This is a genomic window from Paenibacillus sp. FSL R5-0923, assembly GCF_038009145.1.
Taxonomy (GTDB): domain Bacteria; phylum Bacillota; class Bacilli; order Paenibacillales; family Paenibacillaceae; genus Paenibacillus_AQ.
The window spans coordinates 5361866-5419536 of the sequence record NZ_JBBPAT010000001.1; the positions used below are offsets into that span (position 1 = coordinate 5361866).

The 57671-nt window shown below is 44.2% G+C and carries 60 protein-coding genes, 1 tRNA gene and 1 other RNA gene; 23 read left to right on the forward strand and 39 right to left on the reverse strand.

All coding sequences use genetic code 11. The annotated features are described in order from the left end of the window. Window positions 1-4 precede the first annotated feature (4 nt). Window positions 5-1399, reverse strand: coding sequence for an ammonium transporter (locus tag MKX35_RS24130; protein WP_042186849.1), 1395 nt, complete (start codon window positions 1397-1399; stop codon window positions 5-7). A 545-nt stretch (window positions 1400-1944) separates the two neighbouring features. On the opposite strand from MKX35_RS24130, the gene MKX35_RS24135 reads away from it, so the two are divergent. After that, window positions 1945-2379, forward strand: a complete 435-nt coding sequence (locus MKX35_RS24135) for a MerR family transcriptional regulator (protein ID WP_042186848.1) — start codon at window positions 1945-1947, stop codon at window positions 2377-2379. A 35-nt stretch (window positions 2380-2414) separates the two neighbouring features. After that, a complete protein-coding gene (locus MKX35_RS24140; RefSeq protein WP_042186846.1) occupies window positions 2415-3086 on the forward strand; it encodes a zinc metallopeptidase in 672 nt (223 codons plus the stop codon). Between the two features lie 35 nt (window positions 3087-3121). On the opposite strand, the gene MKX35_RS24145 is transcribed toward MKX35_RS24140, so the two are convergent. Continuing rightward, window positions 3122-4036: a LysR family transcriptional regulator gene (locus MKX35_RS24145; protein WP_042186843.1), complete on the reverse strand. Its 915-nt coding sequence runs from the start codon at window positions 4034-4036 to the stop codon at window positions 3122-3124. Between the two features lie 4 nt (window positions 4037-4040). Further along, window positions 4041-4676, reverse strand: a complete 636-nt coding sequence (locus MKX35_RS24150; protein WP_076283402.1) for a rhomboid family intramembrane serine protease — start codon at window positions 4674-4676, stop codon at window positions 4041-4043. A gap of 116 nt (window positions 4677-4792) precedes the next feature. Between MKX35_RS24150 and tpx the strand changes: the two genes are divergently transcribed. Further along, window positions 4793-5311 carry a thiol peroxidase gene (tpx, locus tag MKX35_RS24155; RefSeq protein ID WP_042186841.1) on the forward strand — a complete coding sequence of 173 codons (519 nt, stop codon included), beginning with the start codon at window positions 4793-4795 and terminating at the stop codon, window positions 5309-5311. A gap of 299 nt (window positions 5312-5610) precedes the next feature. Here the strand turns inward: tpx and MKX35_RS24160 are convergent, their stop codons facing one another. The 3 genes from MKX35_RS24160 to MKX35_RS24170 form a co-directional block, all read right to left on the reverse strand. Beyond that, on the reverse strand, window positions 5611-6000 hold the full coding sequence (locus MKX35_RS24160) for a DUF1499 domain-containing protein (RefSeq protein WP_042186839.1): 390 nt from the start codon (window positions 5998-6000) through the stop codon (window positions 5611-5613). A gap of 159 nt (window positions 6001-6159) precedes the next feature. Continuing rightward, window positions 6160-6351: non-coding RNA, 6S RNA (gene ssrS, locus MKX35_RS24165), on the reverse strand. A gap of 103 nt (window positions 6352-6454) precedes the next feature. Further along, window positions 6455-7279 carry a YesL family protein gene (locus tag MKX35_RS24170; protein WP_076283170.1) on the reverse strand — a complete coding sequence of 275 codons (825 nt, stop codon included), beginning with the start codon at window positions 7277-7279 and terminating at the stop codon, window positions 6455-6457. A gap of 186 nt (window positions 7280-7465) precedes the next feature. Between MKX35_RS24170 and MKX35_RS24175 the strand changes: the two genes are divergently transcribed. Further along, a complete protein-coding gene (locus MKX35_RS24175; RefSeq protein WP_042186834.1) occupies window positions 7466-7561 on the forward strand; it encodes a hypothetical protein in 96 nt (31 codons plus the stop codon). A gap of 120 nt (window positions 7562-7681) precedes the next feature. On the opposite strand, the gene MKX35_RS24180 is transcribed toward MKX35_RS24175, so the two are convergent. After that, window positions 7682-9328, reverse strand: a complete 1647-nt coding sequence (locus MKX35_RS24180; protein ID WP_076283171.1) for a DEAD/DEAH box helicase — start codon at window positions 9326-9328, stop codon at window positions 7682-7684. Window positions 9329-9660: 332 nt separating this feature from the next. Between MKX35_RS24180 and MKX35_RS24185 the strand changes: the two genes are divergently transcribed. The 4 genes from MKX35_RS24185 to MKX35_RS24200 all read left to right on the forward strand — a co-directional run bounded on the left by MKX35_RS24185 (window position 9661) and on the right by MKX35_RS24200 (window position 13819). Next, complete coding sequence (locus MKX35_RS24185; RefSeq protein ID WP_076283172.1) at window positions 9661-10482, forward strand: YitT family protein; 822 nt, start codon at window positions 9661-9663, stop codon at window positions 10480-10482. A gap of 192 nt (window positions 10483-10674) precedes the next feature. Further along, window positions 10675-10863 carry a hypothetical protein gene (locus MKX35_RS24190; protein WP_036689649.1) on the forward strand — a complete coding sequence of 63 codons (189 nt, stop codon included), beginning with the start codon at window positions 10675-10677 and terminating at the stop codon, window positions 10861-10863. A gap of 230 nt (window positions 10864-11093) precedes the next feature. Beyond that, window positions 11094-12302 carry a putative glycoside hydrolase gene (locus MKX35_RS24195; protein ID WP_076283173.1) on the forward strand — a complete coding sequence of 403 codons (1209 nt, stop codon included), beginning with the start codon at window positions 11094-11096 and terminating at the stop codon, window positions 12300-12302. 143 nt (window positions 12303-12445) lie between these two features. Next, window positions 12446-13819 (forward strand): MATE family efflux transporter, encoded by a 1374-nt coding sequence (locus MKX35_RS24200; RefSeq protein WP_076298541.1) that lies wholly within the window; start codon window positions 12446-12448, stop codon window positions 13817-13819. Between the two features lie 64 nt (window positions 13820-13883). On the opposite strand, the gene pfkA is transcribed toward MKX35_RS24200, so the two are convergent. Together pfkA and MKX35_RS24210 are read right to left on the reverse strand one after the other, a co-directional pair. Further along, window positions 13884-14855 carry a 6-phosphofructokinase gene (pfkA, locus tag MKX35_RS24205; protein ID WP_042126307.1) on the reverse strand — a complete coding sequence of 324 codons (972 nt, stop codon included), beginning with the start codon at window positions 14853-14855 and terminating at the stop codon, window positions 13884-13886. A 66-nt stretch (window positions 14856-14921) separates the two neighbouring features. Further along, window positions 14922-16004, reverse strand: coding sequence for a tetraprenyl-beta-curcumene synthase family protein (locus MKX35_RS24210; protein ID WP_076298620.1), 1083 nt, complete (start codon window positions 16002-16004; stop codon window positions 14922-14924). A 201-nt stretch (window positions 16005-16205) separates the two neighbouring features. Here MKX35_RS24210 and MKX35_RS24215 point away from each other — a divergent pair, with 201 nt between their 5' ends. Further along, window positions 16206-17453 carry an MFS transporter gene (locus tag MKX35_RS24215; RefSeq protein ID WP_076283175.1) on the forward strand — a complete coding sequence of 416 codons (1248 nt, stop codon included), beginning with the start codon at window positions 16206-16208 and terminating at the stop codon, window positions 17451-17453. Between the two features lie 212 nt (window positions 17454-17665). Here MKX35_RS24215 and MKX35_RS24220 read toward each other — a convergent pair whose 3' ends face one another. Next, window positions 17666-17863 carry a cold shock domain-containing protein gene (locus MKX35_RS24220; RefSeq protein WP_042126303.1) on the reverse strand — a complete coding sequence of 66 codons (198 nt, stop codon included), beginning with the start codon at window positions 17861-17863 and terminating at the stop codon, window positions 17666-17668. A gap of 174 nt (window positions 17864-18037) precedes the next feature. Here MKX35_RS24220 and MKX35_RS24225 point away from each other — a divergent pair, with 174 nt between their 5' ends. From MKX35_RS24225 to MKX35_RS24250, 6 genes are all read left to right on the forward strand, one after another. After that, the gene (locus MKX35_RS24225) at window positions 18038-18271 is read left to right on the forward strand and encodes a hypothetical protein (RefSeq protein WP_036689271.1); all 234 of its coding nucleotides are present in this window, start codon (window positions 18038-18040) and stop codon (window positions 18269-18271) included. A gap of 6 nt (window positions 18272-18277) precedes the next feature. After that, window positions 18278-18448, forward strand: coding sequence for a hypothetical protein (locus tag MKX35_RS24230; protein WP_167348490.1), 171 nt, complete (start codon window positions 18278-18280; stop codon window positions 18446-18448). Between the two features lie 220 nt (window positions 18449-18668). Then, a complete protein-coding gene (pepF, locus tag MKX35_RS24235) occupies window positions 18669-20459 on the forward strand; it encodes an oligoendopeptidase F (RefSeq protein ID WP_042186822.1) in 1791 nt (596 codons plus the stop codon). A gap of 87 nt (window positions 20460-20546) precedes the next feature. After that, on the forward strand, window positions 20547-20858 hold the full coding sequence (locus MKX35_RS24240) for a LapA family protein (RefSeq protein ID WP_076298542.1): 312 nt from the start codon (window positions 20547-20549) through the stop codon (window positions 20856-20858). A gap of 2 nt (window positions 20859-20860) precedes the next feature. Then, window positions 20861-21901: a M42 family metallopeptidase gene (locus tag MKX35_RS24245; protein WP_042193612.1), complete on the forward strand. Its 1041-nt coding sequence runs from the start codon at window positions 20861-20863 to the stop codon at window positions 21899-21901. Next, entirely contained in the window at window positions 21885-22715 is an 831-nt protein-coding gene (locus tag MKX35_RS24250) for a hypothetical protein (RefSeq protein WP_076298543.1), read from the forward strand. The genes MKX35_RS24245 and MKX35_RS24250 overlap by 17 nt, the downstream gene beginning before the upstream one ends. Before the next feature lie 54 nt (window positions 22716-22769). Here the strand turns inward: MKX35_RS24250 and MKX35_RS24255 are convergent, their stop codons facing one another. The 10 genes from MKX35_RS24255 to hemE form a co-directional block, all read right to left on the reverse strand. After that, the gene (locus tag MKX35_RS24255) at window positions 22770-23282 is read right to left on the reverse strand and encodes a tetratricopeptide repeat protein (RefSeq protein ID WP_076283177.1); all 513 of its coding nucleotides are present in this window, start codon (window positions 23280-23282) and stop codon (window positions 22770-22772) included. Between the two features lie 12 nt (window positions 23283-23294). Further along, the gene (locus MKX35_RS24260; RefSeq protein ID WP_076298544.1) at window positions 23295-25232 is read right to left on the reverse strand and encodes an ABC-F family ATP-binding cassette domain-containing protein; all 1938 of its coding nucleotides are present in this window, start codon (window positions 25230-25232) and stop codon (window positions 23295-23297) included. Window positions 25233-25286: 54 nt separating this feature from the next. Further along, entirely contained in the window at window positions 25287-25889 is a 603-nt protein-coding gene (locus MKX35_RS24265) for a TetR/AcrR family transcriptional regulator (protein ID WP_076283179.1), read from the reverse strand. A gap of 11 nt (window positions 25890-25900) precedes the next feature. Further along, window positions 25901-26704: a DUF92 domain-containing protein gene (locus tag MKX35_RS24270; RefSeq protein ID WP_076298545.1), complete on the reverse strand. Its 804-nt coding sequence runs from the start codon at window positions 26702-26704 to the stop codon at window positions 25901-25903. A gap of 23 nt (window positions 26705-26727) precedes the next feature. Then, entirely contained in the window at window positions 26728-27351 is a 624-nt protein-coding gene (locus tag MKX35_RS24275) for a fumarylacetoacetate hydrolase family protein (RefSeq protein ID WP_042186808.1), read from the reverse strand. 36 nt (window positions 27352-27387) lie between these two features. Then, the gene (locus MKX35_RS24280) at window positions 27388-28119 is read right to left on the reverse strand and encodes a glycerophosphodiester phosphodiesterase (protein WP_076298546.1); all 732 of its coding nucleotides are present in this window, start codon (window positions 28117-28119) and stop codon (window positions 27388-27390) included. A gap of 21 nt (window positions 28120-28140) precedes the next feature. Next, on the reverse strand, window positions 28141-29529 hold the full coding sequence (locus MKX35_RS24285; RefSeq protein WP_076283182.1) for a CapA family protein: 1389 nt from the start codon (window positions 29527-29529) through the stop codon (window positions 28141-28143). Between the two features lie 180 nt (window positions 29530-29709). Then, complete coding sequence (gene hemG, locus MKX35_RS24290; RefSeq protein ID WP_076298547.1) at window positions 29710-31131, reverse strand: protoporphyrinogen oxidase; 1422 nt, start codon at window positions 31129-31131, stop codon at window positions 29710-29712. Continuing rightward, a complete protein-coding gene (hemH, locus tag MKX35_RS24295; RefSeq protein ID WP_139328657.1) occupies window positions 31128-32084 on the reverse strand; it encodes a ferrochelatase in 957 nt (318 codons plus the stop codon). The genes hemG and hemH overlap by 4 nt, the downstream gene beginning before the upstream one ends. A 35-nt stretch (window positions 32085-32119) precedes the next feature. Then, window positions 32120-33181, reverse strand: a complete 1062-nt coding sequence (gene hemE / locus MKX35_RS24300) for a uroporphyrinogen decarboxylase (RefSeq protein ID WP_076298548.1) — start codon at window positions 33179-33181, stop codon at window positions 32120-32122. A 278-nt stretch (window positions 33182-33459) separates the two neighbouring features. On the opposite strand from hemE, the gene MKX35_RS24305 reads away from it, so the two are divergent. Beyond that, window positions 33460-34680 (forward strand): MFS transporter, encoded by a 1221-nt coding sequence (locus tag MKX35_RS24305; protein WP_076298549.1) that lies wholly within the window; start codon window positions 33460-33462, stop codon window positions 34678-34680. A gap of 7 nt (window positions 34681-34687) precedes the next feature. Here MKX35_RS24305 and MKX35_RS24310 read toward each other — a convergent pair whose 3' ends face one another. Continuing rightward, window positions 34688-35317: an O-methyltransferase gene (locus MKX35_RS24310; RefSeq protein ID WP_076283186.1), complete on the reverse strand. Its 630-nt coding sequence runs from the start codon at window positions 35315-35317 to the stop codon at window positions 34688-34690. A 198-nt stretch (window positions 35318-35515) separates the two neighbouring features. On the opposite strand from MKX35_RS24310, the gene MKX35_RS24315 reads away from it, so the two are divergent. After that, entirely contained in the window at window positions 35516-36655 is a 1140-nt protein-coding gene (locus MKX35_RS24315) for a THUMP domain-containing class I SAM-dependent RNA methyltransferase (protein ID WP_076283187.1), read from the forward strand. A 203-nt stretch (window positions 36656-36858) separates the two neighbouring features. Next, window positions 36859-38829: an LTA synthase family protein gene (locus MKX35_RS24320; protein WP_076298621.1), complete on the forward strand. Its 1971-nt coding sequence runs from the start codon at window positions 36859-36861 to the stop codon at window positions 38827-38829. A gap of 86 nt (window positions 38830-38915) precedes the next feature. Here the strand turns inward: MKX35_RS24320 and MKX35_RS24325 are convergent, their stop codons facing one another. From MKX35_RS24325 to MKX35_RS24365, 9 genes are all read right to left on the reverse strand, one after another. Then, entirely contained in the window at window positions 38916-39155 is a 240-nt protein-coding gene (locus MKX35_RS24325) for a DUF1450 domain-containing protein (RefSeq protein ID WP_042126265.1), read from the reverse strand. 41 nt (window positions 39156-39196) lie between these two features. After that, window positions 39197-39499 carry a HesB/IscA family protein gene (locus tag MKX35_RS24330; RefSeq protein ID WP_076298550.1) on the reverse strand — a complete coding sequence of 101 codons (303 nt, stop codon included), beginning with the start codon at window positions 39497-39499 and terminating at the stop codon, window positions 39197-39199. A 125-nt stretch (window positions 39500-39624) separates the two neighbouring features. Next, window positions 39625-39876, reverse strand: a complete 252-nt coding sequence (locus MKX35_RS24335) for a hypothetical protein (protein WP_076283188.1) — start codon at window positions 39874-39876, stop codon at window positions 39625-39627. Window positions 39877-39986: 110 nt separating this feature from the next. After that, window positions 39987-41195, reverse strand: coding sequence for a M14 family metallopeptidase (locus MKX35_RS24340; protein ID WP_076298551.1), 1209 nt, complete (start codon window positions 41193-41195; stop codon window positions 39987-39989). A 207-nt stretch (window positions 41196-41402) separates the two neighbouring features. Beyond that, on the reverse strand, window positions 41403-42209 hold the full coding sequence (gene racE, locus MKX35_RS24345; RefSeq protein WP_076283405.1) for a glutamate racemase: 807 nt from the start codon (window positions 42207-42209) through the stop codon (window positions 41403-41405). Window positions 42210-42463: 254 nt separating this feature from the next. Further along, on the reverse strand, window positions 42464-42916 hold the full coding sequence (locus MKX35_RS24350) for a YtxH domain-containing protein (protein WP_076298552.1): 453 nt from the start codon (window positions 42914-42916) through the stop codon (window positions 42464-42466). 100 nt (window positions 42917-43016) lie between these two features. Next, complete coding sequence (locus MKX35_RS24355; RefSeq protein WP_042186789.1) at window positions 43017-43682, reverse strand: helix-turn-helix transcriptional regulator; 666 nt, start codon at window positions 43680-43682, stop codon at window positions 43017-43019. A gap of 59 nt (window positions 43683-43741) precedes the next feature. Next, window positions 43742-44182, reverse strand: a complete 441-nt coding sequence (locus MKX35_RS24360) for a DUF86 domain-containing protein (protein ID WP_042186787.1) — start codon at window positions 44180-44182, stop codon at window positions 43742-43744. Between the two features lie 210 nt (window positions 44183-44392). Beyond that, entirely contained in the window at window positions 44393-44680 is a 288-nt protein-coding gene (locus MKX35_RS24365; protein WP_042126253.1) for a Dabb family protein, read from the reverse strand. Window positions 44681-44844: 164 nt separating this feature from the next. Here MKX35_RS24365 and MKX35_RS24370 point away from each other — a divergent pair, with 164 nt between their 5' ends. Then, window positions 44845-45429: a helix-turn-helix domain-containing protein gene (locus MKX35_RS24370; RefSeq protein ID WP_076283191.1), complete on the forward strand. Its 585-nt coding sequence runs from the start codon at window positions 44845-44847 to the stop codon at window positions 45427-45429. Between the two features lie 147 nt (window positions 45430-45576). Further along, entirely contained in the window at window positions 45577-46380 is an 804-nt protein-coding gene (locus MKX35_RS24375; RefSeq protein WP_042186783.1) for an MBL fold metallo-hydrolase, read from the forward strand. 58 nt (window positions 46381-46438) lie between these two features. On the opposite strand, the gene MKX35_RS24380 is transcribed toward MKX35_RS24375, so the two are convergent. The 4 genes from MKX35_RS24380 to rpmG all read right to left on the reverse strand — a co-directional run bounded on the left by MKX35_RS24380 (window position 46439) and on the right by rpmG (window position 49164). Further along, entirely contained in the window at window positions 46439-47179 is a 741-nt protein-coding gene (locus MKX35_RS24380) for a GNAT family N-acetyltransferase (protein WP_076298553.1), read from the reverse strand. Window positions 47180-47194: 15 nt separating this feature from the next. Then, window positions 47195-47620: a DUF6157 family protein gene (locus MKX35_RS24385; protein WP_081382746.1), complete on the reverse strand. Its 426-nt coding sequence runs from the start codon at window positions 47618-47620 to the stop codon at window positions 47195-47197. A 132-nt stretch (window positions 47621-47752) separates the two neighbouring features. Further along, window positions 47753-48964 carry a GTP-binding protein gene (locus tag MKX35_RS24390; RefSeq protein ID WP_076298554.1) on the reverse strand — a complete coding sequence of 404 codons (1212 nt, stop codon included), beginning with the start codon at window positions 48962-48964 and terminating at the stop codon, window positions 47753-47755. Between the two features lie 50 nt (window positions 48965-49014). Beyond that, window positions 49015-49164: a 50S ribosomal protein L33 gene (rpmG, locus tag MKX35_RS24395; protein ID WP_076283195.1), complete on the reverse strand. Its 150-nt coding sequence runs from the start codon at window positions 49162-49164 to the stop codon at window positions 49015-49017. A 199-nt stretch (window positions 49165-49363) separates the two neighbouring features. Between rpmG and MKX35_RS24400 the strand changes: the two genes are divergently transcribed. Genes MKX35_RS24400 through MKX35_RS24410 form a run of 3 tightly spaced genes read left to right on the forward strand, consistent with a single transcriptional unit; the run spans window position 49364 to window position 52302 of the window. After that, window positions 49364-50392, forward strand: coding sequence for a CobW family GTP-binding protein (locus MKX35_RS24400; protein WP_076298555.1), 1029 nt, complete (start codon window positions 49364-49366; stop codon window positions 50390-50392). After that, on the forward strand, window positions 50389-51378 hold the full coding sequence (locus tag MKX35_RS24405) for a permease (protein WP_076283197.1): 990 nt from the start codon (window positions 50389-50391) through the stop codon (window positions 51376-51378). Before MKX35_RS24400 ends, MKX35_RS24405 begins: the two co-directional genes overlap by 4 nt. Window positions 51379-51426: 48 nt before the next feature. Next, on the forward strand, window positions 51427-52302 hold the full coding sequence (locus MKX35_RS24410; protein WP_076283198.1) for a TIGR03943 family putative permease subunit: 876 nt from the start codon (window positions 51427-51429) through the stop codon (window positions 52300-52302). On the opposite strand, the gene MKX35_RS24415 is transcribed toward MKX35_RS24410, so the two are convergent. The 5 genes from MKX35_RS24415 to MKX35_RS24435 all read right to left on the reverse strand — a co-directional run bounded on the left by MKX35_RS24415 (window position 52295) and on the right by MKX35_RS24435 (window position 57408). Then, window positions 52295-52690: a NusG domain II-containing protein gene (locus MKX35_RS24415; protein ID WP_076283407.1), complete on the reverse strand. Its 396-nt coding sequence runs from the start codon at window positions 52688-52690 to the stop codon at window positions 52295-52297. The two genes, MKX35_RS24410 and MKX35_RS24415, sit on opposite strands and share 8 nt — an antisense overlap. Before the next feature lie 101 nt (window positions 52691-52791). After that, the gene (locus MKX35_RS24420) at window positions 52792-55881 is read right to left on the reverse strand and encodes a PAS domain S-box protein (protein WP_256716225.1); all 3090 of its coding nucleotides are present in this window, start codon (window positions 55879-55881) and stop codon (window positions 52792-52794) included. Window positions 55882-56102: 221 nt separating this feature from the next. Further along, window positions 56103-56660 carry a DUF2812 domain-containing protein gene (locus MKX35_RS24425; protein ID WP_076283200.1) on the reverse strand — a complete coding sequence of 186 codons (558 nt, stop codon included), beginning with the start codon at window positions 56658-56660 and terminating at the stop codon, window positions 56103-56105. Next, window positions 56657-56986, reverse strand: coding sequence for a PadR family transcriptional regulator (locus MKX35_RS24430; RefSeq protein WP_042186765.1), 330 nt, complete (start codon window positions 56984-56986; stop codon window positions 56657-56659). Before MKX35_RS24430 ends, MKX35_RS24425 begins: the two co-directional genes overlap by 4 nt. A gap of 338 nt (window positions 56987-57324) precedes the next feature. Beyond that, a tRNA-Leu gene (locus MKX35_RS24435) sits at window positions 57325-57408 on the reverse strand. Between the last annotated feature and the right edge of the window lie 263 nt (window positions 57409-57671).

The following is a 57671-nucleotide window of genomic DNA, read 5'->3' on the forward strand; positions in this document are numbered from 1 at the left end:
CATATTATTGTTTAAGGGTTTTGGATTCCGATTCTGCAATTAATTTCATTTGTTCAGGGTATCCGTAAGTACCATGCTCACTGATATCCAGACCCATCAATTCTTCTTCTTCCGTAACACGAAGTCCTGTTGTTACCTTCATTACATATAAGATAATGAATGAAAGCACGGCTACGAAAGCAAATGTTCCTACTACCCCAAGCACTTGAACACCCAGCTGGTGGAAACCTCCACCGTAGAACAATCCGGCTTCCCCTACCAAAGCACCTTTAGTAATAAGATCCGGCGCAGCGAATAGACCCGTGGAAACCGCGCCCCACATTCCCGCAATACCATGTACCGAGAAAGCATAGATTGGATCATCAAGTCCTGCACGTTCCAGCCATTGGGAAGTCATGAATGTGAACGCACCCGCTACTAAACCAATAATGATTGCTGCCCATGGTTCAACGTAAGCACATGCACCAGTGATCGCAACCAATGCAGCTAGAACACCATTCAGCATTGCTGGAATATCAGATTTACCAAAATACAACCAAGAAGCAATTAATGCCGCCAAACCGCCTGCTGCTGCTGCGATATTCGTTGTTAATGCTACGTGACCAAAGAAACCTCCCATTGGGGACAAAGCACTACCTGGATTAAATCCGAACCAACCAAACCAGAGGATAATCACACCGAGTACAGTAAATACTTGGTTATGACCTGGAATAATAACAGGTTTACCTTCTTTATTAAACTTACCAAGTCGTGGCTTAAGCAATATGGTTGCTACTACCGCTGCAGTGGCACCTGTAAGATGGACAACCGTGGAACCTGCATAATCTTGCATTCCCAGCTCAGCCAACCAGCCGCCGCCCCATACCCAGTGTGCTACGACAGGATAAATTACGATTGAGAATAAAATTCCGAATATAATGTACACACTGATCTTTGCACGTTCTGCCATGCCTCCAGATACGATAGCTAAGGAAACTGCTGCAAACGCCATTTGGAACAAGAATTTAACATTTAAAGTAACATCAGAAAATGCAAGTGATTCAAATGAAGATGCTGTTGAATCTCCGCCATACAAGAAGCCTGTAGTACCGAAGAAGCCGTTACCGTTACCGAAGCCAAGTCCAAAGCCAACGGCCCAGAAACATACACTCGCAATGGCTAGTGTCAGTACCGTCTTACCGGCTACGTGACCTGCATTCTTCATTCGAACTGAACCTGCTTCAAGCATCGCGAACCCTGCTTGCATAAAGAAAACTAAGATGAATGCCAGGAAGGTAAACGCGGTATCCAATCCGACCTGCAAATCTGCATTTGTTGGACCGTCCGCCGCAAAAGCACTTACCGGATAAACCATCAGCGTGATCATGGCCAGTAACATCATCAACCATTTCTTTTTCATTTTTACCCCACTCCCCAATGTTATATTTTCTAACAAAGCGTGAAACTCTTAATGTCATTATAATCAGAAGTCAGGTAAATTGACAAGACTATTTTTGGGAATGTTTTTATTTTATTTTCACTAAACTCACAAATTCTCCATAGTACACTTGGACTATCTCAGTATTTTAGGCCCATACAGCTATGAATTCATTGAAAAAACTACGTGAAGATCCGCTCTAATATTACTTTTTATCGAATTATCCTTATTGATTCTCCAATAAACATAACATTAAATGTCATGTTTATAGTTGGGATTTATTAATGAGCATAATCGGTTCAAATTTGATATCACATGGAGTTTGAGTGTATTGTATATAAACAACGCATTTCATTTCATGAATTAACCTCTCTTTAATGCATATACTTTATGAAAGTATGACGTTTGACTGTATGGTTTCCAGTTTGTTATCATTACAGATAGCATAATAGAAACCACCAATATAGGAGACGACTATCCTTTATGGACAGTCGAATTCGATTAGTGAGGCGAGGTAGCATGGGGATATGATTCTATATCGAATTGGAGAATTAGCTAAGGCTGCTCACATCAGTGAGCGCACCATTGATTATTACACGAAATTGGGATTAATCTCCCCAGAGTCAAGAAGCACCAAAAATTACCGACTTTACAGTCATGAAACCTTGGTCGACTTAGAACGTATTAATCAATTAAAGCATGACAAGTATTCATTGGAAGAAATCAAATCCATGATGAGCAAATGGAGCGAGGCTACTCCTGAAACTGACGTATCCGATAAATTAGTCGAGCTTGAGCAGCATATGCAACGACTAGAACGTGAAGTAAAGGCACTTGAACCCATTATAAGCGGTCTGAAGCCGGGACAGGCCAGACGCGCGCTCTCTAACTTACTCCCACAAGGAGTGGCCTGCATGGAGGCGATTCGGCTTCTATTGCTTACGCAAGGACCGCCAATGTAAATACCATATTTACAATACAGTGGAGGAATGCAGCTATGGGAATGTATCTATTAGTAATTATCGCTTTTATTTTTTCATTATGGGCCCAGTTCAGAGTTAAAGGGACATTCAGCAAATGGTCCAAGGTCGCCAACTTAAACGGTCTGACAGGATATGAAGCAGCTAGACGCATGCTCGACGCAAATGGACTTCACGATGTTCCGATTGAGCCTGTAAGAGGTACGCTTTCTGACCACTATGATCCGATTCACAGAGTTGTACGCTTATCAGAGCCTGTTTATTATGAGAGTTCTATCGCAGCAGTCTCAGTCGCTTGTCACGAAGTGGGTCACGCCATTCAGCATAAAGTAAGTTATCCTATGTTAACACTACGTCACCGGATGTTCCCAGTAGTTAATTTTGCATCAGGTATAGCACCATTCATGCTTATGGCAGGATTTATATTCGGTTACTTTAATCTTGTAGGCCTTGGTATCATTTTCTTCTCGGCCGCTGTTGCCTTCCAGCTTGTGACACTCCCAGTTGAGTTCAATGCCAGCAATCGGGCACGTCAAGTCATGGTAGAGCAAGGCTACATTCGTAACGAAGAGGAACGCGGAGTAGCCAAAGTCCTAAACGCAGCTGCATTAACGTACGTTGCCGCCGCGCTAGTCTCCTTACTCGAACTGCTTCGTTTGATTACTGTCTTTTTAGGTAACCGCGACTAATACAAAAATACAGCACAAAAAGAAACCCCGGAAGGCTAAGAGCCAACCGGGGTATTATTTTGCCTCGCTTTAAAATAGGATATCAAAAAAGTCCGAAACGAACGTGCAACCAGCGGCAACTTACTATCTGTTCGGTAGATCAAACCAACCGTCCTCGTCACAGCAGGCTCCACAACCCTTACCTGAGCTGGCTGGAGAGGATTCGTCTGATAGAACGCCATCTCCGGCAGAAGGCTTACACCCATCCCTGCCGCCACTAAACCACGTATGGTATCAGTCTCCCCACCTTCGAATGCAATCTGTGGTTGAAATCCCGCCTGCAAGCACGCTTGCCAAACGATCGGTCTCAAAGAATAACCTTGACTGAATAGAACAAACTTTTCATTTTGAAGCTGTTCCAGTCGGATCTCAGATTCTCCTGCCAGCTGATGATTCTGAGGAAGTATTGCAAATAACTCTTCAGTCATAACAATATCTCCAGAGACATGCTCATCATTTTCCGGAAAAGGCGAAATAAACGTTAAATCCACCTCTCCAGATAATACGTCCTTTATCAGCGAAGGGTAAGAGCCCTGCTTAAAGCGAAACTTAACATGGGGATAGTGCTGGCGGAATTCTGCAACGATAGTCGGGATAAGATGTGTTCCAAGACTGTGAGGAAACCCTATACGAATCTCTCCACGTTCCGGATCTAGAAATTCATGCACTTCATTTACCGAATGTTCCAATTCCTTAAGAATACTATCCACCCGCTTGCAAAAGAGCTGTCCAACCGGCGTAAGCTGCAAATTACGCCCTTTTTGCATGAACAAGTCAACCCCAAGCTCTTGCTCCAATTGATGAATCTGACGGCTTACCGCAGACTGCGCTACATGAAGTTCCTCCGCCGCTCTTGTTACATGTTCTTTTTGGGCTACCTTTAGAAAATATTGCAGCTGTCTTAGCTCCACTCCATCATCGCCCCTGTCTTAGGCTTTTTTTAAATATACGAATAATAAGTCCATATAGGAAAAAGCCAGAAACCAAGCCTCCGATATGCGCAACCCAATTCACATTTGGTGTTGCAAACGACATAATGATCCCGATTACGAGCAAACCGTATAACGTCTTTCGCGAGCCTTCGTCCATCATCGCCCGTTGAATAACAGCAATGTATAAAAATGCGCCATAGACGGCGTAGATTGCTCCAGAAGCACCTACCGAGACCGTACCTACCTCTAATACTGAGCGACTGCTGATTGCAATCGTTAGAAAATTCGCAAGAACTCCACCTACCACATAAAGAAGTGCATATCGCCACCAACCAAGCAGGCGCTCCAGAGGCGGTGCAAATACCAGTAGAGCGAAGCTATTAAAGAATAGATGGGAAAACCCATTATGTAAAAAAATAGCCGCCACATAACGCCACAGTTCCTCTTTATACGGGCTAACATCAACTATAGCACCAAAATCAACAAGTGTTTGTATATTGGTGGATCCACCATTGAACGCCATGAGCATAAACATAATCACATTAGCTACAATGAGAAGACATGTTACCGGGTAATACCGGAGATAACTTTTCCAATTTTCATACCGAATAAATATCATTACACCCATCCCTTTACATTTATATCTTGCTCTGTTGGACATCTCCCTGTAAATAAGATTATAATTTATTGTGGCAGTAAGAGCCAATATTACAATTCGAGGAGGAAAACAAGGATATGACGCAAGAAAGAACAGGCGTAGCTACTTTCAAAAGCAGCCCCATCACTCTCGTAGGACCCAAGCTTACAGCTGGTGATCCCGCTCCTGATTTTGTTCTAAGTAAGAATCTACTGGAAGAAGTGTCTCTTAGTGATTATGCCGGTAAAATCAAGCTGATCAGTGTTGTACCTTCTCTAGATACTGGTGTATGTGATGCACAGACCCGCCGGTTCAATAGCGAAGCTGCAGAGCTAGGTGACGATGTAGTTATCCTCACGGTAAGTATGGACCTACCATTTGCTCAAGCCCGCTGGTGTGGCGCTGCAGGGATCGATCGCGTGATCACTCTATCCGATCACAAAGCAGCCTCATTCGGACAAGCTTATGGCGTACTAATCAAAGAATTCCGGTTAGATATGCGTTCTATTTTTGTACTAGACAAGAACAACACACTCACCTATGTTGAATATTTGAGTGAAATGACTGAGCACCCTAATTACGAAGATGCTATAGCTGCTGTGAAGAGCTTGCTCTAATTCTCTAGAACAGCAAGTTAGCGGCCATTTTCGACAATACTTACTTATCACTGCAAGCATAAATGCCTTTGTCGTCCTTACAAGGGCGACAAAGTGTTTATGCGAGAAATATAAGACATAAAGTATAGGTGTAGAACTTATACTTTCTTATATTTTGAAAAAAGCGGAAGAAGGTCCATCCTTCTCCCGCTTTTTTTTGTAATAGAAAGATTTATCGATAATATCCAGAGCAGTCAACATTTGCGTAAACGCATTCATACAATCCCTAAGTAAGAAGGTTTAGTAAGAATCTCTGAAAATTAGTCTGCTTTGTATTTTCCTAATTTTTTGTCCAAGGACGCATATAACCGCTGAATGACACGGTAATTAGCACCCAAATCACCTAGCGAACCTCTTGATGCAGAGTACATATCTACGCCACAACGTACAGGTGTGGTATTGAGCACAGAGACAGTAATGTCCAGTGTACGGCCGAATGCCGTTCTCTTCTCCAGAGTGATCTCACCTACTGACTCCACTTCATGAAGCACCTTGAATCCAGGAATCTTCTTAAGCGTTGATGAAACTTCCTCCCAAGCTTTGTCTTTCGTAAGATTGTAATAACGCGTTTTTAATGTCGGATCTTTTGCGCGGTCGCTTGTTCCATCATGACTACGGAATAAACCGACCAAGGTTCTTTTTAACGACAAAATTCTTCCCCCTCTACAAATCCCAAGTTCATTATTCTAAGTGTAACACTCTTGTCTCAGGAACAAAAGGGTATTACTCACTTTCTCCTTGTTCCAGACACACAAAAAAGCGCCCGTTCCCAACTTTCACGGGATACAGGGCGCTTTGGCCTAAACAATAGAAAACCCGCTTATGCCGTCCGGCTACAGTGTCTTCTGAACCTGCTAGAGCAGGTGGGTGATCGCAGAAAACGTTTTTGAATTCCCCAAGTCATATAGACAGGGCTGTTCAGCTGCGCTTCGTGTAGATCTCCCAAGACATTATCATTGGTTCAAAACAACGAGCAACCGTAACGAACATCGCAGGATTTGTTATTATTATATTGCGTTTTAACGAAAAAGTAAACCTGTATGCGCTTTATTTTACACTGGAATTAAATTACTGACGATTTCCAATGCTTAATACTCGTCTTTGTTAAATACGTTTTACATCTTTATCCTCAACATCGTCTTCAAAATCATCATCGTCATCGTCGTCATCCTCTTGATTGTTCAAAGCAGCTTCTCGCTCTTCTTCCTCTTTCAGTTTCTTCTGCTCCACCTGCAGTTGCAGTTTATTATAGGTAGCATAGAAGTTAAAGAAAGCAGCCATCGCAATCAACGTTGGAATACAGATGAAATACAGTGCTGGATATCTAAGACCAATATAAGCTAGCACTGCAGCTGCAATCAAAGTTGAGAACACGCGAATTGGACGTGCTATAGTCAGCAATATTGAGTTAGTCATCACTTGTTTAAAGCTCATTTGATAATGAACGACAATAGAAAAGAAGTTAAACATGGACACCGATAAAATAATCATGAGCACTAACATCAAAATACCAACAATTCTGAAGTTAGGCATTTGTGTCATGTAAACCGTTACATCGACGTACATAATAACGAACATCAATGTGTAGATAATTCCACCGAGCATACTTTTTAAATAATTCTCTTTATACCCCTGAAAAAACGTACGAAAAGTTCCTACATCCGTGTTCCCCATAACCCATTTGCGCACAACGGTAAATAAAGCCGCCGAAGCAGGAAATACTGTAAATGGCGCCAGAATCCCCATAGCCCAGTTCAATGTGAGCTGCTCATTTACTCCACCTGAGCTTGTCCCAAGCATCATCAATTTCATCAATCCAAAAAATAAAAACGGGGCGGAACATAGTGCCCATAAGATATTACTAGCTGCGATACGTGTAATCCATTCTGTGATGCGGTATAAACCACCCATTGCTCCTTTAAACTCCAATTCCCTTCCTCCTCTGTCTCTTGCATACTGCTTATCTTAACTATACCTCATTTGACCTACTCTTTTCCATAGCCCAACTTTCTGAATTCTAGGTCATCGTCTATACATTAAGTCTATAAAGTCCATATATTGGGATTGTGACCATAAGAATTTCCAAAATCACCACATTCTAAAGGAGGTTATTATATGTCCTCACCTGTTGGCTACGGCGGCTGGACTTCCACTGGTACGATCCTCGTATTGTTTATCCTGCTAGTTATCATCACTCGTACTTTCATTTAAATAAGCTGCTAATTCAATAAACACCCTTATATTTCAGCAAAAAGAAGACGAGAACCGCTATTCGGCATCTCGTCTTCTTTGTATTTTGATAAATCATCACCCGCGGGTTCTGATCAAGTATTAATTATCGAAATCTTCGCGTTTTGCTGGACGCGTGCTTGTGCTGCTTGGGCGAGTAGATGGTTTGCGGTCCGCACTGCGGTTCGCTCCACCATCACGGCTAGCTGCGCCATCACGGTTGCCTTTATAGCCACCGCCATAACCGCCACTGCCACTACCATAGTTACTACCACCGCTGCTGTAGCCACCACGACTTCCGCCACCGTTGTTGTCACGGTTTCCACGGTATCCACCAGTGCTGCCACCGGAAGTACCACGGTTACCACCGTAACCACCATTAGGTTTGCGGCCACTGCGAATGTCGTTCTTACCACCACGACGTTTAGCACGGATTGGATCTTCAGGAGTCAATTCAATTGCAGAATCCTTCTTATCACCAGTCAGAAGCTTCATTGCAGCTGACAGCAATTGAACGGAATCATATTGCTCAAGCAATTGAATAGAAATACCTTTGTACTCATTCAATTCACCGTTCTCAACCATTTCAAGCAAACGTTCTGCTGTTACGCGTTGTTTACCTTCAATAGCCTCAGCCATAGTTGGCAATGGTTTACGAGTAATACGGTGACGAGTAACGCGTTCGATCAAATGCAGGTGATCCATTTCGCGTGGAGTAACGAAAGACCAAGCTGTACCTTCTTTACCAGCGCGACCAGTACGACCGATACGGTGTACATAGCTTTCTGGATCTTGCGGCAAGTCAAAGTTAATTACATGAGTAACGCCGGATACGTCCAAACCACGAGCCGCTACGTCAGTAGCTACCAGAACATCAATGCTGCCATCACGGAATTTACGCATTACAGCATCACGTTGGTTCTGAGACAGGTCACCATGTAATCCATCAGCAGAGTATCCACGTTTTTGCAAAGCTTCTGCAAGCTCATCAACCCGGCGCTTCGTGCGTCCGAACACGATTGCAAGCTCAGGTGATTCCATATCAATCAAACGACTAAGCGCTTCGAACTTTTGACGTTCAGGTACTTCAACATATGCTTGATCAATCAGCGGAGCACTGATTTGTTTCGGAATAACGGAGACGTGTTGCGGGTTGTTCAGGAATTGCTGTGCAAGACGTTGAATGTTTGGAGGCATTGTAGCCGAGAACAACATAGTTTGACGTTCTTCAGGAACGAGCTTGAGGATTGTCTGAATATCTTCCATAAAGCCCATATCCAGCATTTCATCTGCTTCATCCAATACAACAGTTTGAACATCATCCAAACGAATGGTTTTACGGTTGATATGGTCAAGCAAACGTCCAGGTGTACCAATAATAATTTGTGGTTTCTTCTTAAGACCACGGATTTGGCGACCAATATCTTGTCCGCCATAAATTGCCAACGAACGAAGACCTTTAAAACGGCTTAGCTTACCGATTTCTTCTGATACTTGAATGGCCAACTCACGTGTTGGTGCCATAATAAGTGCCAGAATTTTTTCGTCTTCGCGATTAATCTTCGAAATGAGGGGGATACCAAAAGCAGCAGTCTTACCTGTACCAGTCTGTGCTTGACCGATCAGATCCGACCCAGTCAATGCCAATGGAATTGACTGCTCCTGTATCGGTGTTGCCTCCTCAAATCCTAACTCTGTGATTGCTTGTAGCACTTTTGGCTCCAAGCCAAATTCTGCGAATGTTTTCAAATTATTCATGCTCCTTCTATACAGTGGACATTCCACATGCTTGTCTGTATTCTTAAGTAGCGGTAAACACATTTATATGCTGTCCAATCATGCTCTTTTTTCTGCATGATATAGCGCTTTTGGGACGAAAAGCCTCCCTTTCATCAGGTACTTCATTGTACCTGAGCAACTGTAGCTTTACATCCGATGCAATGCAAAAATACCATTGTAACGTCCTACTCAAGAATATCCTGTACATTATATCACAACTCTAAGTAGGAATACCAGTGGGTTCCTTTCTTTTCATTGCATACATGGTTTATTTTTAAATTTATTTATAGAGGTGGATTTGCTTGTTAAGACAGATTTGGAATTGTATTGCAGTTATTTTTGGGGCAGCGTTGATCGCCAGTGGATTTAATCTTTTTCTAATCCCTCATCGCTTACTCAGCGGAGGAGTATCCGGGCTTTCGATGTTAGTGGGTTACTTTACACCACTAAACATAAGCCTCTTGTACTTTCTCTTTAATATTCCATTGCTTGTAGCTGGTTGGTTCCAGCTAGGCCGGAGATTTATTATGCTAAGCATGTTATCCGTTGTGGCAACAACCTGGTTCTTGACGATCATTCCCGAATATTTGGTAGCTACTGATATGCTGCTTTCTTCTGTATTTGGTGGAGTGCTGGTCGGTATTGGCTGTGGCTTCAGCTTCCGTGCAGGTGGTTCATCCGGAGGTTTTGATATCCTGGGATCCATCATCACTAAATTCCGCGATTTCCCAGTTGGAAACGTGGTGGTTAGCTTAAACGGACTCGTTATTCTTGCCGCGGCATATTTTGATAACAACTGGAACTTGGCTCTTGCATCGATGGTATCTATATACGTAACTGGTAAGGTACTGGACATGATTCACATCAGCCATTTAAAGGTAACCGTATATATAGTAACAAATCGTACAGATGAGCTCCTTCAGCACTTAATGGGGCTTCAACGCGGTGTCACAAAGATTAAAACAGAAGGCGCTTATTCTCATGTTGAAAAGGACATGCTAATGACAGTAACAACCCGCTACGAACTTGCTGAACTGCAACGTATTATCCGCACGACAGATCCTCAAGCATTTGTAAATATTGTCGAGACAGTTGGTGTTATGGGCTCCTTCCGAAAAAGATAAAAACTGGCAATGAAAAGTATTAATTTGGAAAATGCACCAATCACAGAATTGTGATATATTATAATCACGCAGAACCCTAACAATTTCATAAAGATTGAGATTTACCCCTCTTTTTTCCAAGCACTTCGTTTTCCGATGATTACTGAATTCCATTCAGACCTATCGAAAAAGGAAAGGGTGATTTTTGTGGAAATGGAAACGGTAAAGCTGTCAGCAATCGTCATGAGGTGGTATCCTGATATGATGCCGTTTCTCAAACAGGACGAATTAAATTCCGTAATCGTTCTGCGTGACGGGCTTAGTATTCTGGAACCTGCAGATGCCATGGATATCATCCATTACAGTATCTGTGAACATCAGAATTCTGCGTATCTTCAATGAGTAAGCCGCAAGAGAAGTCTTGATAGTTGCCGCCTTAAGTTCGGCCATGTTGCCGTTTTGAGGCGGCATTTACTTTTTAACAATACGTTTAGAATCTGTGCGTCCCGGTTATATACATCAAGGATGGATTTTCAGACCCGATCTGAGCCAACATTATTACAACACTGTTCTTTTTAGAAGCAACCGTTCCTATATAATTTAGGAAATGTACATAAAGGGAGAGAATACGAATGAACATCACCTGGGCTCTACTGATGATGGCCTTGGGAAGTGTAGGCGTGCAACAGAATCAACATGACGCTGAAGTGGCAATTGCATTGAAGTCCGCCATGAATCCCCCCATCATCGCTACGCAAAATAATAATTCAAATGGTTCAACTCCAGCTCCAAATGCTACAGCAGAAGCAAATGACTCACAAAGCATGCTACACGCAGATCCTCAGCCGGATGCGCCAAAAGTAAAAGGCATCTATGTTACCGCATACAGTGCCGGTGGAGAACGAATGGAAAAGCTTCTTTCTTTACTTGATCAGACGGAACTAAATTCTATGGTCATCGACATTAAGGATGATGCAGGTTACATCACGTATAAAACCGATAATCCTGAACTTCAGAAACTCGGTAATCCGCAGCCATTTATTGGCGACATCAACAAACTGATGGAAAGATTGAATAAACATGATGTATATCCTATCGCTCGAATTGTTGTCTTTAAGGACTCTATACTTGCCAAAAAGAATCCGCAATTATCCTTTGTTAATGCAGACGGCACAGTATGGAAGAATAAAGGCGGCGATAGCTTTGTTAATCCTTATAATGAAGATGTCTGGAAGTACAATGTCGATATCGCCAAAGAAGCTGTCAAACTCGGCTTTAAAGAAATTCAATTCGACTATGTGCGCTTTCCTGAAGGATTCGAAAAACGTGCAGACACACTTAAATACACCAAAACTAGCGATTCTCGCGTAGATATCATTTCTAATTTTGTAAAATACGCAAAAGCAGAGCTTGCTCCACTTGGTGTTCGTGTATCCGTAGATATTTTTGGATATGCCGCATCTGCTCCTGCTGAGGGCATAGGACAAGACTTCGTTAAAATATCCAAGAATGTGGATGTCATCAGCCCGATGATTTATCCGAGTCATTATTCAACAGGATGGTTTGGAGTGAAAGAGCCTGACTTAGATCCGTATGCTACCATTAAAGGCTCCATGGTTGATACCCATAAGAAGCTTGATCCTCTAGGCAGCTACAAACCTGTTATTCGTCCTTGGATTCAAGATTTTACAGCAAGCTGGCTCGGTAAAGGTCATTATATTAAATACGGTAAAAAACAGGTGGAAGATCAAATACGCGCTTTAAAAGATGAAAATGTAGAGGAGTTTCTACTCTGGAACGCCAATAACCGATATACCTCCGATGTCGATTATGAGAAATAATGTATATAGCCCTAATTATGTATAATTGAAATCAGGTATGATATATAAAGATAAAGACCCGGCATTTGCCGGGTCTTTTAATGGAGAAAAAGGGAACTTTTACTGTAATCATTAAAAACCAACAAAGAATGAGGCAAAGAACGATGATACAAACCACCTCTTTAAAACAAAAAGCAATACAATTCTTTCATATTTTATTTCCAATTCTGGTTACACAGATTGCTTTGTCAGCGATAACCTTCTTTGATACAAACATGTCAGGTAAGTTTAGTACAGCCGATCTGGCAGGTGTGGCGATAGGAACCAGTCTCTGGATCCCAATTCAAACGGGCTTAAGTGGAATCCTTATGGGGATTACCCCCATCGTCTCTCAGCTCATCGGAAGCAAAAAAGAAAAGGAAGTAGCCTATCAAGTCACACAGGGAATCTGGTTATCACTGATCGTCTCTGTAATTGTCTTACTAATCGGGAGCTTCGCCTTGTCACCTATCCTTAATTTTATGAATCTAGAGCCGACTGTAAGAGATGTTGCATTTCGTTTCCTAAGTGCGATCTCCTTCGGAATTATCCCGCTGTTTGGATATACAGTTCTCCGTAGTTGTATAGACGCTCTGGGACAAACACGAGTGTCCATGTTGATCACACTCATAGCCCTACCCGTGAATGTTGGTTTGAACTACTTACTAATCTTCGGAAAATTCGGGTTTCCTCGACTTGGTGGTGTTGGAGCTGGAGTGGCATCAGCTATCACCTACTGGGTAATTTTTTCGGTTGCCCTGCTGTTCATTTATCGGGTAGAACCCTTTGCAAGCCTTAGAATCTTCCGAAAGTTCTTCTTTATATCGCTAAAAAGCTTCAAAGATCTACTGAAGATCGGTGTACCTATTGGCTTCTCGATTTTTTTTGAAACTGCAGTCTTCTCCGCTGTAACCTTGTTGATGAGTCGGTTCGATACTGTAACGATTGCAGCTCATCAAGCAGCCATTAATTTTGCAACTACGTTATATATGATTCCGCTCAGTATCTGTATGAGCCTTACCATTCTCGTCGGCTTCGAGACTGGATCCGGCAGGCAAAAGGATGCCCGTCAATATGCCATTATGGGAATTGGACTTGCGGCTATCCTCTCCCTGGCAACTGCACTCCTGCTCTTATTTGCCGGCCATCATGTAGCTGGTTTATACACTGATGAACCTGATGTCATTTCATTAATTCAGCATTTCTTAATCTATGCGATCTTTTTCCAGATTTCCGATGCGATTGCAACACCTACACAAGGAGCACTTCGTGGCTATAAGGATGTTAATCCAGCCTTCATTATTTGCTTTATAGCTTATTGGGTTATAGGGCTTCCTACAGGCTATGTACTTGCTACTTATACGGATCTAGGAGCTTATGGTTATTGGATCGGCTTGATCACCGGCCTTGCGATTGGGGCTACATTACTCTTGACTCGGCTTGTTAAAGTTCAACGCCGTTATGCCACACAATATGCAGACGCTCAAGCACATCACTAATAATCAAAAGAATACAAAAAAGGAACAGTGCGAAATTCGCAGCTGTTCCTTTTTTGTGTGTTAATTATTGTGAAAGACGGGATGCAAGCTCGTACAACTCCACGTCAAAGTCTTTCTTCGTATTCACTACAAGATCGATATCTGTAAGGGTTAGTTCTCCCTTGATGATACCGCAACCTTTATCAGACTCACCTTCAATTAGTTTACGAACGGCAAAGTCACCAAGACGGCTAGCAAGGTTCCGGTCTCCAGGTGTTGGTGTTCCTCCCCGCTGAATATGTCCAAGTACAGTAACCCGTGCATCCAGAGAAGCATGACGATCTTTCAACGCTTGGGCCACATCTTCGCCTTTACCCACACCTTCTGCAACGATGACGATACTGTGACGTTTACCTCTGACAAAGTTGTCGCGCATACGATCCGCAACTTCATTCAAGTCATATGGCATTTCTGGCACGAGAATTGTTTCTGCTCCAGAAGCCAGACCTGCATGTAGCGCGATATCTCCACAATGACGTCCCATAACTTCTACAATGGAAGAACGCTCATGGGAGGACATCGTGTCACGCAGCTTGTTAATAGCATCTACAACGACACCAACTGCTGTATCAAACCCAATGGTGTAATCCGTGTAGGAAATATCATTATCAATAGTTCCCGGTAATGCCATCGTCTTGATACCGAGTTTACTTAGTTTATTAGCACCTTTATAAGAACCATCGCCGCCTATAACTACTAGGCCATCGATGCCCATTTCATTAAGAATATCTGCACCCTTTTGCTGACCTTCTGGTTTTGTGAACTCCAGACATCTTGCAGATTGCAGAATGGTTCCCCCACGTTGAATAATGTCACCAACACTGCGAAGATCCATAGGGAAGATATCGCGATTCAGAAGACCTTGATATCCACGTTGAACTCCAAAAACTTCAATGCCATAATAAAGTGCGCTTCTTACAACCGCACGAACAGCGGCGTTCATACCTTGTGAATCTCCACCACTAGTCAGTACTGCAATTTTTTTGATTTTTGACATTCTGTTGTTCCTCCTTAAAGTTGTGCAATGCCCCATCTGTTGTATAGATGAAGCTTCGCAGCCTTGTTACAAAAAACGATTGCGTATCCAGCGGCTATTAGCGAAGAAGAACAGCCTTGTAAGCGGACTTCCTCTCATCAGGCTTTTAGACACAGTGCGAACTTCCCGCTGTTCGCTAACTTTCGGATCAGATAAATAAAGTGCCAGCAATCCCTCAATCACCATACGATGCATAGATGATTCCGGAAGTTCACGTACATCCTTACGGGCCCACTCAACCATGGAAGCGATCCGACTTAACATGGTATCCGTGTCGTCATAATAATTGCAGAAATTAAGATCGCCGCCTGCTCGGTCCTCTTCCTGATCAATCAAATAATCCAGCATAATGTGCAATCCACAAACATGTGGAAAATATGCAGCTCGAATCGATTCCGAAGAAGACTTACTTAGCTTCGGATCACATGCAGATAGAAAAAGCATGAATACGCCTAAAGTAGAGCCCGTTGCAGCTGCAAACTCGTTCCAATGCAGATGCGGAGCACGGCTACCCTGCTGCTCCCACCATTCCTTCAGGGCTGTTTCCCTGTGTTCCGGGCGGATATGCTTATATACCTGCAAATCTGTATACAGCACAGCCAAATCACGAATCTCCGCTGCAGCAGCGGAATAACCTGGCAGCAAAGAGATCATCTCCTGGCATTTTCGAACTAGCCTATACAAGTACCCGCCGTCATTCTGTTCATCGCGAAGCGCATAATAATTGACAGGTTCAGCGTTTGGATCAATGGCATCCAGCATAGATTGATGCAGCAGCCTGAAATCTGCAGGATCAAGCGAAGTACTGCGATCACATAAGTTATCTAGATAATCACTGATAGTTTGATAAGCAACAATAAGCGGAATAAGTATATGTCTCATCGATAAATTGCCGGCGGCATAAATACCTCCACCTATGCAGTGAAACTCCTTTGTTTCAATGCTGGCAAGTGCTTGCTTCCGGAGCTCGGGATCGGGAATCCCATTCGCATCTTGGCGCCAGAAGTCCAGACTTTCTCTCACTTCTGGCAGCACGTACTTATAGACCCTGTTCATAAGCCCAATAGGGCCACGCGGGCTAAGGTAACGGCCTTGCTCTAATTCACTCAATGATAGTGCCTCCACATTGTTGTCTCCTTATCCAAATCACCACTTATTATAATATGATCAGACGTATTTGTACAAACAACAAAATCACTTTCGTAAAATTATGAAAGATTCAGAAATAACGCAATTCAAGAATAAAACACATAACCCTCTATTGCTTTATGCTATACTAGCCATATTTCAATCTCAGAGGAGTGCACTTTCATGTTTTCAAAACGGACCGGAAGCCCTTACAGTGATCAGAATTGGCTTCGTTCCTTTCTTTTTACGATTTATGGCACTAGCGTTCTTGTAGTATCCTACTTTCCTTTATTTTACACACATTTAGGGTTTAGCAGTTCTCAGGTGGGCTACTTGTATTCTCTCGGTCCCCTCATCTCCATCCTATCCAATCTCTTCTGGAGTATGATGAGCGATAAGCTAGGTACCATTCGAAAAATCATGTTTATTTTACTCGCTGGGCAATTAGTTACCGGACTTCTATTAGCCAGAGCGACCGAATTTTCTTCCGTTATGCTTATTTTGTCCTTTTTCTACTTCTTCTATTACCCAGTTTTTCCGCTTGCTGATACAATGGCCATCAAAATTGCGGAGCGACACGGACGAAACTTCATTACAATTCGTGTATTTGGCTCATTAGGCTATTCTTTCTTTGCTTTAACCGTCGGGTATGCGCTTAGAGCTCTAGGTGCTACTTGGAGTCTTACCTTATGTATTATTATCATTATAATCGCACTTCTAATTACAATTGGCCTAAAGGATGTCAAAAAAACTGTTCCAGAGCTCCCCAATCAGAAAGCTGTTACTACCAAACCAGGCAAGAAAGAGCATGGGCTTAAAGATATTCTTTTGCGAAAAGAAGTGCTGTGGTTCTTCGGATGTGTCTTTGTACTCGCACTGGGCCATAGAATGAACGAAGCTTTTCTCACCATCAGTTTAAAGAACCTGGGCGCTGGTGAGGAAGTGATCGGTTGGGCATTACTTGCCTCGGCACTAAGTGAAATCCCTGTATTATTTATACTCGGCAAATACGGCGACAAATTTAAAGAACTGCCCTTATTAATTTTAGCCAGTCTCATGTATGCCCTTCGCTTTCTACTAATGGCGCTCGCCGATCACCCAGGCTCTATAATCGCGATTCAAGCCTTGCATAGCCTGACATTTGGCGTCTTTTTTGTAACATGTGTCCGTTATATCACTCGGATTATTCCTGATCGTCTCCGAGCAACCGGTCTTGCAATCTACACAGTTGTTTGGTCAAGTGCAGCTGGACTTCTAAGTGGTACATTTGGTGGAATGATCTATCAGGAAGCTGGACGCTTCACCTTCTATATGGTAGCGGTTGGCTTCAGCCTTCTTGCTTTTGTAGGCTTTTTAGGACAGCATTTATTGGATACCCATCGAGATTCAATGCGCTATTTCAAGAATAAGAACAAAAAAGCTTCCCTATAATAGAACACTTCTGATACTCAAAAATATTAAAAGGTCTTTGCTATCCCTTCACTTGGGAATGCAAAGACCTTTCATCTAAATTGATGTCTATTAGACGTAAAAAAACACAGTTCCCGAAAGAACTGTGTTCTATAGTTGGTAACCACTCTTGCAAGGGCTTGCCAAGTAAATTATATATTTATAGCAGACAGCTTAACTGTCTTTGCCGTTTCTTATAATTTTACTACGTTTTCAGCTTGCGGTCCACGATTACCATCAGTGATATCGAATTCTACTTCTTGACCTTCGTCCAAAGTTTTGAATCCTTCACCTTGAATTGCTGAGAAGTGTACGAATACATCTTCGCCGCCTTCTACTTGAAGAAAACCATAACCTTTTTCTGCGTTAAACCATTTTACTGTACCTTTCAATTGAACAACCTCCTAAAAATAACCGCCATATATGGCGTATAACTATATTATACTGCAATCTTCTACTCAAATCAATCTATCTGGATCTTTAAATATGTGATTTAATTTGCTTTTCCCTTGACCAGTGCGTTATCATTGAGCCAAAAGCCAAAAATCGCCAGGGTGGTAATGATAATGATCAAAAAACATGAAATATACAAAACAGACAAATGGAATATGATGACGGTAGAAGTTCAAGGACGTTATATTGTACTTCGCGAAATCTCCGATCAATGGGGAGAAGAAACACATACTTTCCTTAGTCGTCCAGCTATGATGCAGTGGGTGAACAACCGATTCAACAAAGAATCTTATAAAGATAATGAAGAAGAGTACAAAAATATCATCGCAGCCTTCAAACAGGTATAACAGAACATGAACACAGAAAATATCGCGATTTATGTTGTCCTAGTCTTATGTCTAGGCGCAGTTCTAATTATGACCAAGGATCGTGTCCCGCCGCAGTTTAAGCGGGGCATGGCCTTAACTGCAGTCATTATGATTCTGTTCGCCTTCATCTTTGTTATTTATAGCTTATTGGCCTAACTTATACTTTCATATATTTAAAGAAGACTAAATATTAATAATCAGGACTTAATAGGGCATAATAAGCCGACTCTACTTTCAAGAGGAGGATGTTATGCCTATTTCACCCAAGTCCATCCCTCTTCTACTTGTGCTCAGCTTGCTACCGGGTGATTTATCATCTACAGTATTGCCGAGGGAGATTATGCCTACTACATCTCATCATTCTAGGAGGGTTTCTATGGAAAAATTATTGAAAAGAAGCGAAGTACCTGCTGAGAATCGTTGGAAGCTTGAAGATGTGTTTGCTTCTCAGAAGGATTGGGATGCAGAATTTGCTGAAGCTAAATCCTTAATCAAAAAAGCTGCGGATTTTCAGGGTACACTAGATTCCGCGGATGCTCTAAAAAAATGTTTTGAAATGGATGACAAGCTGTCCATCCTAACTGAACGACTCTTCGTGTATGCACATATGCGTCAAGATGAAGACACAGCTAATCCTGACTCTCAAGCTTTGTCCTCCAAAGCGAAAAAGCTTGGTATTGAAGCAGGTGAAGCTTTATCTTTTGTAACCCCAGAAATTCTGGCGTTGCCAGTTGAGAAGTTGGACCAGTTCATCGCTGATCCGAACCTATCCGCTTATAAATTCACCTTAACTGAAATGAAACGTGAAAAAGCCCATGTGCTTTCTAAAGCTGAAGAAGCACTGCTAGCTCAGGTCGGAAATTTAGCTCAAGCACCTCAGAATATTTTCAGTATGCTGAACAATGCGGATCTGAAATTCCCTAAGATCAAAGATGAGGATGGCAAAGAAGTTGAGCTGACTCATGGCAACTATATCAAGTTTCTCGAAAGTAACGACCGTGAGGTTCGCCGAAATGCTTTTAAGGCAGTCTACGATACCTACCGTAAGCAGAAGAACACTATCGCAGCAACGCTTAGCGCGAATGTGAATAAAAATGTGTTCTACTCACGAATTCGCAAATATCCTTCTGTAATGGAAATGTCACTCTATGGTGATAACATTCCTAAAGAGGTTTACACCAACTTGATTGATACGATTCACGAAAGCCTTCCATTGATGCACCGTTATATGAAACTGCGTCAGAAGCTGCTGGGTGTCGATGAGTTACATATGTATGATCTGTTTGCACCGCTTGTTGATGAATATAAATTAGATATCACCTATGAAGAAGCCAAGAAAATCACTAAAGAGGGTCTCAAACCGCTCGGTGAAGATTATCTGAATGTGCTGCAAAAAGGCTACGACAACGGATGGATCGATGTGTATGAGAACGAGAATAAACGGTCCGGGGCTTACAGCTGGGGGCCATACGGTACGCATCCTTTCGTACTGCTGAACCATAATGATAATTTAAACAGTATGTTTACACTGGCTCATGAGATGGGCCATGCATTACACTCGTATTTTTCGGATAACGCTCTGAATTATCGGGATGCGCAATATACGATTTTCCTAGCAGAGGTTGCTTCTACTACTAACGAGGCGCTGCTAATGGATTATTTACTCAAAAAGTCTACAGATCCTAAAGAAAAAATGTATTTACTCACCTACTATGCTGATCAGTTCCGGACAACGATTTTCCGGCAGACGATGTTCGCTGAGTTCGAGAAAATCATTCATCAGCGTGTTGAAGAAGGTGAATCGCTTACTCCACAAGATCTTTCGAGCATCTACTATGACCTGAATGTTAAGTACTATGGTAAAGAAATGGTTGTAGATCAGGATATCGAGATGGAATGGGCGCGGATTCCGCATTTCTATAACAGCTTCTATGTTTATAAATACGCAACCGGCTTCTCAGCAGCGACTAGCTTTGCCAAACAAATTCTTGAAGAAGGTAAACCTGCGGTAGATCGTTACCTCGGCTTCCTGAAGAGTGGCGGCAGTGACTACTCCATTAATATTCTGTCTAAAGCTGGTGTTGATATGTCTTCTCCTGAGCCGATTCGCGAAGCGATGAGTGTCTTCGAAGATGTTATCGCTCAAATGGAACAGTTGACCAAATAAGGCAGAGAGCTTAGTATTGCATTAATCCCTTGCCCTATTTGGGCAAGGGATTTTATTCTGTTATATCCCCTGAGGAGGAAGAATTCAATGAGAATTCAATGGTCTTTAATTGCAGGTCTAATCTTTGCGCTGCTAACAGCCATATTTGCAGTCATCAACGTGGATCCCGTTCAAGTCAATTTCGGTTTTGATGTAGTTAATATACCGCTGATCCTAGTTATTCTGGGCTGCGTGTTAATTGGTGGAATCATCGTGGGTTCTTACGGTATTTTTCGCCAGTACAAACTACAAAAACAAATTAAAAGCTTAAATGCTGAGCTAACCAAACTTCGTGATGCCGACACTTCTTTAGATTCTTTTAACACAGACAATGATGGCCTGACAGGAGGACTTAACTAATGATTACTATTCAACCAAACGAAGATTACATACTCTCAATCCTAAAAAAATTGCTGGATACACCGAGCCCCAGCGGCTTCACAGCACAAGTAATGAACCTTGTTGCCGAAGAAGCGGCAGCATTAAATGTACCGCTAAGCTGGAATGAAAAAGGCGGCGTAATTCTAACCGTCCCAGGCCTAGATCCTTCCCGTACTATCGGCATCAGCGCTCACGTGGATACACTTGGAGGCATGGTTCGCTCTATAAAATCTGATGGTACACTGCGACTGACCTCTGTTGGTGGCTTCACTATGCACAGCATCGAGAACGAATACTGTGTGATCCATACCCGCAGCGGCAGAACCTATACTGGAACCATCTTAACCAGCCATCCATCCGTTCACGTATATCCAGATGCTCGTGATTTCAAACGTTCAGAGGAGAACATGGAAGTACGGATTGATGAGCTAGTATCTAACAAAGAAGATGTACTTAAGCTAGGCATCTCCGTTGGTGATTTCATTTCCTTCGATGCACGTGCGGTGATTACACCTAGCGGGTATATTAAATCCCGACATCTGGATGACAAAGCGAGCGTTGCTGCCCTTCTTGGCCTGCTGGAAAGCATGAAGCGCGAAGGTTGGAAACCGCTCCACAACCTTTCTTTCCTCATCTCCAACTATGAGGAAGTGGGACATGGCACAGCTTGGATTCCTGGCGAGATTAATGAAATGATCGCAGTCGATATGGGCGCCATGGGCGACGATCTTAGCTGTAAAGAAACCGATGTGTCCATCTGTGCAAAAGATTCTTCCGGCCCTTATGATTATGTTATGACTGGCCGTTTGATTGAGCTGGCAGAAGCACTTGCTATTCCTTATGCCGTTGATATCTATCCAATGTACGGCTCCGATGCTTCCGCTGCCCTTCGAGGCGGCAATAATATTCGTGCCGCACTGATCGGCCCAGGCGTACACGCCTCCCACTCCATGGAACGTACACATAAGCAAGCTGTAGTAAACACTGCTAAGCTTCTCGCTGCTTATGTGGGCACTAACTGAGGCAAGCACTGGCAAGTTAAAGCAGCTCTGGAGACGTAGACAATGGCTGATAGTCTCACTTCTGCTGCTCATGATAGCAGCATCAGCAATCTCGATGTTCCTGTTTTCCAGAAGCCACAAGGAAAATCCCTTTGATGGTCTTCCACACGCTTACACTTATTTAGAGACCGTGAGTCCAGAAAATGTTCAACTCTATATGATGTCACTTTCACCCGAAGATATTAAACTCAGAGCCGCTGGTGCACCCCTTAAGCAAGTGATTGCTTATGGGATTAATGGAGGTTTCTTCTATGGAGATGCACTTCTATCCATTGCCATCATGAATGATATCCCCACTAACGGTGTTAAAAAGGCGTACGGCTCCGGCTGGTTTAACGCTAAATATGCGCGCGGAACCCTGGTCTGGGATGGTGCCAGTCGTAGCTTTTCCGTACAGGTCGTCTCATCGGGAGAAGAATTGAACGTTACGGATCGCCAGCATTATTTTGCGCAAGGCGGCATTAGTATGAATCTGCAAGATGAGGATCTCTGGGAAGATGTGATAGCGAAAGAACATCTTCCTTATTCGGATGAGAAACGAATGCGCTCAGGCATGCTGTATGACGATAATGGCAAGCTGTGGCTGATTGTTACGCCAACACTCTCGACGGCGGCAGAGTTCCGTTCAGCCATCCTACAGAGCGTGCCTGCTGAAGGTCTCGAAGGTATTTTTCTAGATGGTGATGGCTCCTCACAGATGAATGCTGATGAAATCATCTTACCTGGCGACTCTCGTGCCGTGGTGCAAATGATCGCGGTGGACGGAACGAAATAAAGCAAAAAGAAGCGATACTCTACTATTAGAGATCGCTTCTTTTTGTGATTTTATTCAATCCCAGACTTGCTCCAGCTTATCTGAGTAATATGAAATGGCCTTACTATAACTTCTTATTCCTTCATCCGCTGAGGTTTCAGCCAGCAATTTTAGTAACATCCCCATAGCCAGACTATGATCTCCGAGATTGTGCAAGGTCATTGCAAGGAACACCGGAAATTCCTTATTCTCTGGGTACTCTTGAATGGCCTGCTCCAATATTGCTTTGGAATTCTCATATTCTCCGAGTGTTCGGTAGGTGCTGCCCAGTCCCAATAGAGCGCCGACTCTCTGCTCCGTTGATAAGCCTAGTGTTAAGCTTTTCTCATAATAGGGTACTGCCTCGCGTTCCAGACCGAGCACATCATGCGTCCACGCTAATTGATACAGAAGTTCTGCATCATTACTATTCTGCTCATATAGCTCTAACAGCATCACTCTGGCTTCTTCAGCTTTACCTTCGTTTCGCAGGGCTACAGCTTCCACAAGTTGATTCTCCAAACTGAGCCCTCCCTTATTGTCACACATGGACAATCCGTTTTATGCTTTACCAGCGATTTTCTCTGCAAGCTCATTCAGATAGGTCCAGCGCTCCATTAGACGCTCCAGCTCGGCTTCGGCAAGCCGCTGCTCTTCCACTAGCTCCTGCAGTCTCCCAGAGTCAGCAAACGCTGCTTCCATCTCCGCACTAATATCAGTCAAGCGCTGTTCTGCAAGCTCGATCTGCTCGTCAATTCCTTCATATTCACGCTGTTCCTTAAAACTGAATTTGAGTTTGGTCTTGGAAGCTGATGATGCCGCTGTGTTACTGACTGTTTCTGTAGTCTCTTTACCCTTTGCATTACCGTCATCTTTGTTCGATTCTGCATTGCGTGAAGGAACATTTTTGGCCAGCCATTCTTCATATTCCGTATAATCGCCAACATGAAGCCGAATTTCTCCATTTTCAAAGGCAATCAGCTTGTCTATAGTCCGATCCAGGAAATAACGGTCATGGGATACGGTAAAGACGACGCCCGGGAATTCATCCAGATAGTCTTCTAAAACAGCCAACGTGCCAATATCCAAGTCGTTCGTAGGCTCATCCAACAGCAATACGTTTGGTGCTCCCATCAATACACGAAGCAGATAGAGGCGTCTTTTTTCGCCACCAGACAGTTTGGAAATCGGCGTCCATTGCATCGCAGGAGGGAACAAGAAGCGTTCGAGCATTTGGCCTGCCGTAATGACGCTACCATCAGCTGTACGTATGACTTCCGCCTCTTCCTTCACATATTCAATAGCTCGCATGCTGTCATCCATATCCTGATGTTCTTGCGTAAAGTAACCCAACTTAACCGTCGCGCCAAGCTGAACCTCACCCTTATCCGGCTGTAGCTTACCTGCAATCAGATTCAGAAGTGTTGATTTACCGCTACCATTTGGACCTACAATACCTACGCGATCTTGTGGTACAGCAATATAGGTCAGATCTTTAATCAACTGACGACCATCCAGCGATTTCGACAGTTCATTGATTTCAATGATTTTGCGACCCAAACGTGTGGATGCCACCGAAATATCCAGCGAACCGTTCGAACTGCTTCCTGTACTTTCTTTCAGCTTCTCAAAACGGTCGATTCTTGCCTTTTGTTTCGTTGATCGTGCTTTAGCTCCACGACGAATCCAAGCAAGCTCCGTACGAAGCAGGTTCTTACGCTTTTGCTCCGCAGAGGCTTCACGCTCTTCACGGTCGGCTTTTAGCTCTAGAAAACGGGAATAGTTGGCCTCATAACGGTATAACTTTCCTCCGTCCAGCTCTAGCATGACACTTGCGACACGCTCCAGGAAGTAACGATCATGCGTTACCATTAAGAGAGCGCCGCGCCGTTTCTGTAAATATTGCTCTAGCCAAGCCACGGAGTCCGTATCAATATGGTTCGTAGGCTCATCCAGAATAAGAAGCTCAGATGGAGTAATCAGGGCAGCCGCAAGTGCTACACGTTTCCGTTGACCACCAGACAGCGTATCCATCAGCGCATCGAATTTCACTATACCCAGCTTAGTAAGTACGCTCTTAGCTTCACTCTCCAAATGCCAAGTACCTGCTGCATCGATAGCCTGCCCAATCCGCACCAGTTTGCCTTCCAGTTCTGCATTACCTGGCTCTTTTTCAAGGCGAGACATGATCTCCATATACTCACGCATGATGGCAAGATCTGGATCATCTCCGGCGAAGACCTGTTGCAGTACTGTATTTGTCGGCTCATAAGGAGGGTTCTGTGCTAAGTACTGCACTCGAACATTATTTCCGATCGCAATTTGCCCACCATCCGGGGTATCCAGACCGGCAATAATACGTAAAAACGTTGATTTACCCGTTCCATTCACACCGATCAAACCAATTTTATCCCGATCGTCCATACCAAATGAAGCATCACTAAAAAGTACTTTCTCTCCATAACTTTTGGAAAGATGTTCCACGGTCATAATATTCATGCTATTTCCTCGCTTGCCTTATATTTTCATAAAACCGGTCGCAGCATGAAGCTGCTATTCCACCGGTCTATCATCCTGACCTAAATTCAAGTAATCCATAGCCCCTTTAATAAAAAGACCCGCAGCGAAACCAGCGCGTTTATACGCATCTTCTTCCTTAAAAGATGGATCGAACAAAATATCCATCTTCAGTCGATCCAACATCCCTATGTAGGACTGCGCCATAAGCTCAGGCTCAGACACTCCGCCCTCCAGCAATACCTTCACCACTGCCTGCATATATTCTTCCATAAAAAGTGTCATATACGCCACAAGCTCTGGGTTATTGTTCGGTGCGCGGAAAAAGAGCTTCGTGTGTCGCTTACGCTCATAATAATAGTAAAGATGATGTTTGGCGATAATTGACAGTTTACCTGCCAAAGTATCACTAGCCTTCAGCTTTTCCTGTAATTGCTGAAGGAATCCCTCACAATCCCGGCGCGTTACCGCCATGAACAATTCTTCTTTACTCTTGAAGTATAAATAAACGGTGCCCTTAGCAATTCCGGCCTGAACCGCAATTTCCGACATCTTCGTTTCGTAAAATCCACCTGAACCGAAGAGCTCATATGCGGCATCCAGAATGGCAGTATGTTTATGATTGGACGTGCTGCTCATCGGTTCCTCCTTTAAAACATCATCCCACACAATAAGGCAATAGCCCCTCCGACGATAGAGCTAATAGCATTGACTGCATCATTAGTCATCCACTTCCAGCCACGTGCGTATTCAACCTTTTTACCGCAGTGATGTGTACTTTCCACTTCGCGTCCGCAAACGGTGCAACGATTCATCAGCTGAACGGTTGCCCCTAGAATAGAATCCGTGAACGCACCCGCAAGTCCACCTGTGAGTCCTGCCAATGTAAGCAACAAGAAGGATTGATCTGGCATGCCAGATATCATCCGTAGCAGCCATGAAGATGCACCGATAAGTGCACCTCCTGCGGCGGCGGCCAGCGTACCCAGGCTTGATACGCCACCTGAGGCACCGGCAGGAAGTATTTTACCTGTCAGGACAGACCGAGGCAGCTTCTTGCTGAGTGTACCAATCTCCGTAGCCCATGTATCAGAGGTTACCGTTGCCATAACGCCGATAAATAAAAATTCCCAATGTTCCATCGGAACAATCGCATTCAATAGAACGAAAACCATCCCAAGCCCACCATTAGCAAAGACCTGCCCAGCATCTCGGCGACCTGTCTTGGCATAAGTCAGCTCAAGCTCTGCCTTATTATCATGATGAAGCTTAGACAACAGGCTTGAAGAGATGAAAAAAACCAACAATATTCCAAACCAAAAGGCATTTCCAGCACCAAAATAAATGGTCCCCATGGCTACCGCGGCAAGCATGCCGGAAAGGCTTAAGGATTGTTTCCTATAAGCCGCCCCCGCAACTAACAAAGCGCCAAGGGCGCCGATAATCCATAACATAGATTCATCTCCAACAGATGTTTTTAGCCGATCAGGCAAGTCCCCATCAGCTTGTCACCCCAGTACAATTCAAACGAATCTCCTGATACGGTAGAGCCTACACCTTCTGGTGTTCCTGTGAATATCACATCATCTTTACCCAGCCCGTAACGCGCAGCGATAAAATCGACAATTTTTTGGAGCGAAAAAATCATATTTTTAACATTACCTCGCTGAACTTCAACACCATTTTTTAAAACCGTGAAATCCGTTCCTTCCAGCTCTTCCTTGTCAGGAAACGCAATGTAAGGTGTGAGTGGAGCAGCGTTCTTAAAGCCTTTAGCCGGAGTCCAAGGCAGACCTTTCTTCTGCAGATCATTATGCACATCACGCAGTGTGAAATCCAGTCCCAGAGCCATAACATCCACCAAATCCTCCACGCTCATACCCGGTACATAATCACGCGCGATCCGTAGCACAAGTTCTCCTTCATAATGAACCTGACCTGAATCCTTTGGAAGCTGAATGACTGCTTTATCGAGGGAAACCGCCGCATGTGAGGGCTTCAAAAAAATGAGTGGCTCTACGGGGACATTATTTCCTAATTCCTCCGCATGTAGCTTGTAGTTCCGTCCAACACAATACAAATTATTAACAGCAGCGCACACAGACAATCAGCTCTCTTTCCCATCGAATTGGATTATTTATACATTTAGAAATGTATCGCCCCAGATATCCGGACGGTTTGTACAAATCATTATATCAGAATGCATATCTGCTAAGCGACGCATCTCTTTTCCTTTGTTCACTGTCCAAGCCATAATCTTCACACCTTGCTCCGTCAAAACCTTAGCCAATCTAGGATTTAAACGCGAGAAGCTAATCGACAAAAGAGAACACTCCAGTTCATGCAGCCTTCGAGCAGGATTACCAAACCTTGAATCAAAAATTAAGCCTGTACGAAAGCGGGGGTCTATTTCCTTGATTTTTTTCAACACATCTGTGTCAAAAGAGGTCAAAATCACGTCGTCCCGCATGCCTTTAGAGGAAATAAGATCCGTCACCTTCTGTTCGATGCCAGGATACATATTGCCCACTGTTTTCAGTTCAATATTGAGACGAAGTCTACCGGAGGCTAAAGAGAGCACTTCTTCCAAGGAAGGCACCCGCTCTCCCCGAAAAGAACGCCCTTTCCAGCTACCCGCATCGAGACGCCGGATATGTTCCCAATCCATATTCCTCACCTTACCATGACCATTGGTTGTACGGTCCAGTGTAAAGTCATGAATGACAACAGGAACACCGTCCTTGGAGAGCTGGACATCCAATTCCATCCAGTGTACAAAAGGCATGGCAATGGCCATCCGGATCGCTGCTAATGTATTCTCCGGAGCTTTACCGGAAAATCCCCGATGGGCAACACATAAATTGTTCATCATAAGGACCTCCCAGGAACCCTATTTTGTAACTTGAGTCACTTTGCCGTCACTGTTGATCTTAACTCGACCAGCAGATAAAGACTCTATTTTTTTCAGCAAAAGCTGTCCGTTCACCTGATTCATGGGCACAGGCTGAGCTAGCTCAGCAGTCATAGGCTTCAGCTGTAATGAGCATTGACCTTTTTTACTACATTCCGCCTGAAAAACAGCAGTTTCCCAAGTGGCAGGTACCGTTGATCTCGTAAAAATAAAATTACCAGTGCTGTAGGCGATCCACTTGCCTTTGTATGGCTCCACACCTTGCAATACATGTGGGTGACCACCAATGACAAGATCAGCTCCCGCATCGACAAAGCTACGTCCAAGGGTCTGCTGAGTATTATCGAACTGCTCTACCCGTTCTTTACCCCAATGGACAACTACGACAACCAAATCAGCTTTTTGTTTAGCTGCAGCAATCGCTTTAAGTCCTTCTCTACTATCATATACTGAAGCAAGCCCGGGTTTATTTTTTCCCGCCATCCAATCAGATGCAGGAATCACCCGTGTGAACCCCAGCAAGGCGATCTTAATCCCTTTACGCTCAAAATATTGCGCTGAGAATGCTTCTTTACTATTGAGTCCAGCACCAACATAAGGAATGCCTCTTTCCGAGAGATGACTCAGCGTGTCTCGCAGGCCTTCCTCCCCTTGATCAAGCGTGTGATTGTTCGCCATATTTACTGCATCCACTCCGGCTGCTTTAAGAGCATCTAGTGCTTTGGGCGAGCCTTTGAATACGTATTGCTTATTAGCGGCGCCAACCCCACCCGTGGTCACAGGAGTCTCCAGATTCACAATCGTAAGATCATCCTTCTTGAACATTCCATCGAGCGCGGCATACGAATAGTCGTAACCTTTCTTTTCGAGCAATTCCCCGGCTTTCCCCGAAAAAATAACATCTCCACCAAAATTCAAGGTCACTGTATTGCCAGAAGCCTGGTCATCTGATGGAAGTCCAGACACAGAACCACCATCTGCGACTTGGGAGCTACCTTCATCTGGCGAAGGGGTCTCAGTTGGTACAGGCGCCTGTGTTTCAACATTTTCTTCTCTCTTTGGCTCTGGTGTAGGTGTAGCTTCCGGGGTTACCGTTGGAGAAGGGATGGGAGACTCCGTGGCTTCAGGCGTTGCAGTCACTATAGGTGCTGTCTCCTGAGCAGTACTATCCGGCGTAGGCGAAGCCGTCATTTGCGCCACTGGAGGTGGCTCAGAACTTCCCTTGAATCTGTCATCCATAAAACTATAGCTGAGCGCCACAATAATCAACAGAAGTAGACCTGCATTGACCCACATCCAGGCCGTTCTGCGCTTACGTTTGCTCTTATGTTTGTTCTTCTGTCTAGAACGCGATCGCGGCGGATACATTGTTTCTATGATCTCCTCTACTCTCAAATTGGTTCTATTATAGCATACCTAGCACCTGTCCCTCCAAATACGAGAGTCCATTAAAATAGTATAATCTAATTTTCAAACAAAAACGGTGAAGCAAAAAAATCTTCGCTTCACCGTTCATTATATAATTCTAACTCTCCCGTAAATGAACAATTAATTCGATATACGCTTTGCAGCGCTTTGTGCTGTAAGCTTAGCCTGCTTAACACAATCGGGCATTGCCACTCCATCATATCCAGTTCCAAAGACATATATCCCAGGAAGTGTGGTCTCAAGCTCCCTATGGAATTTAGAAAGATTGTCAAGATGTCCAACAGGATACTGTGGCATCGAATGTTCCGAACGAGTAATTTCCGTGAATATAGGTTTCGCTGTAATGCCCATGATCTCTCGTAAATCCTTACTCACTAGCTCCGTAAGAGCCTCATCTGGAAGTTGAACATTCTGCTCATCTCCGGAACGGCCTACATGACAGCGCATAAGTACTTTATCATCTGGACTCGTATGCGGCCACTTCGTTGACGTCCATGTACAGGCAGTAATATTGCGCCCTTCCTTACGTGGCACAAGAAAACCTGCTCCAGCATCATCAATTTCGATATCCTTCTTGTCGAAGGCCATGACTAAGTTCGCAACCGATACATAATTTACCGCATCGAGTGCTGAAACATCCACATGTGGACGCAAAAGTTCGGCAGCAAAAGAATTTGGTGTGGTGATATATATTTCATCCGCAAGCAGCCGTTCGCCACTTTCCAGTTCTAGCTCATAACGAGAAGCATTAGTTCCTGTAGCATGTATAGAGACCACCGCAGCTTCAGTTCGCTGTTCTACATCATGCAGTTCATGAATCAAGCCATGCACGAGACTTTGTAGTCCTTTTCGAAATGTCAGAAAAGTGCTGTTCTTTGTGCTCGTATTTGTCTTGGAGGAATTCTGTTCTTTAATGATTCCACGAATAAGACCACCATACTGCCGCTCTACTTCTCCAAATTGCGGAAAGGTAGCCTGTAGGCTGACTTTGCGTAAATCCCCAGCATACATACCGGCTAATAGCGGTTCGGTCAAATTCTCCATCACTTCAGTACCTAAACGTCGCTCAATCAGCTGTCCGAGGGATTCATCGTCATTACTCCGCTTAGGAGGAAGGATCAAGTCCATCAGCGCGCGTATTTTGCCACCGAATGAAACCAGAGCACTTGATAGAAATGGCTTTAGTTCAGTAGGAATTCCAAGCACAAGACCGGAAGGCATAGGATGAAGCTTGTCACGCTGTAGTATATAGGTCTTCTCTGCCTTTGGATTTGTGTTCACAAGCTCGTGATCTAGCTCTAATTCCTTAGCCAATTCAATCATCTCTGTTTTGCTAGCTAAAAAAGAATCCGGACCCTTCTCAATCACAAATCCATCCCGGTGCAATGTTTCGATCTTCCCACCAAGAGTCTTGTCTTTCTCTAGCAGTACAATATCAGGTTTCACGCCAGCTTCTTTGTAAAACTTACGAATGTAAAAGGCGGCGCTGAGTCCACTCAGCCCACCGCCTATGATAACAATTCGCCTAGAGGGACCAGTCATGACTGACCGGCCGACATTTGATTCAGTCTTGTACGAACAACATCGCTCAATACGGACATGTACGCAGGATCGCTGTTTAATGATTCAATCCGCATAAGACGCATATCCAGCTCTGAAGCTACGGCTGTTGCCTCGATATCAAGGTCATACAGCACTTCTAAATGATCGGATACGAACCCGATCGGTGCCACTAGAACATACTCTACCTGTTCCTTGCTAAGCTGCTGAAGTGTATCCAGAATATCTGGTCCAAGCCATGGTTCAGCAGTCCGTCCTGCACTTTGCCACGTAAACTGCCAATTGGTTATCCCCGCTTGATCTGCAATAGCCTTTGAGGTCTCCAATAGTTGATCTTTATAAGGATCCCCCATAGCTAGAATACGCTCTGGAAGACTATGCGCGCTAAATAATACCCTTATCTCATCGCGAGTAGCGCCTGCTTCGATATATTGATCTATTTTCGCAGTTACTCTCCGGCTTAGAACATCGATTAATACTGGGTGCATATGGTAACTCTCCACAAAACCCATGTTGATTTTACATGCATCAGCCTTTTCCTGAGCACGTTTGATGTAGCCACCCACGCTCATGCTTGAATAGTGAGGGGCAAGCACAACACCAACCGCTTGGGTAATGCCGTCCTTCGCCATAGCCTCGACGCCGTCCTCAATAAACGGATAGGCATGCTTCAAACCCTGATAGCAGACAAATTCAACATCCGCCCCAGCTTTATCCGCGTTTAATGCTGCCTGTAATGCAGCTACTTGACGGTCTGTGTTCTCCCGCAGCGGGAATACACCCCCGACGATCGCTTCATAGCGATCTGTTAATTCTTTAAGCTGCTCCGCTGTCGGCGGATTACCTCGCCGAATATGAGTGTAATATGCTTCAACGTCTTCTAAGCTTTTAGGAGTGCCATACGACATGACGAGAACACCTATTTTTGCTGTCACGGATTCCATCCCCTTATAGATTTAATAGGCTATTTTTAAGAACGCAGTTTGGCTGATTCTTTCAATACTTCCTGTGAATATTCGTGAATATATTCCGTTAATTCTCTAAGCTTCTCTAAAGAAGCCTCCGGGAATAAACCATGACCCAGATTGAAGATATATCCCGGCTCTTGTACCCCTTCATCAATTAACGCTTTCGCTTGCTCCTTCAAGACGTCCATCGGCGCTGTAAGTAAATACGGATCCAGGTTGCCTTGAATCGCAAATTTCCCACCGGTTCTGCGTCGACCTTCGGACAAGCTCACACGCCAGTCCACCCCGATTACATCCGCTTGAAGCTTCGTAAGACTCGGTAGCAATTCGCCAGAGCTTACGCCAGGAAAGTATATTTTCGGTACATCAAGATCGGATAATTCGGAAAAAATACGAGAAACCGTCGGTAACACATACTTTTCAAAATCGCGAGGCGCAAGGGCACCGACCCAGCTGTCGAACAATTGAAACGCTTTTCCACCACTACGCACGTGACTGCGGAGGTAAGCGATAATCATATCGCCGAGCTTGTCCATTAACATTTCCCAGACACGGGGTTCACTGTACATTAGCTCTTTAGTCCGAATATATCCTTTGGAAGGTCTGCCTTCGATCAGATAGCTGGCAATTGTAAACGGTGCGCCTGCGAAAGTAATCAAGGGCACGTCCAGCTCCTTATCCAGAATTGCAATCGTCTCCAAAATATGTCCGAGATCGCCTTCAACATCAATGGGCTTCAGTCTCTCGACATCTGCTGCAGAGCGAATCGGATTCTCGATCACAGGGCCAATATCTTTGACGATATCAAATTTCACACCGATAGAAGCGACCGGATTCATAATGTCTGAATACAAAATGGCCGCGTCCACACCTAGCTTGCGCACAGGCATCAAGGTTACTTCAGCCGCTAACTCAGGCTGTTTGCAGATTTCAAGCAATGAGTACTTTTCCTTGATTTTACGGTACTCGGGATCATAACGGCCGGCCTGCCGCATGTACCATACGGGAACGTGCTCCGTATCCTGCTTTCTGCAGGCGCGGATAAAAGTGTCGTTGTAGGTCATGATAAGATCTCCATTATATTTTATAAGATTTTTTAAAATAAACGCTTACCGTCCTAATAAGGACGCCGATGGCGTTTATGCTTGATCGGCATACTTACTATTATGCCCTTTTTAAAAGGTTGTAACAAGCAAAACGAAGATCGTGGAATGACAATCCTATGACATTACTATGACATGTATTGCACTTTTGAAGCTAAAAAAATGATATACTGATAAAATGTCTATTTTTCTGTGAATCATGTATTTTCTGAAATTCTTTGAAAGGAAGTGAAAGCACTTTGAAGAAATGGGAGACATGGAAGGTCAACCTCTTAGTGCTTTGGTTCGGACAATTCTTGGTAAATGCCGGAATGACGATGATTACACCGTTCCTGACCTTGTATCTTGCTAAGGATCTTGGAGTTCAGGGTGAGCATGAAATTGGAATTTGGGCGGGCCTTATTTTTGCCGCAAACTTTTTAACTTCTTTCATTTTCCAGCCACTATGGGGAAAACTTGCTGACAAATATGGACGTAAAATCATGCTCCTGCGCTCCAGCTTTGGCATGGCTATCGTTATGGTGTTGATGGGCTTCGCACAATCCCCTATGCAGCTGCTCTTACTGCGACTGCTAAACGGTACAATCTCCGGCTTCAATCCTGCTTCCATCGCACTCGTTTCGGGTACTACTCCGAAAGCACGTATGGGATTTTCGATGGGGCTGATGCAGTCGGGTTCTGTTGCAGGTACCATCCTTGGACCACTTATTGGTGGTTTTCTTGCTGATTTAATCGGATTTCGTCCGATCTTTTATGTCGTTGGCGCCTTGCTCTTCATCGCCTCTCTGCTGGCATTATTTCTCGTTAAAGAGAAATTCGATCGTGCAGAAGCCGCACAGGAGCCACAGGTGTCAGTAATGGAGGGCTTGAAGGAATTGATCAAAATCCCTCAGCTCCCGGCGCTGTTTGGTGTAACCTTTTTGCTGCAATTTGCAATGATCAGCCCCATGGCCTTGCTGCCACTGTACGTTGAAAAGTTAAATGGGCCTGCTGAGAATATAGCCTTTTTAGCCGGAATGGTCAGCGCAGTTACAGGGATCTCCAACATGCTGGCTTCCCCCTTGCTCGGCAAGCTGAGTGATAAAGTCGGCGCACACCGCATTCTGACCTACGCGTTAATCGGGGCCTCGCTATTCCTGATTCCGCAAGCATTCGTTACTAGCGTGTGGCAGCTAATTATTGTCCGTTTTCTCATGGGGATTTTTATGGGCGGCCTATTGCCCAGCGTTAATGCGCTTATCCGGTCATATACCCCTGACGGGAAAGAAAGCCGCGCATTCGGCTTCAACGGCAGCACATTGTCACTGGGCAATATGCTGGGAGCTATCATAGGCGGCTTTCTATCTGGTTATATTGGTATTGAGGGACTGTTTATCATCTCCGGAAGCTTGTTGCTGTTAAACACCTTATGGGTTCGGGTTAAGCTATACAAAGCTACTCCGCCACGGCTATTTCGCTAATCTTCTGCTATTTCACCATAGCCAACGCCAGTCCATCATAGGCTGGCAGACAAGTGCTGATCAGACGGTCATCGGTGGCGATCATTTCATTGAAATGCCGTACAGCCAGAATGGCAGGTCCATTTCGATCAGTATTTAGCGTCCGTCCGCGGAGAAAGATATTATCACCAGCAATAATCGCTCCTGGATTAGCCATCTTGATGGCATATTCCAAGTAATTGGTATAGTTAATCTTGTCTGCGTCGATAAAGAAGAAATCGAACTTAGCGCCCTCTGCTTCAAGTGCCTTCAGGCTGTCCATTGCAGGACCGATTCTATATTCCGTAGAATCACCGAATCCGGCCAGTTCTAAATTACGGCGAGCAAGCTCGGCATAATCGGCCCTCAGCTCTAGTGAAGTCAGCGTGCCACCTTCAGTAAAGCCGCGAGATAAGCAAATCCCGCTGTAGCCACCAAGTGCGCCAATCTCCAAAATACGCGTGGAGCGAGACAATCTAACAAGCATAGTGAGTAGTCTTCCGTACCCCGGCTCGACAGACACCTCCGGCATACCCGCTTGGACGATAGCTTCTTTTACCTGAAGCAGGATTTCGTCCTCGGTATAAAGTTGTTCACTGTATTCTTCTTGGGTAAGCATAAAGATTCTCCTTTGATGATCCCCCGTTTTCTCGAATGAAGGGATGACGGGGAAGATTTTATGGTTTATGGAATGCCGGGCATTGTGAAGTGTCCCGCATTCCCCTATACTTGTATGGATGCTTTTCTTATGGTATTGGCTTTTCTTATTGTACTGGCTTTTTGTATTTATCTACAAGTTAAACGGAGTTGAGAGTATTTGAGCAAATTACAATTAATCGCTACTGCCCCTATGGGATTAGAAGCTGTAGTAGCGCGCGAATTAAACGAACTGGGTTATGAGACCACGGTCGAGAACGGTCGTGTATTGTTCAGTGGTGATTATATCGACATCTGTCGCTGTAATTTATGGCTGCGTACATCCGACCGCGTATTAGTAAAAATGGGTCAATTCCCCGCTAAAACCTTCGATGAGTTATTTGAGGGTGTTAAAGCGCTGCCTTGGGAAGACTGGATTCCCGAGAATGGAGAATTTCCGGTTGAAGGACGATCCCATAAATCACAACTAACGAGTGTACCCGCTTCCCAAGGGATTGTCAAAAAAGCTATCGTCGAGAAGCTGAAGCTCTCCTATCATACCGACTGGTTCCCAGAGAACGGACCTCGATATGTGATCGAAGTGATTCTGTTAAACGATATCGCGCTTATTACGCTAGACACCACCGGACCTGCTCTTCACAAACGCGGATACCGCAGACAGGCTACAGAAGCGCCACTGAAGGAAACGATGGCAGCCGCTTTAATCCAGCTTAGCCGCTGGAATGGCCACCGTCCGCTATATGATCCATGTTGTGGTTCGGGAACATTGTTGATCGAAGCCGCGATGATCGCTTGGAATATCGCACCGGGACTACGGCGTTCCTTCCCTTCAGAACATTGGCCAGTCATCCCTAAGTATCTGTGGGAAGAAGCTCGCGAAGAAGCTTTCGATGCCGTACGAGACGATTATCCATTGCAGCTAACCGGCACGGATATCGATCCTGCTGCTATAGAAATTGCTGAAGCCGCTGCTAAAAGCGCCGGCCTATCCGGAGAAATAACCTTCACCGTGATGGCTGCCGCCAAAGCAAGACCCCAAGGCGAATACGGCTGTATCATTACCAATCCGCCATATGGTGAACGGATCAGTAATGATAAAGAGGTGGAGAAGCTGACTCGCCAGTTTGGTGAAATGATGCTGTATCTACCGACTTGGTCATTCTTCGCGATTAGTCCTTATAAGGAATTCGAACAATATTACGGCCGTAAAGCGGACAAGCGTCGCAAGTTGTATAACGGACGTATTGAGTGTCAATATTATCAATACTTGGGTCCACTTCCACCTAGAAATCCGAAATAATTCGGAAGACAATTACGCCAAGCATGAACGGCTTCGGCGTCCTTAAAAGGACGGTAAGCGTTTATGCGAGAAATATAAGAACGGACATCTACCTCGATTGAGGACGGTGTCCGTTTCTTCTTACATACTCAACTTCTGTGCTAGGAGGCTTTAACGTGTCACGAGATCCATTTAGTAGGATCAGCTCATCCATAACGGATAGAATGATCACTATTGTCCGCTCCCGTTATATTGGTTACATCCTTTTTCTTGTCCTTATGCTCGCTAAGCTAATGTTTCTTCACAGCGGCCTGCATGCCCCTAATATTGATATGAACCGTCTCGACAAGCTCATTGCTCTCGGTTCAGTTATGCTGTTATCATTTTGGGTGTTATGGCTCCCCCGACGTGGACAAACCATAGCCCTGATAATCATAAACGTGCTCCTGACATTACTTATTTATTCTGATATTGTCTACTATCGCTACTTTCAGGATTTCATCACCGTTCCCGTTCTTTTTCAAGCCGGACAGATGGATGCACTTGGCGGAAGTATCTTTGCACTACTCCGTCCCTCTGATCTCTACTTGTTCGCGGATTGGCTGATATTTCTGGTTTACACCATTTGCGTAGTGTTATTCCGTCGGAACACGCCTACCTATAATAATGGACAGCCTTCCTATTATGCTCACACAAGTCATTTCCGTCCCTCTTCACGCTTAATGAGAGGACTAAGACGGAGCGTTAACGGGGTCGTTGCATTGGTATTAGGCTGTATTCTGACCTTTGGCCCTATCCACTCTTACGCCACTACGTGGGCAAAGGGTTTATTCACTGGTAACTGGTGGAGCTTGGCAATGTATAACGTTACTGGACTCATTGGATTTCACGGTTATGATATTTACTTGTATGCCAAAGATCATTTAGGCCCGCAGCCTGAGCTTTCACAAAAGGAAGCCAACTCCATGAAGCTCTGGTTCAATGAACACAATGCTGAGCAAAGTGCTCTTAACGACAGCTTTGGAAAATACAGCGGAAGCAACATCGTTGTTATTCAGGCCGAAGCTTTTATGAATTTTGTAGTGGGACGTTCGATCAATGGACAAGAGGTCACACCTAATTTGAACGCTCTAATCAAAGAGAATACCTACTTCAGTAATTACTATCATCAGACCTCACAAGGGCGAACCTCCGATGCGGATTTCGCCTCGAATGGTTCACTGTATCCGCTGGTCTCCGGCTCAGTATTTGTCCGTTACCCGGATCATCAATTTGACACGTTACCTGCCATTTTGAAGTCCAAGGGCTATAGCACCAATGCCTTCCATGCGTATGAAGGAAGCTTCTGGAATCGGCAGATTATGTATAAGGCGATGGGGTACGACCATTTTTATAGCAAAAAAGACTTTAAGATCGACGAGCCCCTAGGCTGGTCATTGGGAGATAAATCATTCCTGCGGCAGTCCCTAAATATTATGGATTCTGCAAAATCGATTCAGAAGCCCTTTTACTCTTTTTTGACTACACTATCTAGTCATCACCCATATTCTCTCCCTGCGGCTAAGCAAGGGCTTGATACCGGGGAGTTTAAAGGTACCATCTTCGGAGATTATTTGCAGGCTGTTCATTATACAGATGAAGCTCTAGGTGAATTGGTGAGTGATATGAAGCAGCGTGGGTTGTGGGATAACACGATCCTTGCCTTTTATGGTGATCATGATAACTCGATCCAAGATACCTCTTATTACGAACAATTTCTTGGTAAAAGCTTAAATAAGCTCGACATGCATCAAATCATGCATCAAGTTCCATTACTCATTCATCTGCCGGGTAATAACACCTCGGTGATTGATTCTAATCCGGCTGGTCAATTGGATCTCACACCTTCCTTACTCCATCTGCTTGGGATCTCACAAGATCCTTATTATCTCATGGGTAATAATCTGTTCAGCGGCAAAGAGCGACTTGTGACACTGCGAACCGGTGCCTTTGCCGATGCGAAGCGCTCCTATCTTCCAAGTGAAAATGGACAATTCAACAGTGGCACCTGTTATAGCCTCGACAGCCGCGAAGCCATTGACGTTGCGGGGTGCAGCACCGGGTTCGAGACAAGTAAGCAACGACTGCAAATCTCAGACGATATCATGAAATACGATGGCATCAAGATGCTCCGAAAGGAAGAATCTGCACCATAAAAATTTCATTTATAAAACAAAAAGCCCTAAACTCCGTCATCAACACGGGTTTAGGGCTTTTTAAGTTGATGGATAAGACCTCTGCATTATTTCTGAACGGCCGGTTGCTTGATAAAAGCTTCTACCTTCTTCAACACTTCTTCCTCTGTTGGAGCACTCACATAACGACCATTAACATATACAAAGGCCCGTTTGCCACATGGACCACAGTACGACTTACAGCCGACCTTGATCTCTGCATCAGGCGCCATCTTTTGCAGTTTGGGTATGATACTCTTCAATTTCATAAAATTACATTCATCGCACACTTGTATATCGTTAGCCATGGAGCAACCCTTCTTTATGTCCCAAATTTAAGGCGAAACGTTTAGTGATCGCCGTGATTACCTTTAGACGGATTAGTAATAACAAAACCTTCTTCAGGAAGATATAAATAATCAACGACCACACCATCAAGGAGCGGTTGATTCGGATCAAGAATAACATCGATTTCTTTATCTGTCGAGACTACAACATCATTCTCATTAGGCGTGTCCAAATCCAGTCCGTAGTGAGCATGATCACCGTGAGCATGCGTAATCGCTACGCGAAGCTTCAACTCGCTCTTTCCTTCAAGTTCCATTTGTTTCTTTATCACTTTAGCCGCATTGCGGGTAATTTTGACCTTCATCTATCATCCATCTCCTAGTACTTAAATTAAATACTCAATTACCTATTTTAAAGGTAAATGATATCTAAAAGCAACTATATTAACAAATTAGATACACAATCCGAGGTAGATCTCACTTCACTGCCTCATTTTCCGGCCTGAAGTGCCGGGTATTTTCGTCCCATCCGTGACACGAACCAGCCCATAAGAAGCATCGTCACACCAATATCATCGATCGGTAAAAAAGGCATAAAATCCGGCAACACCCAATAGAGCAGTACTGGGATTGTGAATAAAAGCTTGTCCCCTATTGCGACTTTTGGGGAGATCACATATCGCCAGGAACTACTGAAGATAGTAGACCATTGTTTCAGTGACAGCAGTTTTTTCAGTTTCATAGTGACCCTCCTCCCAAGTAAAAAGGATACAGCCGCGGATAACGTGTAGTGACGACAGCGGCCATACCCTATGGTTTATGTTACGCAAGTTTACTGTAATTGTTTCATAATTATTTCACATTGGATAGTATCGTTCCCAAAATTAGACCCGTTTCTAGCGCCATATCCTCAAAATCTGCCAATGGCAACGGATTTTTACCGATCCCCAGCTCTACTGTAAATCCTGGTTTACGAAAGGTCTGGATGAACCAATCCTTATACCCGGCATCGCTGCCAGTTAATTCGACTGCACGATAGCTGCTCGCAGCGGCCAACCGTGTTGCTAATTCGCGGCTTTCGGGAGGTTCATATCCCCGGTAATTCCAGTAGATCTCTCCCCCTTGGCTATGCAAAGACACTGCAGCTTCTCCGGGCGCGTTCTCAGCAAGTACCGCTAGAGCGGCTGCCTCAGGTTCACTTAGCGCCTCAGGACCACTGTAATCACGCGGAGAGGGCAGGATTACACCACGGCGTTCCCGTTCCTCTTCCCAATGAGCAGGGAACTGATCCCCGAGATCCACACCGCGTATATTGGCCTTCCAATGGCGAAAACTCCGCCGTCCCCCGTTCCATTTCATAAGGTCCTCATAATAAGGGTGGCCTGGTAAAACGCCCTCCTGCACTAACTCCACGCCGTCAGGGTTAGCCATGGGTACAGCCCATAGGGTCCAATTATTGTACCATTCCTCTGGACGATGACCATTCCATGCCAAACCTTTAGCATAAGCTGCTGCATACTCTTCTATGAACGACATCAGGCAAGGCGAGGTCAGCCATTCATTAGCATGTAGAGCCGCATTAACATGCAAATGGCGGGTTCCATTGCCTATTTTAAGCACATGAATTGGCTTGCCGAGCACACTGTTGCCAATTGGATATGCTTGTATAAAAGGATATTGTGCAATCAGACTGCTGATATCGTTCTCAACATCAACCGGACCGTACTCTCCACGTAAGAATACCACTCGCTCTGGAATCGGAGGCGGAATGACGAGCACTTTTCCCGGTGTACAAAAGCGCCCTGAGGACACACCTGGATTAAGCTTCTCCAAATCATCTAAACTCACATTGAATAATGAGGTTATGCGTTCAAGATCGTCCCCTTCCTGCACCGCATACCTTTTACGTGGCGAAGACGGAAGAAATAAAACCTGGCCAGGATATAAATAAGACTGTCTCCCAACCCATGGATTGCCTTGAATGACATGCTCAGGGGTTAATCCATGCAGGGCGGCAATTCGGCTTACGGTATCTCCCCTGCTTGCAATATATTGTCGCATTAGGTCTCATCCTCTCGGCCTTAAATTGCTGATACGGTGGATACAAAAATAGCAGCAAACAGCACTTAACTCTATTGTATGCAAGAGCCACTACCCTGCATGAAGGAGAAATGAATCACAAGAAAATAGGCTGGGAATGATGCTTCCCAGCCTATTTTATCTTACACTCCGTAGAGTTTGTCCCTATTCAATTCAACATTGCTCTGCTTATAACGTGGATACTTGCCATACTACTGGGGTACGTTTAATTTGTTCTCCAAGCCAGTCTCGGGCAATTCGCTGAAACATTTCAGCATCACCACTGCAGAAGAACTGATGAATTGGACTTTCATCCCCGATGGACAGCTTGCCTTTATCGTATAAAATCGTGCTGATCTCACGAGCTGTCTCATCTGCGGAACTGATCAGTTTGACTCCCGGTCCCATGGTCTCTCCAATAGGCTCAACAAGAAATGGATAATGAGTGCATCCTAAAATTAAAGTATCGATGTTATTATCTTTAATGCCTTCCAATGCCTGCTCTACAATTTCATAACTTATCTCAGAGCGGAACATACCTTGCTCAACGAGTGGGACAAGTGCTGGGCAGGCTTGACTTACAACCTCAACAAAAGGAGACAGCTGCTTTAGTGCGTTAGTATAAGCCCCGCTGCCGATGGTTCCTATTGTACCGATCACGCCGACATGTCCGCTTTTGGTCGCGCTAATTGCAGCACGGGCTCCGGGATGAATCACCCCAATGACAGGGATAGAGACCTTGGCTGAGATATAATCGAGTGCCGCTGCTGTTGCGGTATTACAAGCGATAACAATCATTTTAGGATTAAACTGGATCAAATAATCTACAATTTGTTCTGTAAACAGTGTTACTTCCTCGGTCGAACGGGGTCCGTACGGAGCTCGGGCCGTATCTCCGAAATAAATGATTTTCTCCCGCGGGAGCTGCCTCATCACTTCTTTGACAACTGTTAGCCCTCCCACACCTGAGTCTAATATTGCAATAGCTTGCTGCACGAACACACCGCTTCCTTCTACTTGTTTTGTGTAGCTTATGTAAGCCGAAAACAAAATGTACCTGACTTTCAGCCCCAATTGCAGATATTACTCCTTTTGGACTCTTAGTTCAAGCCAAGACTTTTGCCATCATTTAACAGGTCTATAAGAATGAAATAAAAAAGCCACCTTCCGCCCAATGCGAAAAAGCGGCTCTATTAAAAGAGAATAAGTACTTTTTGACCGTAAAACCAAACACTCCATCCACTGTTTCATTATGCGATTTCGTTATTATCCTTGTCATCTGGCTGAGCTTCTTCAAGACTAGCTTCTTCACTGCTTATTTCTTCATTTACAGGCGATACCTCTAACTCCGTTACCTCTTCCAAAGTGGCCGCTGCCTCTTGAATCGTTTCTTCCGTAACAGTTCCACTTACTGCTACAGTAGCAGTATCTTCTTCTACAGCATTCGAACATGATTTGCTCCATTCGCGAACCTCATGGACTACATGACCTATAGAATCCTTAGCTTTGTCATACAGCTCAACGCTCTTGTCTCCAGCCTGCACGGCAATTCCCTGTACCTTTTCAATGCCAGCAGCTGTTCCTTCCGCAATATCCTTGCGCAGCTCTTTACCTGGCTTAGGCGCGAACAGAAGTGCTGTCACTGATCCAACCACACTTCCGACTAAAGCTCCCCATAACAAACCTTTTGTGTCCTTTTTCATCGTTTCATCTCTCCTTTAAATTCATTGCTCCCCGCTCTACCGGGCTAATGCCTATATCTGCTATATCATAAGCAGCAGGAGTTTGTCTTGTGACTAATTATTACGACTTTTCAGAAGTTTTGTCTGTTACATTTTTGGGTGCAATTGCGTATCGGCAGCATTGTCCTCCTTCTGCCATACATTCACTTCGTGTAACCTTAGCATCCAGCAATTCCTCAAATAGGCTATGCTCGCATTGACAAGCTTTACGATACTGAGTAGCCACCTGGCGAATCGGGCAGTTGTATTCTTTTATGACATACGAACCATCCTCTTCACGGTTCCACTCTGCCATATATCCACCAGCGTTTTGGATCGACGATAACTCAGCTACTCGCTCTTCCAAATTCCGGCGTTCCATCATCGGTGCATACTGGGTGAGCATCCGGCGACGGCGTCCCTCAAACAATGTATTAACAGCTTCCAATCCACTGCCATAATCCAATTCACGCAAAAGCTCCAAAGCCAGATTGTGATAGCTTTTTGGAAAATACTCTTCGGACTTCTCCGTTAAAGAATACATATGTAAAGGCCGCCCCATCGCTTGCCGAACCACTTTTGTCTTAGCAAGTCCCTCCTGCTCCAGCTGAAGCACATGACGACGGACACCCATCTCTGTAATTCCCAATTCTTCTGCCAGCGCGCCGATGGTCAGTGGTCCTTTCGTCTTCAGGAGCGTCATAATCAAGTGCCTTGTCGATCCATTTTCCTGCCCCATCTTCATCATAAAGGAACCCCCTCTCTTTCACGGCTACCGCCTATTTTATATGATTCTATCTTATGCTATTATAGCGTTACACCGGACCCAAGTTCCTGATCCAAATAATTCCCTACTTCAACAGCAAACTTCTCTAGCACCTCTGAAAGGATTGGTGTGAGCGGGTGTAGTGCTTCTCTTTCCCAGGCAAAATAATCCTGCACGAGCGGCTTACGAAGTGCGACAAGCTCTATCAATCGCTCGTAGATCTCACTTTTACCTAGCACTTTTTCTTCATGTATAATTGAAATGATATCCTCATAACTTCCGGCATCACGCATAATAAAACCGTCAATCAGACAACTACCAACGTCCGTAACCACCTCTATCGCCAGATGAAGGCAGCGTTCTTGTATTAGTCCGGTTAAAGTATTGCCATCCCATGAAGCTGTTACAGTCCGAAGACCTGTAGTTATATCTGGGATTTGAGCAAGAATGGTTTCGATTTGTTTGCGGTTGACATAATACACAGCAATACCCCCATGTCAAAAATAGTTAGAGAAATCTGCATTATCCCTACTTACCGCGTTTGCCGCGGCGTTTCAGCCAAAAGAACATAATGAAACATGCCGCAAGAAAAACGACCAAATAAGTTAACGCTTCCATCGGATACTCGAGCTCACGCATTCCTGTCACCGCTTCCGGTATAAAATGATGATGCTTGTTAATCAGTAGTTCGCTTAAATTACGTAATCCACAGCAATTGAAAGTTCTTTAACTTCATTAATATGAGCTATAACTTCCTTATGCGCCGGATGAACCTGATAAGCCTGTAAATCATCCAGAGAAGCTACCACCGTAACTAGAGCAATATCAAAGGATCGATCAGAATGAATGATATCAGCACCCACTTCAATCGAAAGGAGCTGCGGGATTTTACCTTCCATATTTCGCAGTACGGCTACCGTTGCCGCAACGCTTTCTTCGGACCGGTCCTTCAATTTAAAAAACACAATATGCTTGATCATTCTATCTCGCTCCCTGTTGTAATATTGTAATTAGATATTAAAAATATATCATAAGCGTACGCGTTCTGGAAGAAACTTAAAAAGTGATGTCAGAAATAGCAGCATTAACCATTGCCGATGTATATGAAAGTGTTGTAGTATATTTTTAAAAAATCGGAGGAATTATGCCTAGTAACCAACAAGAAACTCATAATATCCAGGCGTGGTCTCTGATCAACCGCAAATATCTTGGACAAGGCGTTCGTGTAAAAAGATTCCGCCGTCCAAAGCGCAGCCAGATTAGAAACCGTGTGTTACTTGCTGTATTGATGGCTAAGGATATCAAACTTTCACGACTCGCAGAAGATCTTGGTATATCCTCTCGCAGCGTAAGCGCCTGGGTATACGAAGGTCGTATCCCTTCCAACAATAACATTGACAAGACCTGCCGCCTACTCGGGTACCCGCCCCACATTTTGTTCAATGAAGCACTGATTCGTCAGAGTCCAATTGTATGTCAACCAACTCCTTCACGATTTATGAAAAGAAGTATTACCAGTTCGCCCCGCAGCAATGTGATTCTAACCGGCCTCTGTATGGTTTACGATTTTTCCGTAACCGATGTAAGTATTTGGATAGGTGTTCATCCCGGGACGTTTCGAAAATGGTTGCACAGCAGCCATCTGCCTACCCCTGCTCTGCAGGAAAAAGCCGAAACCTTCTTCCGAATTCCACGACATATTCTATTTGCAGACTGCGGAACGCTCTAATGTGATCCTATCGCTTAATAAGTTCAAGGCCAGCCCTTCTTCCTTAATTAGGAGAAGGGTTTTTTGCCATATTTTTTTCTTAAAAAAGGGTCATACTACTGTTTAGGTACATTGTTCAGTACTAAAGAACGGAACAGGAGGCGTAAGATGAGACTTGACGGAATACTATCTGAAGGCTACACCGATACTTGGGACGTGGCCCCCGGTGTCATCGGACTACGAACCATGTTCGTAAATTGCGCATTCATCGGCCAGCCCAATTCGGACTGGATCATTGTAGATACGGGACTTAGCTCTTACACAAACAGAATTATAGATTATGCTAAGGAGAAGTATGAGAAGCCACCGGTGGCAATTATCCTGACTCATGGGCATTTTGACCATATCGGAGGTGTGAAAAAGCTTATTGAGGAATGGAATGTACCCGTGTATGCTCACCCACTAGAGCTTCCTTATCTAACAGGTAAAGCGGATTATCCTCCAGCCGATCCGGCCGTAGGCGGCGGGCTGATGAGTATGGTGTCCTCATTATTTTCACATCATGGCATCGACCTTGGATCAGCTATACATCCATTACCCGAAGACAGAACCGTCCCCGGAGCAAAGGGCTGGAAATGGATCCATACACCTGGACATAGTCCCGGACATATTTCACTATTCAGACCAGAAGATAAGGTACTGATTGCTGGTGACACCTTTCTTACAGTCAAACAAGAGTCCGTATTCGCAGTAGCTACCCAGCATCAGGTGGTGCACGGCCCACCCTCTTATTTCACGACGGACTGGGAAGACGCGGAAAAGTCGGTCCGCACACTTGCGTTGCTAGATCCTCATATCGTTCTCTCTGGACATGGGGTGCCTATGGAGGGTGAAAAATTATCTACTCAGCTTGCTCATTTATGCAAGAATTTCAAGGAAATGGCGTTGCCGGGTCAAGGGAAGTTCGTGTGATTTCCTTACGGGGTCCCATTTTGCTGAAATAGCCAATGCGCCCCCGCATCATTCAAGACTACACTCTATACCAATATTGATATATCTCCTTAAATCCGAGCTTGTCGTACAAAGCCGAAGCTCCAGTATTAGCTTGTACAACCTGCAAAAAAGCGGTTGTTGCACCCTGCGTCTTGCCCCAGTGTAGTAATGCAAGCAGCAGTTGTTCCGCCATACCTTGTCTACGCTGATCGGAAGCAGTGATAATATCAAAGAGACCTATGTAGCCGTTCTGAATAACACCCAGACCACAAGCGGTAGGAACGCCATTGTTAATCAACAGAATATAGCCCTGCTGCAAAAGACAAGCGGATAACATTCTAGTTAAGGTGCTCCCATTGTCTTTTGAGAGCGCAGAGAGCTTTGTAAATGCATTTAACCACTCTTCAGTTAAGCTCTCCTGAACTTGTATCTCATATCGAAGATCAGGAGTAGCTAATCCCTCCAGTTCTAATAGCCTAACAGATGATGGCTCGACAACTGTGTAACCACGCTCCGCTAGCGCCTCATCCAGGTTCGCAGGCTGGATATACGGCGTTATTTTAAATACTGGCTTTAATCCAGCATCCTTATAGTACTGCTCAGCAAGCTTAATTTGGTTTGTAAGATCCGCAAGAGAGCTTTTTTCTCCGTATAACGGATTGACCGAATTAGCTCTTTTCGTATATCCAGCTGCTGTGCGCAGAACCCAGCCATTCAGGAGAACACTCTGCTCCGCTGGCCAAGTATTAAGTGTGATTTCTTCAATTGCTTTATACAAGTTATCTCCTCCTTATTAGCCATGTTCCCGCTTATTACGCATCGCTGGTAGCAGCTTCACTGCTTCATCAGCATACGAAATATAATAGTCATATTCGGGAGACTCCTTACCATAAATGGCTATTTTCCCCTCATGGTTGTAATGTACACCCCAGCCGAATCGCTTCGGAAGTAGAGAGGCTCGCAGGCATGGATGGTTTCTAGAGAATAGCTCCTTCCATATTTCTTCCCTACGGGTCACACGATCTTCTAGCGGAATTTGTTTATGGCGTACATGAACCTCAAACAGAAGCTCTTCATGATTGTATTTGTAAGGCTCATTAATAAGCAGCTCATATTGAATCACATGCGCAGGCGGGAGTGTACGGCAAGACATCGGCGGGATTCCCGTTTCCTCAGGACAATCCTCTGCTACACGTATGAAAGTGTTTGTATAACTCATGGGCATCACCTCTATTTTTAATTGAAATATATTCCTTCTATGATAATTCATAGTCACTATAATTGCACAGCAAAAATCCGGAACCTCTACCTCCTGGATTCCGGATTTTCATCTGCTATTTCATCTGAATTTCTATTCCTCAGCCGCTGCCGCAAGGAGTTCTTCAACAGGCCACGGAAGCGGATTATTAAACGTTGTCCAATCCTGCTTCAACTCATCTTTCGTCAACAAACATCGATCCAATCTCGCTTCGATTTGTGCTGAGTCCATACTAACACCGATAAACACGATTTCATTCATTCGATCGCCCCACAGCTCGTCCCACTTGGCTTTCATTTCAGGTTCGCTTTCCAATACCTCCTGCTGCTGATCCTCAGGCATTGTAGCTAGCCAGTAGCCGGCAGGTCCGAACTGAATCGAGGGTCCAGCCTGGCTGATACTCGCTGCAAGATCACCCTCTGCGGCAACCCATACAATCCCTTTCGCTCTGACAACTTCCTCCGGCCAATGACTAAAGAAAAAGCTTAACCTTTGCGGATGAAAGGGGGTTCTCCGGCGATAGACAAAAGAAGATATTCCGTATTCCTCCGTCTCAGGCGTATGTGTCTCCTTGTTAAGCTCCGTAATCCAACCGGAGGACAAGCTTGTTTTTTCAAAATCAAATAATCCAGTATTAAGAATCTCCTTCGGATCTACCACTCCGTTAACCGTACGGATCAGCTTGGCTGTCGGCTGAAGTTTGCGAAGCACAGCTTCAAGCTTGTTAAGCTCTTCTTCTTCTAGCAGATCACACTTATTAAACAATAACACATCACAAGTCTCGATCTGATCAATGAGCAAATCCACAATATCGCGATAATCGTCTTCACCAGCCGTTTGATTACGATCGATCAGACTATCACCAGAAGAGAAGTCATGCCAGAATCGGCCAGCATCCACAACGGTCACCATCGTGTCCAATTGTGCGAGTGAAGTCAAATCAATATCCAGTTCTGGGTTCGCATAAGTAAAAGTCTGTGCCACCGGAACAGGCTCGCTAATGCCAGATGATTCAATGAGGATATAATCAAAACGGCCTTCAGCTGCCAGCTTTTCTACTTCGACAATCAAATCGTCGCGGAGTGTACAGCAGATACAACCATTAGACATTTCCACTAATTTCTCTTCCGTTCTAGAAAGCACATTACCTGACTTCACCAGGTTGGCGTCCACATTCACTTCACTCATATCGTTAACGATAACAGCAACTTTCAAGCCTTCACGGTTGTGCAAGACATGATTTAGCAGTGTTGTTTTTCCTGAGCCTAAGTAGCCACTTAGCACCGTAACGGGGATTTTTTTCATTCCGATCACTCCTATCATTGATTAGCATTTATGTTTGGCATTTATAGCTCTTACCGGGTTTCGCGGTGTAATGTAACTCTTTTCAGTCGTGGACAATATTTCTTCATTTCCATACGTTCTGGGTGATTTCGCTTATTCTTGGTAGTGGTATAGTTACGATCTCCTGTCTCCGTGCATGCCAAAGTAATGATTACTCTCATTGTTCCATCTCCTTTTTTAAATCGTAATAATTACGATTAACATATCGTACACGTTTTATTCACAATCTGTCAACTATGATCTTGTAAAAATTCCAACTCTCTTAATTTTGTGGTCTTTCTTGCGAACAAATCACGTATAGATGGAAATATAAAAATATGATTCTTGTATTTCCAAGAGAATCAGGCAGGAGTGGAGATCATGAAGATACCAGTAATTATTTTGAGCGGGTTTCTGGGGAGCGGGAAGACAACTCTGCTGTTGTCCCTGCTGAAAGAGAGCAAGGTAAGGGGTCTGAACCCTGGCGTAGTTATGAATGAGCTGGGAAAGAGAGATGTAGATGGGTATATTCTGCAGGAGCATACGGGTACAACCGTGACTAAGCTACTGGATGGATGTGTATGCTGTAGCCGTAAAGAGGATTTGGCAGACAGCCTGCTGGTACTGCTAAGAGGACGTCCCGATGCTATTTATATCGAGCTTACTGGCGTCGCGAATCCGGAAGAAATCGCCAAAACATTACAAGAAGCCGCACTACAAGAAAGGGTCGAATTGCATTTTACGATCACCTTATTGGATGCAGAAAACGCCTTGGAATATAACAGCAGACTCTCCTCTGACAAACAGCTGGTTCGTACCCTTCGCAAGCAGCTGTCCACTGCTGATCTCATTGTCGTTAATAAGAGCGATCTTGTAGAGCCTGAAACCTTATGGCGTATTGAAAAAGGTGTCCGAAAACAAAATACAGAGGCTGAAATCGTTTATACCCATTACAGCGAAATCAACCTTTCACCGATATTATCAGGAATCACCCCACGTAAAATCATCGCTCCCGCGCCACAACGAGCACCTCAAACCTTTAAAGGCGCAACACTTAAACAAATGAATTCAGAACAGGGAGCTACAGCAGTAAAAGAACGGCAAGAAGAGCCCCACGCTTCTTTTTCCCAAGTGACCGCCATCACGTTAACCATTCCGCAAGCAGGGACTACAATGCCTTCCAAAGAACAGCTAGAGGCTTTCTTTCAAGAATGGGGTGACAACCTGCTCCGTGCCAAAGGGCATATCCTTTTGTCCGAACAGGAACCGGTTCAACTTGTCCAATATGCGGGAATGCGTACAAGCTGGGAGGCATCACGTTACCCCGGAATGCCTTATGTGGTATTCATCGGGATAAATTTAGATGAGGAACTGCTGGCAGATCGGTGGTCCACCTTATTCGAACCTTGACTACCCTTTCCCCTTTAAAACTACTGCCGCTGCTTCTACCGATCTCATTCCTGATTATCATTGGTTTTATATGGGTGCCAAATCAACTGGAGCTACTAGATAACGCGTACATTGACACGTTCAAAACCGGCTTTATCGGGATTTTGCTAGAAGCCTTGCCGTTTGTGTTAGCAGGAGCTTTATTATCCTCGCTGCTTCGCGTCTTTATCCCAGATGAGATGATCTCCCGCTGGATTCCACGGCAGGCGCTTCCAGCCATTTTATTCGCTTGCCTGCTCGGAATTATTTTTCCAGTATGCGAATGTGGAATGATCCCTCTCGTCCGCCGACTAATCCATAAGGGGATGCCTGTCTACGTGGCGATCGTGTTTATTTTATCCGGACCCATCCTAAATCCAGTCGTCTACGGAGCAACACTGACGGCATTTCGCAACCACTCAGAACTGGCCTATGCCCGGATGGGTCTAGCTTTTGTAGTCGCCTGTATTATAGGCTTGATTATCTATGCAACGGTGAAAAAGTCCCCGATACGCCTTAGCGTTCAGCGCGAAACCGATAACACACATCATAATAATTCTCGTGGAGGAAAGTTAGCCGCCGTCTTCGTGCATACCTCGGATGAGTTTTTTGAGATGGGAAAATACTTAATCATTGGCTGCCTATTGACCGCTGGCATTCAGACGTTTATGGTTCAGGACAGTTTGGCTGCGATCGGAGATAAGCCGCTCGGGTCTTATTTTTTCATGATGGGACTGGCATTTGTGCTTTCACTCTGTTCCACCTCAGATGCCTTTGTAGCTTCCACCTTCGTACATTCTTTTCCAGCAGGAGCACTGCTCGCTTTTATGGTATTTGGGCCGATGTTAGATTTCAAAAATTCATTGATGTTACTCTCGCTGTTTAAGACCAAATTCGCTCTTTATTTGTTCTTTCTTATCTTTTCGAGCGTATTTATCGGAGCCGTACTCATGTCCTTATGGCTGTAATCATAGAGGTGGCAAGCAGATGCTTACCCCATTGTTAGGAGGAAGCGCATGAATGACTCTCGAAGCATCCGATTTCACTATTTGTTAAGGGCGGTCATTCTGCTCGCCTTTGCTCTCTATATTGGGCATTTAGTACAGCAGGACGCTTTGCATTATTATGTAGCGCCTAAGCTAGCACGCTGGGTTCAGTTATGTCCGATTCCTCTGACACTAATGGCGCTCAGCTTGGCCATTCAAGCCTTATTTGGTAAGGGAAGTGTGCTATGTGACTGCGAGCATCGCCTCCCACATTCCATATTTAAAAGTACAGCGCTTTATGGATTATTCCTGTTTCCACTGCTGCTTGGATTTGCACTTCCTGATCGTGCCTTGGGAAGTATGGCCGCTAGTAAAAAGGGGATTTCGTTCACCTCTTTACCATCAGAGACTACCAACGCTGTTAGATTCGAATCGATTGATCCTTATCATGAGGAGCTCACCGAGCTAGCTAAGATCTTATATGCGCAGCCTACTATCCCTGTGTATTCTGATATTTTTTCAGAAACACTAGGCGCTATTGACATGTATAAACAACAATTTGAAGGTAAAGAAATTTCTGTTTCCGGTTTTCTATATCGCGATGACAGTGAAACGCCAGAGAATGCTTTTGCCATTGGCAGATTTCTGGTTCAGTGCTGTACCGCCGATGCTACTCCGTTTGGGATGTTGGTTGATTCCGGCAAATTAAAAAGCTTGCCCACTGATACCTGGATAGAGGTTCGGGGCAAGCTTCAAATTGTGCAATACAAAGGCCAAGAAATGATGCAAATACGCGCAGAAGCAATTACACCTATCGCGCAACCAACAACACCCTACATTTACACGAGTGCTGACTCCATAACCGCATGGAAAGCTTTGACGAATACGGCCAACCCTACTAAATAATTGCGTCCAGCTCATCCTCATCATTCACAGATCGGTTAGGGTTAAATACTTCAACCATAATACGGGCGGGTATACAGATGATTTGCTGCTTTGGCCTAGAAATAAACCCCATTTCCAAAGCGATTCGCAAAGGAGCGTCAGAATATGTCATTTGGATCCCGTAATCAAATACCTTTAAGGTATTGTGACCAAACTTCGATTGAATATCTATAATTTGCTCTTCTTTAGTCAAAGAAACGGTCTTGTATTCCTTACCATCAACCGTAATTATAGCTTTCAAATCGCCTTGTTGATACTGTTCATTATGGGTGTCCCACCACTTGATTCCGTAAATCAAACCCGCTGCGAATAGAGCTAAAAAAATGATTACAAAATCGCCACGCTTCATCTTTAACAAGGTATGGATCCTTTCATTGACAATATATTCGTAATAATTACGATTACAAATATATTAATCTTACGCCCTTTTGTCAATGACACTCCTCATCCTTAACGAATCCGAGTAGACCAATCTTTTAATACCCTGTCAAGCTCCTTTATGGAGATAGGCTTGGAGATGAAATCCTGCATTCCTGCACTCAGACACATGTCTTTATCTTCATTTCTGGCAAAAGCTGTGGCCGCAATAATAATGGGAGACAGCCCAAGCTTCTCACGTATGATTCCTGTTGCTTCTATCCCATCCATAATAGGCATCTGGATATCCATAAAGACGAGATCATAATCCTTGGACAGCACAGCTCGAACTGCTTCCTCGCCATTTGATGCAATGTCAGGGAAGTATCCCCTCTTCTTCATATAAGCCAGCATCAGTTGCTGATTCACAGGATGATCTTCAGCGATGAGAATAGACATCGGTCCATATTCTCCCTTATCAGATGCTCTGGCGTTAGGTTTATTGCTTTTGTCTGTATCCACTGAAGGGCGGAGCGTAACCTTCTGATTCCATTCCTCTTTTGGCAAAGAGACCTCCACGGTGAAAAAGAACTCTGAGCCATGTTCCTCACAGCTCCTCACACCAATCGCTCCTCCGAGCAGCTCCACCAGCTTTTTGCTAATCGCCAGTCCAAGTCCTGTTCCGCCATATTTTCGATTAATGGAAGGATGCAATTGCGAGAACGATTGAAACAATAACCCTTGACTGGCAACCGGGATCCCCAAGCCCGTATCTTTAACCATGAATTTAACGATAATATTTCCTGACTTTCGAGAAGCTTCCAGACTGGCAGCAATACTAATTTCACCTGTCTCCGTAAATTTCACCGCATTTCCCACTAAGTTCACGAGAATTTGGCGCAATCTCGCCTCATCCGTCACAACGACAAATGGAAGATCAGGTGCAATATTGATAGTTAATAACAACCCTTTTTCTTTGACCTTCGGATAGAATAGCTCACTAACGTTCTGTATCACTTCACGCAAATCTACCATTTGCAGTTCAAGTGTCATCATGCCTGCTTCAATTTTGCTGAAATCCAGCACTTCATTCAAAATATGAAGCAATGCTTCTCCGCTACTTGTAATGATTTGTGTGTAGTAGCTCTGCTCTTCATTTAGCTCTGTCCCTGAGAGCAAGTCTGCCATTCCTATAATACCGTTCATAGGCGTACGCAGCTCATGGCTCATGATCGCTAGAAACTCCGATTTCGCCCGATCCGCTTCCTCTGCAGACTCCTTCGCTCGCACAATCTCCTTCTCTTCTGTGATATCTCGGAAAACCACTACAGCCCCGATCCGCTCTTCTCCATCAAAAAGAGGAGTCATGTGATATCTGACCAAAAAGCTGGAACCATCTTGCCTCCAAAACACACCCTCTTTCTCATCAAAAGAGCGATTATTGAAGTGCGAGGGAATCAGCGTCTTCTGAATGCCCAAGAATGGCTCATTATCCAGCCAAGTCTGATGAATCGTATGGAATTTGCTGTTCAACCATTCCGTTGGATCGTATCCTAGCATAGTAATCGCCGCTGGATTGATGAACATCGTATCCCCTTCAAGATTCATACCAAATATGCCTTCAGATACCGAATTCAATATTAGAGCATGCTCGTTACTTAACTTCTCTATTTCTTCAAAATGCCGCGCCCGTTCCGCAATGTCCCGGGTTACACACACAAGCTCCCGTCCTCCAAAGGTCTCCGAGTAAATATAGCGAAGTGTTGTTTCCGTCCAAATGTACGTTCCATCTTTGCATAGAAACCGAAAGGTCACAGGGTCGAGCTTCTTCCCTTCCATACAGTTGCTAAGATAGGACACCACTTTCTCCTTGTCTTCAGGATGTATGTAATCAATACCTCTCGTTTCGTACATTTCTTCCGGTGTATAGCCGAACATCGTCTGGCAAATGGGTGATGCATACAGATAGATGAGGTCTCCGTCCGCTGTATTACGTGAAATGAAATCCATTGAATTTTCCGACAGGAGTCGGTAATTCTGCTCACTATCACGCATCTGTTCCTCCATACGATGACGTTCAGTCACATCCTGGGCAATCCCATTGATCTGTAGCACTCTTCCTTCCTCATCTTTGGTCACTTCCCAGTGTGCATCCAGAAACTTCAATTTTCCATCCGCACTTTTAATTCGAACCATAACTTCGCCATTCGTCCCATTCGCTAAAGACTGGTGAACCAGCTTTTGAAGTCTAGTAAAATCATCTGGATCAATACAGGAAAGCACTCGTTTGTAATCAAAATAGGAATGATTGCTGTCGTCCAATGAAAAGCCAAAAATGTTACGCATCTCTCTAGAAACCGTCAACCGCGTTTTCGTCGCATCCCATTCCCACGATCCCATTTTCGCAAGATATTGGGCTTGCGCCAGCATATCCTCATATTTCTTACGCTGCGTAATATCACGGCCGATCGTTAATATCTGCTTGATTTCCCCCTGCTCATCACGTACCACCTGTGAGCTGCTCTCAATCCACAAATAATGTCCGTCTTTATGCCGGGCCCTGCGTGTATACACATCCGTATCAGAATAGAGCTTTCCGTGTTTTGTCATTTCAAGGGCATCTTCTGCGTGATAATACTCAGGTCTTTTCGTACCGATCATTTCATCTGGAGGATATCCTAGCAACAACTCCACTGAAGGAGAAACGTAGTGCAGTGTACCGTCTGGTCCGCCAAAAGAAATCATATCTGGCGTATTTTGTGTGATCAAATTATATAAATGCTGATCTTCCTGAATCTTATCTTCCGCAAGCTTTCGGTCTGTGATATCCGTAAGTTCTGAGATCAAGACAAGGGGTTCACTAGAGTTCTCCTGAAGAATCAGAAATATATGTTGAGCTACCCAGATTATCTCGCCACCCTTACATAAGAACCGTCTTTCTAACTCTATTGCGGTCCCAGGATCTGCTAAGAGATTGTTCAGGATAACGTAATGATCATCATCAGCTACATCGTCTGGATAAATAAGATCTAGATAGTGCATATTTAAAAGCTCTTCTTCAGAATAACCAAGCATACGGCAAAGTGCTGGATTAGATTGAATCAAGGTTCCTTCCTTGGGAGAGACTACAGCAACCCCTATAGAAGACCGTAAGTATAGTTGCTTAAAAAGAAATTCAGACACCTGAGTAGCCTCCTCTTTTGAGATGGGGACAAACTTTATTACAATCTCGTAATCTATTCCAGTATACCTTTTTTTCGGTAATTAAGCTTGATAGCTGAGTCCTAAATGATAGGCGGGTATAAATCAAAGAGATTGCGCGTTATCCTCACAGACAAAAAATAAACAGCAAGCCCCCAACACTCGGGAAGCTTGCTGTTAGTACATATCACAACTTCAAATGACTATTCTCTTATTAAATTCTCTTGCTGAAGCTTCTTAATTTTCTTACGGATAGGTGCGCCTGCTCTTAAAAAAACAAGTCCTAAAAGGATTAAAAGCCCGCCTAGAACAACGTTTATCAAACTAATTCTGCTGGATGAATTGAAATAATTCGTTACCCCAATGAGAATGTTGGCCAAACCAACAACGAACTCTAACCACATGACAGAATTCCATAGTGTGTTGATTCGCTTAAAGTGTTTTATTTTGGATTCCAGATCTGTGTAAATATCAAACGCACCTTCGGATGACTTCTTTCTAAGATAAATCCAGCGAACATAGCTGCTAACACACTCTACTCCATTTTCTTCTAGAAACTTGAGGTATGCCATGCTTTCCGGATGAGTAGGCACATTATCTAAAAGCTCAATTCTATACGTATACTCATTCTGAGGCGAGTCAGTAAACACATATTTACACCAGGAGTAGCTTGAAAGGGCTAACCCTTTGGCAGACATTTCATTAAGCCACTGTTCTTCCTTCTCAAAATCCCAAAACAGCTTGCGAACCACATGTTTCATTTGGACTCACCTCCAGCTATTCTCTTCCCATTGGCAATCAGTTCTTCCAACCGAATAAGCTCCCCCTGAATCACTGTCTTCCCTAATTCAGTAATTTCGTATTCCTTTCTTCGGGAGCCTTCTTCCCCTTCTATAGCTCTTATCCAGTTTTTCTCAAGCAAGGTGTTGATAGCTCCATATAAAGTGCCCGCTCCAAGTTCCACTCGACCATGACTTAAATCCTTCACATTCTGCATAATCGCGTATCCGTGCATTGCGGTGTATAAAGACAATAAAATGTAAAATACAGCTTCCGTTAAGGCTCCTCTTTCTGAGCTTTCAGGCATGATTCCATCTCCATTCTATTACTGTTAGCGATATATCGGTTACCGTAATAATATTATTACGGAAGCCGATATAATTGTCAATACAAAAATACCTATTTTTAGTAAACCTAACCGATCATAACCACGAAAAAAAGCCTATAGCCCATGGATATAGACGGTTCATGATCGCAATCTCCTCAACTTGGATCTACCCCATCTAATTAAATCTATTCCTTCCACTACGCATGGGGTGTATCGGACTTAGAAGCCACTAGAATTGGACCACCATCACTTTCTTCAGACATAAAAAATAGGCTTATACAACTGCCCAAGAGCAATTGTATAAGCCTATTTGATGATGCGGTCGAGAGGACTCGAACCTCCACGATATTGCTACCACACGGACCTGAACCGTGCGCGTCTGCCAATTCCGCCACGACCGCACATTATGTACACCAATGAAATAATCACTGTACATAAGACTATACTCTTTTTTCGGATAAATAGCAACATATTTTTAAATCGATGTACAGATAAATCTAACAACAGCGATATAAGCGATATAACATATTCAAATACCCATAGGCATAACCAATCACAGTTATTCAGTTTATATATTTCACTTATAAGAGGCTGGTATGATACAACATAATTAAAAGAATGTGCTGCATCAGAAGTATCACTGTAATTCCAAACCAGAAAGGAC

Excerpts from the sequence above, each read along its gene's own strand:
- MKX35_RS24310 (WP_076283186.1), bottom strand. The coding sequence starts at position 35,317 with ATGCTTACCCAAGAAGAATACAGTGAACAACTTTATACCGAGGACGAA.
- MKX35_RS24365 (WP_042126253.1), bottom strand. The coding sequence starts at position 44,680 with ATGATCAAGCATATTGTGTTTTTTAAATTGAAGGACCGGTCCGAAGAA.
- MKX35_RS24340 (WP_076298551.1), bottom strand. The coding sequence starts at position 41,195 with ATGCGACAATATATTGCAAGCAGGGGAGATACCGTAAGCCGAATTGCC.
- MKX35_RS24370 (WP_076283191.1), top strand. The coding sequence starts at position 44,845 with ATGCCTAGTAACCAACAAGAAACTCATAATATCCAGGCGTGGTCTCTG.
- MKX35_RS24415 (WP_076283407.1), bottom strand. The coding sequence starts at position 52,690 with ATGAAGCGTGGCGATTTTGTAATCATTTTTTTAGCTCTATTCGCAGCG.
- MKX35_RS24425 (WP_076283200.1), bottom strand. The coding sequence starts at position 56,660 with ATGAAACATGTGGTTCGCAAGCTGTTTTGGGATTTTGAGAAGGAAGAA.
- MKX35_RS24150 (WP_076283402.1), bottom strand. The coding sequence starts at position 4,676 with ATGATATTTATTCGGTATGAAAATTGGAAAAGTTATCTCCGGTATTAC.
- MKX35_RS24410 (WP_076283198.1), top strand. The coding sequence starts at position 51,427 with ATGAATGACTCTCGAAGCATCCGATTTCACTATTTGTTAAGGGCGGTC.
- rpmG (WP_076283195.1), bottom strand. The coding sequence starts at position 49,164 with ATGAGAGTAATCATTACTTTGGCATGCACGGAGACAGGAGATCGTAAC.
- MKX35_RS24240 (WP_076298542.1), top strand. The coding sequence starts at position 20,547 with ATGAGAATTCAATGGTCTTTAATTGCAGGTCTAATCTTTGCGCTGCTA.
- MKX35_RS24225 (WP_036689271.1), top strand. The coding sequence starts at position 18,038 with ATGATCAAAAAACATGAAATATACAAAACAGACAAATGGAATATGATG.
- MKX35_RS24355 (WP_042186789.1), bottom strand. The coding sequence starts at position 43,682 with ATGATGAAGATGGGGCAGGAAAATGGATCGACAAGGCACTTGATTATG.
- MKX35_RS24230 (WP_167348490.1), top strand. The coding sequence starts at position 18,278 with ATGAACACAGAAAATATCGCGATTTATGTTGTCCTAGTCTTATGTCTA.
- MKX35_RS24280 (WP_076298546.1), bottom strand. The coding sequence starts at position 28,119 with ATGAACAATTTATGTGTTGCCCATCGGGGATTTTCCGGTAAAGCTCCG.
- MKX35_RS24320 (WP_076298621.1), top strand. The coding sequence starts at position 36,859 with ATGATCACTATTGTCCGCTCCCGTTATATTGGTTACATCCTTTTTCTT.
- MKX35_RS24200 (WP_076298541.1), top strand. The coding sequence starts at position 12,446 with ATGATACAAACCACCTCTTTAAAACAAAAAGCAATACAATTCTTTCAT.
- MKX35_RS24330 (WP_076298550.1), bottom strand. The coding sequence starts at position 39,499 with ATGAAGGTCAAAATTACCCGCAATGCGGCTAAAGTGATAAAGAAACAA.
- MKX35_RS24430 (WP_042186765.1), bottom strand. The coding sequence starts at position 56,986 with ATGCCTGAAAGCTCAGAAAGAGGAGCCTTAACGGAAGCTGTATTTTAC.
- pepF (WP_042186822.1), top strand. The coding sequence starts at position 18,669 with ATGGAAAAATTATTGAAAAGAAGCGAAGTACCTGCTGAGAATCGTTGG.
- MKX35_RS24215 (WP_076283175.1), top strand. The coding sequence starts at position 16,206 with ATGTTTTCAAAACGGACCGGAAGCCCTTACAGTGATCAGAATTGGCTT.
- MKX35_RS24375 (WP_042186783.1), top strand. The coding sequence starts at position 45,577 with ATGAGACTTGACGGAATACTATCTGAAGGCTACACCGATACTTGGGAC.
- MKX35_RS24285 (WP_076283182.1), bottom strand. The coding sequence starts at position 29,529 with ATGTATCCGCCGCGATCGCGTTCTAGACAGAAGAACAAACATAAGAGC.
- MKX35_RS24130 (WP_042186849.1), bottom strand. The coding sequence starts at position 1,399 with ATGAAAAAGAAATGGTTGATGATGTTACTGGCCATGATCACGCTGATG.
- MKX35_RS24270 (WP_076298545.1), bottom strand. The coding sequence starts at position 26,704 with ATGTTATGGATTATCGGCGCCCTTGGCGCTTTGTTAGTTGCGGGGGCG.
- MKX35_RS24255 (WP_076283177.1), bottom strand. The coding sequence starts at position 23,282 with ATGTGTGACAATAAGGGAGGGCTCAGTTTGGAGAATCAACTTGTGGAA.
- MKX35_RS24175 (WP_042186834.1), top strand. The coding sequence starts at position 7,466 with ATGTCCTCACCTGTTGGCTACGGCGGCTGGACTTCCACTGGTACGATC.
- MKX35_RS24250 (WP_076298543.1), top strand. The coding sequence starts at position 21,885 with ATGTGGGCACTAACTGAGGCAAGCACTGGCAAGTTAAAGCAGCTCTGG.
- MKX35_RS24265 (WP_076283179.1), bottom strand. The coding sequence starts at position 25,889 with ATGAGCAGCACGTCCAATCATAAACATACTGCCATTCTGGATGCCGCA.
- MKX35_RS24135 (WP_042186848.1), top strand. The coding sequence starts at position 1,945 with ATGATTCTATATCGAATTGGAGAATTAGCTAAGGCTGCTCACATCAGT.
- MKX35_RS24325 (WP_042126265.1), bottom strand. The coding sequence starts at position 39,155 with ATGGCTAACGATATACAAGTGTGCGATGAATGTAATTTTATGAAATTG.
- tpx (WP_042186841.1), top strand. The coding sequence starts at position 4,793 with ATGACGCAAGAAAGAACAGGCGTAGCTACTTTCAAAAGCAGCCCCATC.
- MKX35_RS24400 (WP_076298555.1), top strand. The coding sequence starts at position 49,364 with ATGAAGATACCAGTAATTATTTTGAGCGGGTTTCTGGGGAGCGGGAAG.
- MKX35_RS24350 (WP_076298552.1), bottom strand. The coding sequence starts at position 42,916 with ATGAAAAAGGACACAAAAGGTTTGTTATGGGGAGCTTTAGTCGGAAGT.
- MKX35_RS24385 (WP_081382746.1), bottom strand. The coding sequence starts at position 47,620 with ATGAGTTATACAAACACTTTCATACGTGTAGCAGAGGATTGTCCTGAG.
- MKX35_RS24195 (WP_076283173.1), top strand. The coding sequence starts at position 11,094 with ATGAACATCACCTGGGCTCTACTGATGATGGCCTTGGGAAGTGTAGGC.
- MKX35_RS24140 (WP_042186846.1), top strand. The coding sequence starts at position 2,415 with ATGGGAATGTATCTATTAGTAATTATCGCTTTTATTTTTTCATTATGG.
- MKX35_RS24190 (WP_036689649.1), top strand. The coding sequence starts at position 10,675 with ATGGAAACGGTAAAGCTGTCAGCAATCGTCATGAGGTGGTATCCTGAT.
- pfkA (WP_042126307.1), bottom strand. The coding sequence starts at position 14,855 with ATGTCAAAAATCAAAAAAATTGCAGTACTGACTAGTGGTGGAGATTCA.
- MKX35_RS24390 (WP_076298554.1), bottom strand. The coding sequence starts at position 48,964 with ATGAAAAAAATCCCCGTTACGGTGCTAAGTGGCTACTTAGGCTCAGGA.
- hemE (WP_076298548.1), bottom strand. The coding sequence starts at position 33,181 with ATGACCTACAACGACACTTTTATCCGCGCCTGCAGAAAGCAGGATACG.
- MKX35_RS24260 (WP_076298544.1), bottom strand. The coding sequence starts at position 25,232 with ATGAATATTATGACCGTGGAACATCTTTCCAAAAGTTATGGAGAGAAA.
- hemG (WP_076298547.1), bottom strand. The coding sequence starts at position 31,131 with ATGACTGGTCCCTCTAGGCGAATTGTTATCATAGGCGGTGGGCTGAGT.
- MKX35_RS24335 (WP_076283188.1), bottom strand. The coding sequence starts at position 39,876 with ATGAAACTGAAAAAACTGCTGTCACTGAAACAATGGTCTACTATCTTC.